This is a genomic window from Microtetraspora fusca (assembly GCF_001570365.1).
Taxonomy (GTDB): Bacteria; Actinomycetota; Actinomycetes; order Streptosporangiales; family Streptosporangiaceae; genus Microtetraspora; species Microtetraspora fusca.
In genome coordinates this window covers 57,252-114,922 of record NZ_BBYK01000046.1, presented here as the reverse complement: position 1 = coordinate 114,922, position 57,671 = coordinate 57,252, and the positions used below count along the sequence as shown (strand labels likewise).

The 57,671-nt window shown below is 71.3% G+C and carries 54 protein-coding genes and 1 pseudogene (2 of these 55 cut by a window edge); 40 read left to right on the top strand and 15 right to left on the bottom strand.

The features are described from left to right. Positions 1-1,232, bottom strand: partial view of a glutamine synthetase family protein gene (locus AWQ68_RS15895; protein WP_066941073.1) — the 5' portion only. The gene continues 172 nt to the left of window position 1, outside the view; 1,232 of the gene's 1,404 nt are visible here — the first part of the coding sequence; the start codon lies at positions 1,230-1,232; its stop codon lies off the left edge, out of view. Positions 1,233-1,507: 275 nt separating this feature from the next. On the opposite strand from AWQ68_RS15895, the gene AWQ68_RS15890 reads away from it, so the two are divergent. From AWQ68_RS15890 to AWQ68_RS15855, 8 genes are all read left to right on the top strand, one after another. Beyond that, on the top strand, positions 1,508-2,215 hold the full coding sequence (locus AWQ68_RS15890; protein WP_066941318.1) for a FadR/GntR family transcriptional regulator: 708 nt from the start codon (positions 1,508-1,510) through the stop codon (positions 2,213-2,215). A 233-nt stretch (positions 2,216-2,448) separates the two neighbouring features. Further along, positions 2,449-3,345, top strand: coding sequence for a hypothetical protein (locus tag AWQ68_RS15885; protein ID WP_245655938.1), 897 nt, complete (start codon positions 2,449-2,451; stop codon positions 3,343-3,345). Positions 3,346-3,384: 39 nt separating this feature from the next. After that, positions 3,385-4,206: a hypothetical protein gene (locus AWQ68_RS15880; protein WP_066941072.1), complete on the top strand. Its 822-nt coding sequence runs from the start codon at positions 3,385-3,387 to the stop codon at positions 4,204-4,206. A gap of 134 nt (positions 4,207-4,340) precedes the next feature. Then, a complete protein-coding gene (locus tag AWQ68_RS15875; protein ID WP_373281524.1) occupies positions 4,341-5,579 on the top strand; it encodes an MFS transporter in 1,239 nt (412 codons plus the stop codon). Positions 5,580-5,766: 187 nt separating this feature from the next. Then, on the top strand, positions 5,767-5,973 hold the full coding sequence (locus AWQ68_RS15870; protein ID WP_245655937.1) for a hypothetical protein: 207 nt from the start codon (positions 5,767-5,769) through the stop codon (positions 5,971-5,973). Between the two features lie 122 nt (positions 5,974-6,095). Beyond that, positions 6,096-7,709 (top strand): ABC transporter ATP-binding protein, encoded by a 1,614-nt coding sequence (locus tag AWQ68_RS15865; protein ID WP_245655936.1) that lies wholly within the window; start codon positions 6,096-6,098, stop codon positions 7,707-7,709. A gap of 411 nt (positions 7,710-8,120) precedes the next feature. Next, positions 8,121-9,821, top strand: a complete 1,701-nt coding sequence (hutU, locus tag AWQ68_RS15860; protein ID WP_066941068.1) for a urocanate hydratase — start codon at positions 8,121-8,123, stop codon at positions 9,819-9,821. Beyond that, on the top strand, positions 9,818-10,678 hold the full coding sequence (locus AWQ68_RS15855) for a MurR/RpiR family transcriptional regulator (RefSeq protein ID WP_066941066.1): 861 nt from the start codon (positions 9,818-9,820) through the stop codon (positions 10,676-10,678). The genes hutU and AWQ68_RS15855 overlap by 4 nt, the downstream gene beginning before the upstream one ends. A 138-nt stretch (positions 10,679-10,816) precedes the next feature. Here AWQ68_RS15855 and AWQ68_RS15850 read toward each other — a convergent pair whose 3' ends face one another. Beyond that, positions 10,817-11,488 (bottom strand): hypothetical protein, encoded by a 672-nt coding sequence (locus AWQ68_RS15850; protein WP_066941065.1) that lies wholly within the window; start codon positions 11,486-11,488, stop codon positions 10,817-10,819. Between the two features lie 312 nt (positions 11,489-11,800). Between AWQ68_RS15850 and AWQ68_RS15845 the strand changes: the two genes are divergently transcribed. The 17 genes from AWQ68_RS15845 (at position 11,801) to AWQ68_RS15765 (ending at position 33,387) form a co-directional block, all read left to right on the top strand. After that, the gene (locus tag AWQ68_RS15845; RefSeq protein ID WP_066941063.1) at positions 11,801-12,493 is read left to right on the top strand and encodes an SDR family oxidoreductase; all 693 of its coding nucleotides are present in this window, start codon (positions 11,801-11,803) and stop codon (positions 12,491-12,493) included. 164 nt (positions 12,494-12,657) lie between these two features. Then, entirely contained in the window at positions 12,658-13,887 is a 1,230-nt protein-coding gene (locus AWQ68_RS15840; RefSeq protein ID WP_066941061.1) for an allantoate amidohydrolase, read from the top strand. Further along, positions 13,875-15,251, top strand: a complete 1,377-nt coding sequence (locus AWQ68_RS15835; RefSeq protein WP_281217649.1) for a formimidoylglutamate deiminase — start codon at positions 13,875-13,877, stop codon at positions 15,249-15,251. Before AWQ68_RS15840 ends, AWQ68_RS15835 begins: the two co-directional genes overlap by 13 nt. Before the next feature lie 85 nt (positions 15,252-15,336). Beyond that, a complete protein-coding gene (gene hutI, locus AWQ68_RS15830) occupies positions 15,337-16,512 on the top strand; it encodes an imidazolonepropionase (protein ID WP_066941059.1) in 1,176 nt (391 codons plus the stop codon). 209 nt (positions 16,513-16,721) lie between these two features. Then, positions 16,722-17,657, top strand: coding sequence for a sigma-70 family RNA polymerase sigma factor (locus tag AWQ68_RS15825; protein WP_066941057.1), 936 nt, complete (start codon positions 16,722-16,724; stop codon positions 17,655-17,657). 648 nt (positions 17,658-18,305) lie between these two features. Next, positions 18,306-19,619 carry an ammonium transporter gene (locus AWQ68_RS15820; RefSeq protein WP_066941056.1) on the top strand — a complete coding sequence of 438 codons (1,314 nt, stop codon included), beginning with the start codon at positions 18,306-18,308 and terminating at the stop codon, positions 19,617-19,619. Further along, entirely contained in the window at positions 19,616-19,954 is a 339-nt protein-coding gene (locus tag AWQ68_RS15815) for a P-II family nitrogen regulator (protein ID WP_066941054.1), read from the top strand. Before AWQ68_RS15820 ends, AWQ68_RS15815 begins: the two co-directional genes overlap by 4 nt. Positions 19,955-19,958: 4 nt before the next feature. Then, positions 19,959-22,235 (top strand): [protein-PII] uridylyltransferase, encoded by a 2,277-nt coding sequence (locus AWQ68_RS15810; protein WP_066941052.1) that lies wholly within the window; start codon positions 19,959-19,961, stop codon positions 22,233-22,235. A gap of 147 nt (positions 22,236-22,382) precedes the next feature. Next, a complete protein-coding gene (locus AWQ68_RS15805) occupies positions 22,383-25,592 on the top strand; it encodes a sensor histidine kinase (protein ID WP_084464045.1) in 3,210 nt (1,069 codons plus the stop codon). Then, the gene (locus tag AWQ68_RS15800; RefSeq protein WP_066941048.1) at positions 25,589-26,008 is read left to right on the top strand and encodes a roadblock/LC7 domain-containing protein; all 420 of its coding nucleotides are present in this window, start codon (positions 25,589-25,591) and stop codon (positions 26,006-26,008) included. Before AWQ68_RS15805 ends, AWQ68_RS15800 begins: the two co-directional genes overlap by 4 nt. 26 nt (positions 26,009-26,034) lie before the next feature. After that, a complete protein-coding gene (locus tag AWQ68_RS15795) occupies positions 26,035-26,394 on the top strand; it encodes a DUF742 domain-containing protein (RefSeq protein WP_066941046.1) in 360 nt (119 codons plus the stop codon). Between the two features lie 19 nt (positions 26,395-26,413). Then, on the top strand, positions 26,414-26,959 hold the full coding sequence (locus AWQ68_RS15790) for a GTP-binding protein (protein ID WP_066941310.1): 546 nt from the start codon (positions 26,414-26,416) through the stop codon (positions 26,957-26,959). A 321-nt stretch (positions 26,960-27,280) separates the two neighbouring features. After that, a complete protein-coding gene (locus AWQ68_RS15785; protein ID WP_066941044.1) occupies positions 27,281-28,405 on the top strand; it encodes a polyamine ABC transporter substrate-binding protein in 1,125 nt (374 codons plus the stop codon). A 434-nt stretch (positions 28,406-28,839) separates the two neighbouring features. Continuing rightward, on the top strand, positions 28,840-31,926 hold the full coding sequence (locus AWQ68_RS45725) for a nitrate- and nitrite sensing domain-containing protein (protein ID WP_066941043.1): 3,087 nt from the start codon (positions 28,840-28,842) through the stop codon (positions 31,924-31,926). Then, complete coding sequence (locus tag AWQ68_RS15775; protein WP_066941041.1) at positions 31,923-32,345, top strand: roadblock/LC7 domain-containing protein; 423 nt, start codon at positions 31,923-31,925, stop codon at positions 32,343-32,345. The genes AWQ68_RS45725 and AWQ68_RS15775 overlap by 4 nt, the downstream gene beginning before the upstream one ends. A 60-nt stretch (positions 32,346-32,405) precedes the next feature. Then, on the top strand, positions 32,406-32,804 hold the full coding sequence (locus AWQ68_RS15770; protein WP_169808931.1) for a DUF742 domain-containing protein: 399 nt from the start codon (positions 32,406-32,408) through the stop codon (positions 32,802-32,804). Beyond that, positions 32,785-33,387, top strand: coding sequence for a GTP-binding protein (locus AWQ68_RS15765; protein ID WP_084464042.1), 603 nt, complete (start codon positions 32,785-32,787; stop codon positions 33,385-33,387). Before AWQ68_RS15770 ends, AWQ68_RS15765 begins: the two co-directional genes overlap by 20 nt. 43 nt (positions 33,388-33,430) lie before the next feature. Here the strand turns inward: AWQ68_RS15765 and AWQ68_RS15760 are convergent, their stop codons facing one another. From AWQ68_RS15760 to AWQ68_RS15740, 5 genes are read right to left on the bottom strand one after another with little or no spacing between them, the layout of a single operon-like run. Continuing rightward, positions 33,431-34,429: a methyltransferase gene (locus tag AWQ68_RS15760; protein WP_066941040.1), complete on the bottom strand. Its 999-nt coding sequence runs from the start codon at positions 34,427-34,429 to the stop codon at positions 33,431-33,433. Next, positions 34,426-35,217, bottom strand: coding sequence for an ABC transporter ATP-binding protein (locus AWQ68_RS15755; RefSeq protein WP_066941038.1), 792 nt, complete (start codon positions 35,215-35,217; stop codon positions 34,426-34,428). The genes AWQ68_RS15760 and AWQ68_RS15755 overlap by 4 nt, the downstream gene beginning before the upstream one ends. Before the next feature lie 9 nt (positions 35,218-35,226). Next, positions 35,227-36,015 carry an ABC transporter permease gene (locus AWQ68_RS15750; RefSeq protein WP_066941036.1) on the bottom strand — a complete coding sequence of 263 codons (789 nt, stop codon included), beginning with the start codon at positions 36,013-36,015 and terminating at the stop codon, positions 35,227-35,229. Continuing rightward, a complete protein-coding gene (locus tag AWQ68_RS15745) occupies positions 36,012-36,785 on the bottom strand; it encodes an ABC transporter permease (RefSeq protein WP_066941034.1) in 774 nt (257 codons plus the stop codon). Before AWQ68_RS15745 ends, AWQ68_RS15750 begins: the two co-directional genes overlap by 4 nt. Before the next feature lie 19 nt (positions 36,786-36,804). Beyond that, positions 36,805-37,797: an ABC transporter substrate-binding protein gene (locus AWQ68_RS15740; RefSeq protein ID WP_066941032.1), complete on the bottom strand. Its 993-nt coding sequence runs from the start codon at positions 37,795-37,797 to the stop codon at positions 36,805-36,807. 415 nt (positions 37,798-38,212) lie between these two features. Between AWQ68_RS15740 and AWQ68_RS15735 the strand changes: the two genes are divergently transcribed. The 5 genes from AWQ68_RS15735 to ffh all read left to right on the top strand — a co-directional run bounded on the left by AWQ68_RS15735 (position 38,213) and on the right by ffh (position 44,071). Further along, positions 38,213-40,990: a sensor histidine kinase gene (locus AWQ68_RS15735; protein ID WP_245655934.1), complete on the top strand. Its 2,778-nt coding sequence runs from the start codon at positions 38,213-38,215 to the stop codon at positions 40,988-40,990. Continuing rightward, positions 40,987-41,412 (top strand): roadblock/LC7 domain-containing protein, encoded by a 426-nt coding sequence (locus AWQ68_RS15730; RefSeq protein WP_066941029.1) that lies wholly within the window; start codon positions 40,987-40,989, stop codon positions 41,410-41,412. Before AWQ68_RS15735 ends, AWQ68_RS15730 begins: the two co-directional genes overlap by 4 nt. A gap of 2 nt (positions 41,413-41,414) precedes the next feature. Beyond that, on the top strand, positions 41,415-41,798 hold the full coding sequence (locus tag AWQ68_RS15725; protein ID WP_066941027.1) for a DUF742 domain-containing protein: 384 nt from the start codon (positions 41,415-41,417) through the stop codon (positions 41,796-41,798). A 19-nt stretch (positions 41,799-41,817) separates the two neighbouring features. Further along, positions 41,818-42,375 (top strand): GTP-binding protein, encoded by a 558-nt coding sequence (locus AWQ68_RS15720; protein WP_066941304.1) that lies wholly within the window; start codon positions 41,818-41,820, stop codon positions 42,373-42,375. A 148-nt stretch (positions 42,376-42,523) separates the two neighbouring features. Further along, on the top strand, positions 42,524-44,071 hold the full coding sequence (ffh, locus tag AWQ68_RS15715; RefSeq protein WP_066941025.1) for a signal recognition particle protein: 1,548 nt from the start codon (positions 42,524-42,526) through the stop codon (positions 44,069-44,071). 87 nt (positions 44,072-44,158) lie between these two features. On the opposite strand, the gene AWQ68_RS15710 is transcribed toward ffh, so the two are convergent. Then, on the bottom strand, positions 44,159-44,821 hold the full coding sequence (locus AWQ68_RS15710; protein WP_066941024.1) for a DUF4232 domain-containing protein: 663 nt from the start codon (positions 44,819-44,821) through the stop codon (positions 44,159-44,161). Positions 44,822-45,057: 236 nt separating this feature from the next. On the opposite strand from AWQ68_RS15710, the gene rpsP reads away from it, so the two are divergent. The 9 genes and pseudogenes from rpsP to AWQ68_RS15665 all read left to right on the top strand — a co-directional run bounded on the left by rpsP (position 45,058) and on the right by AWQ68_RS15665 (position 50,561). Continuing rightward, positions 45,058-45,516 (top strand): 30S ribosomal protein S16, encoded by a 459-nt coding sequence (gene rpsP / locus AWQ68_RS15705; RefSeq protein WP_066941022.1) that lies wholly within the window; start codon positions 45,058-45,060, stop codon positions 45,514-45,516. Position 45,517: 1 nt separating this feature from the next. Beyond that, the gene (locus tag AWQ68_RS15700) at positions 45,518-45,760 is read left to right on the top strand and encodes an RNA-binding protein (protein WP_066941020.1); all 243 of its coding nucleotides are present in this window, start codon (positions 45,518-45,520) and stop codon (positions 45,758-45,760) included. Positions 45,761-45,846: 86 nt separating this feature from the next. Beyond that, the gene (gene rimM, locus AWQ68_RS15695) at positions 45,847-46,365 is read left to right on the top strand and encodes a ribosome maturation factor RimM (RefSeq protein WP_066941018.1); all 519 of its coding nucleotides are present in this window, start codon (positions 45,847-45,849) and stop codon (positions 46,363-46,365) included. Further along, positions 46,366-47,223: pseudogene (trmD, locus tag AWQ68_RS15690) on the top strand (tRNA (guanosine(37)-N1)-methyltransferase TrmD); the annotation flags it as partial. It lies immediately after the preceding gene. Positions 47,224-47,455: 232 nt separating this feature from the next. Beyond that, positions 47,456-47,821: a 50S ribosomal protein L19 gene (rplS, locus tag AWQ68_RS15685; protein ID WP_066941015.1), complete on the top strand. Its 366-nt coding sequence runs from the start codon at positions 47,456-47,458 to the stop codon at positions 47,819-47,821. A 110-nt stretch (positions 47,822-47,931) separates the two neighbouring features. Then, positions 47,932-48,792, top strand: a complete 861-nt coding sequence (gene lepB / locus AWQ68_RS15680) for a signal peptidase I (RefSeq protein WP_066941013.1) — start codon at positions 47,932-47,934, stop codon at positions 48,790-48,792. A gap of 16 nt (positions 48,793-48,808) precedes the next feature. After that, entirely contained in the window at positions 48,809-49,402 is a 594-nt protein-coding gene (gene lepB, locus AWQ68_RS15675) for a signal peptidase I (RefSeq protein ID WP_066941011.1), read from the top strand. A gap of 70 nt (positions 49,403-49,472) precedes the next feature. Further along, positions 49,473-50,198 carry a ribonuclease HII gene (locus tag AWQ68_RS15670; RefSeq protein ID WP_066941302.1) on the top strand — a complete coding sequence of 242 codons (726 nt, stop codon included), beginning with the start codon at positions 49,473-49,475 and terminating at the stop codon, positions 50,196-50,198. Positions 50,199-50,237: 39 nt separating this feature from the next. Then, on the top strand, positions 50,238-50,561 hold the full coding sequence (locus AWQ68_RS15665) for a DUF2469 domain-containing protein (RefSeq protein WP_030511723.1): 324 nt from the start codon (positions 50,238-50,240) through the stop codon (positions 50,559-50,561). 516 nt (positions 50,562-51,077) lie between these two features. Here the strand turns inward: AWQ68_RS15665 and AWQ68_RS44960 are convergent. Beyond that, positions 51,078-51,410, bottom strand: a complete 333-nt coding sequence (locus AWQ68_RS44960) for a M23 family metallopeptidase (protein WP_245655933.1) — start codon at positions 51,408-51,410, stop codon at positions 51,078-51,080. A gap of 230 nt (positions 51,411-51,640) precedes the next feature. Between AWQ68_RS44960 and AWQ68_RS44955 the strand changes: the two genes are divergently transcribed. Then, positions 51,641-51,907, top strand: coding sequence for a hypothetical protein (locus AWQ68_RS44955; protein ID WP_245655932.1), 267 nt, complete (start codon positions 51,641-51,643; stop codon positions 51,905-51,907). A gap of 175 nt (positions 51,908-52,082) precedes the next feature. Here AWQ68_RS44955 and AWQ68_RS45720 read toward each other — a convergent pair whose 3' ends face one another. The 6 genes from AWQ68_RS45720 to AWQ68_RS15625 all read right to left on the bottom strand — a co-directional run. Further along, entirely contained in the window at positions 52,083-53,225 is a 1,143-nt protein-coding gene (locus tag AWQ68_RS45720; RefSeq protein WP_084464041.1) for a tyrosine recombinase XerC, read from the bottom strand. 48 nt (positions 53,226-53,273) lie between these two features. Continuing rightward, entirely contained in the window at positions 53,274-54,476 is a 1,203-nt protein-coding gene (dprA, locus tag AWQ68_RS15645) for a DNA-processing protein DprA (RefSeq protein ID WP_084464040.1), read from the bottom strand. After that, a complete protein-coding gene (locus tag AWQ68_RS15640; RefSeq protein WP_066941004.1) occupies positions 54,476-56,041 on the bottom strand; it encodes a YifB family Mg chelatase-like AAA ATPase in 1,566 nt (521 codons plus the stop codon). Before AWQ68_RS15640 ends, dprA begins: the two co-directional genes overlap by 1 nt. 1 nt (position 56,042) lies before the next feature. Further along, complete coding sequence (locus tag AWQ68_RS15635) at positions 56,043-56,396, bottom strand: YraN family protein (RefSeq protein WP_066941003.1); 354 nt, start codon at positions 56,394-56,396, stop codon at positions 56,043-56,045. 113 nt (positions 56,397-56,509) lie between these two features. Continuing rightward, the gene (locus tag AWQ68_RS15630) at positions 56,510-57,364 is read right to left on the bottom strand and encodes a bifunctional 5,10-methylenetetrahydrofolate dehydrogenase/5,10-methenyltetrahydrofolate cyclohydrolase (protein ID WP_066941001.1); all 855 of its coding nucleotides are present in this window, start codon (positions 57,362-57,364) and stop codon (positions 56,510-56,512) included. Next, positions 57,361-57,671, bottom strand: partial view of a cyclodeaminase/cyclohydrolase family protein gene (locus AWQ68_RS15625; RefSeq protein ID WP_245655931.1) — the final stretch only. Its footprint extends 343 nt past the window's final position; the window shows 311 of its 654 coding nt (coding positions 344-654); its start codon lies off the right edge, out of view; the stop codon is at positions 57,361-57,363. The genes AWQ68_RS15630 and AWQ68_RS15625 overlap by 4 nt, the downstream gene beginning before the upstream one ends.

Below are 57,671 nucleotides of genomic sequence, written 5' to 3'. Positions count from 1 at the left end.
ACCATCGCGGCGCCCGACGTGTACGCGTTGCCCCCGCACGGCTCCTCAAGGGGAAGCTCGTGCTCGATGCCGCGCAGCCCGGCGGCGATCAGCGCGGCCACCGCGAGGTAGGGATTGACGTCCCCGCCGGGCACCCGGTTCTCGATCCGCAGCGAGGGGCCGTGCCCGACCAGGCGCAGCGAGCAGGTGCGGTTGTCCACGCCCCACTTCACCGCGGTCGGCGCGAAGCTGCCCGGGACGAACCGCTTGTAGGAGTTGATGTTCGGCGCGTAGAAGAGGGTGAGCTCCCGCAGCGCGGCGAGCTGGCCCGCGATGAAGTGCTCGCCCACCTTCGACAGCCCGTACGGCTGCCGCCCCGCCATCACCGGCGTGCCGTCGGCGTCGCGCAGCGAGATGTGGACGTGGCAGGAGTTCCCCTCGCGCTGGTTCGGCTTGGCCATGAAGGTGATCGACTTACCCTCCTGGGAGGCGATCTCCTTGGCGCCGTTCTTGTAGAAGACGTGGTTGTCGCATGTCGTCAGCGCGTCGGCGAACCGGAAGGCGATCTCGTGCTGCCCGAGGTTGCACTCGCCCTTCGCCGACTCGACGTACAGGCCGGCGCCCTCCATGCCGAGCCGGATCTTGCGCAGGAGCGGCTCGATCCTCGCGGTGCCGAGCAGCGAGTAGTCCACGTTGTAGGCGTTGGCGGGGGTCAGGTCGCGGTAGCCGCGCCGCCACGCCTCCTCGTACGTGTCGTCGTAGACGCAGAACTCCAGCTCCGTGCCGACGAAGGCGGTCCAGCCGTACGCCGCGAGCCGCTCGATCTGCCTGCGCAGGATCTGGCGGGGGGAGGGTGCGACGTTCGAGCCGTCCTCCCAGACCAGGTCGGCCAGGAGCAGGGCGGTGCCCTCCTGCCACGGCACCCGGCGCAGGGTCGCCGGGTCGGGCCGCATCACGAAGTCGCCGTACCCCCGCTCCCAGGAGGACATGGCGTAGCCGTCCACGGTGTTCATGTCGACGTCCACGGCGAGCAGGTAGTTGCATCCCTCGGCGGCGTGTTCGAGCACCTCGTCGAGGAAGTAGCGGGCGGACAGCCGCTTGCCCTGCAGCCGGCCTTGCATGTCGGTGATCCCCAGCAGGACGGTGTCAACCCGGCCCGCCTCGATGTCCGCGCGAAGCTGCTCGACGGTCAGCACACCGCCTCCTCGGGGCGTCAAAAGTCTGGAAACAGACCAATGGATGGATGCAAGCATCCGGCCCGGCCCCGCGTCAACCATCGCTGTGAGCTAATCTCGGGCCGAAACGCCCTGTGAAGGATGGGACGGGGCCTCCCCTCCAGCGGTCGCCGGCGTTTCCCGCGGGTCGCCGCCGCCGGGACGCGTCCGTACGGCATCCGCACGCGGACGGCCGCCCGGCGGGTCGCGCCGGGGGCGGGGGCACGCGCGGCCGTCACCGGCGAGGCCCCGCGAAAGCAGGCAGGTCACAGGGGCAGGCCGCAACGGAAGGAGCCACCGTGGACGCGCCCTCGATGCTCCCGCTGCTCCGGCCGGTCAGGTCGGGCAACGCCTTCGAGGAGACCGTCGAGCGGCTGCTCCAGGCGATCAAGCTCGGGGTCGTCCCGCACGGCGAGAAGCTGCCGCCCGAACGCGAGCTGGCCGCCCAACTCGGCATCAGTAGGGTGACCCTGCGGGAGGCGATCCGCGCGCTGCAGGACGCCGCCTTCCTCGACGTACGGCGCGGCCGGTACGGCGGAGCGTTCGTCGTCTACGAGCCGCCGCGCCCGGAGAGCGGCGACCTGCGCAGGGCGGTCGCCGCGATGGGCCAGGGCGACCTGGAGGACGCGCTGACCTTCCGGATGGCGGTCGAGTGCGGCGCGGCCGAGGTCCTGGCGAGCGCCGAACTGACGCCCGCGCAGCGCGCGACGCTCGTCCGGCGGCTGGAGGACGTGAACGAGGCCGCCCCGGAGGACTACCGGCGGCTGGACACGGCCTTCCACCTGTCGATCGCCGAGCTGACCGGCTCGTCGCTGCTCGCCGCCGCCTGCGCGGACGCCCGGCTGCGGGTGACCGACCTGCTCAACGCCATCCCGGTGCTGGGGCCCAACATCGAGCACGCCTCCGTCCAGCACGCCGCGATCGTGGAGGCGATCCTGGCCCGCGACCCGGACGCGGCCCGGCGGGCGGTGGCCGAGCACCTGGAGGGGACGGCGGCGCTGCTGCGCGGCTTCCTCGCCTGAGCCGGTCCCGGCCGGAAAGGAAGGCCGTCGCGTTCCGAGACGGCCGGCCCTCCCCGGCGGAAGTGCGCAAACCACCCTCCCAGGCCGTAGGGTCCGGAGCCAGGCCGTACGACGCCGGGGCGCATCGCCGGGGGCGCGTGCGCGGATCGGCGGGCGGCCTGTGGAGCAGGGGTGCCCTCCAACGGGGCGAAGATTGCGTGAGGGGCAGGAACATCGCCGGGGGGCGTACGTCAATGGCTGACTGGTTTCACGAGAGCGTGGTGGAGACCCACCGGCTGCCGCTGTTCTGCTTCTTCGTCGCGCTGATCGTGGCCTTCGTGTTCACGCGGATCAACGTGCGGTTGATCAGGTCGCGGGTGCGCTGGTGGTTCGGAAACGTCAGCGTCGGCGAGATGCACATCCACCATGTCGTCTTCGGCGTGGTGCTCATGCTGCTCGGTGGCGTCGCCAGTCTCGTCCTCTCCAGCATCTCCACCGGCTGGTACGCGTTCACGGCGGCGGTGTTCGGGGTCGGCTCGGCCCTCGTTCTGGACGAGTTCGCCCTGATCCTGCACCTGAGAGACGTCTACTGGTCGCAGGAGGGCCGCACCTCGGTGGACGCGGTCTTCGTGGCGGTCGCCGCGACCGGCCTGCTGCTGCTCGGCCTGCGCCCGCTCGGCTGGGACGCGTCCGACGGCACCCCCGAGGGCAGATGGTTGGCGGCGGGCTTCCTCGTCGTGAACCTTCTCTTCGCCGTGACCACATTGCTCAAGGGCAAGATCTGGAGCGGTCTCCTCGGGCTCTTCCTCCCGCCGATCGTCTACGTCGGCGCGGTACGGCTGGCCCGCCCCTCGTCGCCTTGGGCCCGCTGGTTCTACGGCGAAGGCGCCAGGCGGCCCAAGCCCCGGCGGATGGCGCGGGCCGTCCACCGGGAGGAGCGCTGGCGGCGGCCCGCCATCCGGATCAAGATCGCCGTCCAGGAGTTCGTCTCCGGCCGCCACGACCTCCCCGCGCCGCAGCGGAGAGCCCGCCGCCGTGAGCTCTCCGCGGCGCAGTGGCGCTTCCGCCGTCGCCGCCTCCCCGTGCCACACCAGCGGTTTCGCCGCCTGGGCGGCCCCGCCGCGACCCGGCGGCGGGACCGGTCGCCATAGTGTGAACACGATGACCGCCGACAAGGAGGGTGCCGGACAGTGGACCTGCCGCCGTTCCATCTCCGTGTGATCGAGGACATCCACGCCGCCCGCGCGCGCTTCGGCCTGCTCCTGGCCGGCGCGTACGCGTTGCGGGCGCACGGCCTCGCCGCCCGCCCCGCCCCGAACGCGGGCCCCGGCATGAGCGAGCGTACGGAGCTGGACGAGGGAGTCGCGCCGGACTTCGGCGGCGACCTGCGCGTGGAGACGCCACCGCGGATCGCCCCCGGTCCGCGCGCGAGCCTCGACTTCGTGGCCACGGGGGAGACGCCGCTCGCCGAGGTGACCGCCGGGGTCGCCGCCGAGCTGGAACGGCACGGCCTCGCCGCCGAGGCGGTCGAGCTCGGCCGCCGCATGGGGCGGCTGGCGGTGACCGACGAGATCGGCGGCCAGACGTGCGAGGTCCGGTTGCTGAGCGAGACGTTGCGCGGCCGGCCCACGACGCTCGACCGGTGTCCCGTGGTGGGCCTGGACGACGCGGTGGGGCTCCAGGTGCGGGCGCTGCACGACAGGGGGCTGCCCGAGGACTTCGCCGACCTCGTCTCCGTCTCGGAGCTGCACCCCTTCCGCGAGATGGAGCGGCTCGGCGCCCTGCACACCGACGACTGGCGGCTGGACGACCTGCTCAGGCGGTTGGAGAGCGTCGATCTCCTCGCCGACGAGGCGTTCGCGGCCTGCGGGCTCGACGACGACGGCGTCGACGCGGTACGGCGGTTCGCCTACGCCTGGGCCGAGGACATCCGGCTGCGCCGGGTCGAGGACGGCGACATCGACGAGGAGACCTTCGACCAGGACATCCTCGACATCCCCGACGTGGACTAGGAACGCCGCCCCCGACGTGGTCTGAGGAGCGCCATCCGCCGACTGGGATGGAGAGGCACCTCCCCGGCCCGCCCACTCTTGTTAATGCCACCCCCAAGCGCCGGAAATTTCACGGCATGGGATGGTGGATGGCCGTGAGCGAGCAAGCGGTGGGTATACGTCGGCATTTTCTGGACACGAGACCGCTGGCTATCCCGCACTACCGCCGCCTGCTTTTCGGCCAGGGCTTCGCGTTCATCGGGTTCCAGCTCACCGCGGTCGCGGTCAGCGCCCAGGTCTACGCGCTCACCGGGTCGTCGCTGTGGGTCGGGTTGCTCGGCCCGGTGGCGCTGGTGCCGCTGGTCGTGTTCGGGCTGTGGGGCGGCGCGATCGCCGACGCCGTGGACCGCCGCAAGCTGGTGCTCATCTGCTCTCTGATCAGCTGGGCGGCCACGCTGGTGCTGCTCTTCAACGCGCTGTTCCTGTCGAACGTCTGGCTGCTGATGGTGGCCGTCGCCGTGCAGTCCATGGGCGTGGCGGTGGCCTCGCCCACCCGCGTCGCGATCATCCCGAGGCTGGTGCCCACAGAGTTGGTGCCGTCGGCCAACACGCTGAACTTCACCCTCGGCAGCTTCGCCTCCGTACTCGGACCGCTGCTCGGCGGTGTCGTGCTCGCCCGTGGCGGAGCCGGCATGGCCTACCTCATCGACGCGATCCTGTTCAGCGCCACCCTCTACGCGGCGGTACGGCTGCCGCGGCTCGAACCACTGGGCGAGTCCACCGCGCCGGGCGTGCGCGCGGTGGTGGACGGCCTGCGGTACATCATGGGCAACCCGGTCGTGCTGATGTCGTTCGTCGTGGACATCATCGCCATGGCGTTCGCGCTGCCCCGGGCGCTCTATCCCGAGCTCGCCGCGACGCGCTTCGGTGGCTCGGAGATGGCGTTCGGCTGGCTGTCGGCGAGCGTGGCGCTCGGCGCGGTCGTCGGGGGCGTGTTCTCCGGCTGGGTGGGGCGGGTCCGCCGGCAGGGCGTGGCCCTGACCTTCGTCATCGCGCTGTGGGGGCTCACGGTGGCCGCCGCCGGACTGGCCCAGCAGCTGTGGCTGGTCGTCGCGCTGCTCGCGGCGGGCGGTTTCGCCGACCTGGTGTCGGCGGTGTGGCGGCAGACCATCCTCCAGACGTACGCGCCGGACGAGATGCGCGGCCGCCTCCAGGGCGTCTTCTACGTCGTGGTCGCGGGCGGGCCGCGGCTCGGCGACATGAGAGCGGGAGCGACCGCCGCGGCCGTCGGCATGGTGCCCGCCTGGGTGGGAGGCGGCGTGCTCTGCGCCGTCGTCGTCCTCATCGTGGGCCTGTCCGTGCCCGCGTTCCGGGCGTACCGCACGGGCCAGTGAGCCGCCGGCCTCTGCCGCTTCAGGAGGCCGGTGTACGGCGGTGATCCGCCGTCAACCTTCCGAGACCGGGCACCACAGGCCGCCCCCGGGCGTTGATCACGACAGTGTCGGCGGGCGAAACGGCTCGTTCCTGTCATGTCTGGTGCGTCAACCGTGTTGACGCCATGAACGGAGACTGGTGGCTCTGGTGACCGAAGCGGAGGGGACGACCCCGCTGCGCGCGCTCCGGGCCGCCGCCGAGTCGCGCCGGCAGGTCGATCGGCTGGCCGCCGTGCAGATACGGCGAGCCCGTGTGCAGGGGAGCTCATGGGGTCAGATAGCGCAAGCCCTGGGAATCGGCAAGCAGGCGGTCCACAAGAAGTTCGGCGAGGGGAGGCCGTTCGGGGGCCGCTGAAGATATCCGGCATCGCCGAGCGCGGACCCTGGCGATTACTGATCGACCAGATACGTCCGCACAAGCGAGCCCTGCTGCTCGGCGGCGCGCTCAGCCTCGTCGGCAGCCTCGCCGGGCTCGCGATGCCCCTGCTGGCGAAGACCGTGATCGACGCCTTCGGGCAGGGGGCCGACCTGGTGGGCCCGATCCTCGGGCTGTCGGTGGCGGTGCTGGCCGGTGCGGTGGTGTCCGCCGGGGGACGGTTCCTGCTCGAACGGATGGGCGAGGGCGTCGTGCTCGCGTCCAGGCGGAACCTCGTGGACCGGATGCTGCGGCTTCGCGTGGCCGACGTGGACCGGCTCAAGCCCGGCGACCTGCTCTCGCGGGTCAGCTCCGACACGACGCTGCTGCGCAACGTCTGCACCGACTCCCTGGCCGGAGTGGTCAGCTCCGTGTTCATGTTCGTCGGCGCCGTGGTGATGATGGCGATCATGGACTGGGTGCTCCTGCTGGTGACGCTGGGCGTGGTGGCCCTGGTCGGCCTCGCCGGCGCCTCCATCGCCCCGAAGATCAGGCGGGCGTCCCTCCAGGCGCAGGAGGCGCTCGGGGAGATGAGCTCCACGCTCGACCGGGCGCTCCAGGCGTTCCGTACGGTCAAGGCGAGCGGCGCGGAGGCCCGCGAGATCGCGGCCGTGGCCACCGCCGCGACCCAGGCGCGCGACCGAGGCGTGGCGGCCGCCGCGTGGACCTCCGCCGCGGGCATCAGCGCGTGGATGGCGGTGCAGTTCGCGTTCCTCGCCGTGCTCGGCGTGGGCGGGGCCCGGGTGGCGAGCGGCTCGATGGAGATCTCGGCGCTGATCGCGTTCCTGCTGTACCTGTTCTATCTGGTCTCGCCGATCGGGCAGCTCGTGCAGAGCCTCACCCAGATGCAGAACGGCCTGGCCGCGGTGACCCGCATCGAGGAGATCGCCCAGCTCCCCGCCGAGCCGCCGGTCTCCGGTGTCGCGGGCGGCGGCGCGCCCGTCGGCGTCACCTTCACCGACGTCCGCTTCCGATACGGCGACGACCGGCCGGTGGTTCACGACGGCGTGACCTTCGAGGTCCCGGTGGGCGGCATGACCGCGCTCGTCGGCCCGTCGGGAGCGGGCAAGTCCACGGTGTTCGGCCTGGTCGAGCGGTTCTACGAGCCCGACTCCGGGGTCATCGCCGTGGACGGCCGCGACATCCGGGACTGGCCGCTCGACGAGCTGCGCGCGGCGTTCGGCTATGTGGAGCAGGACGCGCCCATCCTCGCCGGGACGTTACGCGAGAACCTCACCTTCGCCGCCCCCGGCGCGACCGATGAGGAGATCGCGCACGCGCTCGCCCGGACTCGCCTGGACGACCTGGTGGAGCGGCTGCCCCAGGGCCTCGACACCCCCGTGGGCCACCGCGGTGTACTGCTCTCCGGCGGCGAGCGGCAGCGGGTCGCGATCGCGCGGGCCCTGCTGCGCAAGCCGCGCCTGCTGCTCCTGGACGAGGCGACCTCCCAGCTCGACGCCGTCAACGAGCTGCGCCTGCGCGAGGTGGTGGCCGAGGTGGCGCGCGAGACCACGGTCCTGGTGATCGCGCACCGCCTGTCCACGGTCACCGGCGCCGACCGCATCATCGTCATGGAGGCGGGCAGGGTTCGCGCCTCCGGCACCCATGAAGAACTGGTCGAGGCCGACGACCTCTACCGGGAACTCGCCGCCACCCAGTTCCTCGTCGCCTCCTGACGCGCCGTCCGGGATCCCGTACATCCACTGGTCGCGCTCGCGTTCGTCACGGCGGGCGTGGCCCGGGCCGTGCACGCCGCCAAGGCGCTCACCACGGCTTCCTGACTAGGAAGCGTGACAGTCAGAAATGGTGTTCCGGGTTGACTGGAAGTCCGGTGACCTGCGGTTATGTGGAAGTCGTACGGACCCTTTACCGCGTGGACCCGGTGGTGAGGCGATGGACCGGGAAGGTCGGGAGGTGCGGAACCTCTCCTTCGCCATGGCCGGCTCCGGGGGTGAACGCGTGCGGTGCGTCCCGGAGCCCGGCTGTGGGCGGGGCGTCCCCCGTCTCGACGAGGGGTGCCCCGCCGCCGCCTCGCGCCGTATCCTTCGGGTGACAAACGTGAATACCTTCATTCAGGAGGTCGCCCGATGCCCGTCGTTCGCGCGCCGCGCGGCACCACGCTCACCGCCAAGGGCTGGCCGCAGGAGGCCGCCCTCCGCATGTTGCGCAACAACCTGGACCCCGAGGTGGCCGAGCACCCCGAGCAGCTCGTCGTCTACGGCGGCTCGGGCCGGGCGGCGCGAGACTGGCCGTCCTACCACGCGATCGTCCGCGAGCTGACGGACCTGGAGGCCGACGAGACGCTGCTCGTCCAGTCGGGACGGCCGGTGGGCGTGATGCGGACCCACGAGTGGGCGCCCCGGGTGCTCATCGCCAACTCCAACCTCGTGCCCGACTGGGCGAACTGGGAGGAGTTCCGCAGGCTGGAGGCCGCCGGGCTGACGATGTACGGCCAGATGACGGCCGGATCCTGGATCTACATCGGCACCCAGGGCATCCTCCAGGGCACCTACGAGACGTTCGCGGCCGTCGCGGCCAAGAGGTTCGGCGGCTCGCTGGCCGGCACGATCACCCTCACCGCCGGACTCGGCGGGATGGGCGGCGCCCAGCCGCTCGCCGTCACCATGAACGGCGGCGTCGCCATCTGCATCGACTGCGACCCGCGCAGCATCACCCGCCGGATCGAGCACCGCTACCTCGACGTCCGCGCGTCCTCGCTGGACGAGGCGCTGCGTCTCGCGTACGAGGCGCGCGACCGGCGGGAGCCGCTGTCGATCGGTGTCGAGGCCAACGCGGCGGACGCCGTACCGGAGTTGCTGCGGCGCGGCGCGGAGATCGACGTCGTGACGGACCAGACGAGCGCGCACGACCCGCTCACGTACCTGCCGCGCGGCGTCGCGTTCGAGGACATGGCGGCCGAGCGGGACAAGGACCCGGCCGGCTTCACCCGCCGGGCGCGGGAGTCCATGGCCCGGCACGTCGAGGCGATGGTCGGGTTCCAGGACGCCGGGGCCGAGGTGTTCGACTACGGCAACTCGATCAGAGGCGAGGCGAAGCTCGCCGGCTACGCCAGGGCGTTCGACTTCCCGGGGTTCGTGCCCGCGTACATCCGGCCGCTGTTCTGCGAGGGCAAGGGCCCGTTCCGCTGGGCCGCGCTCTCCGGAGACCCTCGCGACATCGCCGAGACCGACCGCGCCATCCTGGAGCTGTTCCCCGAGAACGAGCAGCTCGCCCGGTGGATCCGGATGGCGAGGGAGAAGGTCCACTTCCAGGGCCTGCCCGCGCGCATCTGCTGGCTCGGGTACGGCGAGCGCGACCGGGCGGGCGAGCGGTTCAACGACATGGTGGCGTCCGGGCAGATCAGCGCGCCCATCGTCATCGGCCGCGACCACCTCGACTGCGGCAGCGTGGCCTCGCCGTACAGGGAGACCGAGGGGATGGCGGACGGCTCCGACGCGATCGCCGACTGGCCGCTGCTCAACGCGATGGTGAACGTCGCGTCCGGCGCGTCCTGGGTGTCGATCCACCACGGCGGCGGCGTCGGCATCGGCCGGTCGATCCACGCGGGCCAGGTCACCGTGGCCGACGGCACGGCCCTCGCGGGAGAGAAGCTGCGCCGCGTGCTGACCAACGATCCCGGCATGGGCGTGATCCGCCACGTGGACGCCGGGTACGACACGGCCGCCACGGTCGCCCGCGAGCACGGCATCCCGGTTCCCATGCGCGACGCCTCCGTTCCCGATCATGGGAATGAGCAGGAGGGGGACGCCGCGTTGGGAACAGCGTGAGTGGTGGACTTGACCGGCTGTTGGAGGGTCGGCGGCTGTCGCCCGTTCAACGCCGGATCGCCCACTACCTCCGAGGGCACCTCGACGAGGCGATCTTCCTGTCCAGCGTCGAGCTGGCCGAGCGTGCCGGGGTCAGCCAGCCGTCCGTGACGCGCTTCGCGATGGCCCTCGGCTTCTCGGGATATCTCGACCTGCGCCACGCGTTGCGTCCTCTGGTCGTCGGCGGGAACGGGGCGGACGGCGGCCAGCCCGGCCGCCCCGAGCCCGACCGGCTGCTGTGCGAGGCGGTGGACGGTGAGATCCGCAACCTGACCCTCGTCCGGGACCGGCTGGCCGCCGCCGGCCCGGCCGCCGGTCTCGCCGGTTCCCTCCGCGAGGTCGGTACGGCGCTGGCCGCGTCCGAGCCGCTGCCGGTCCTCGGCCTGCGCGTGTCGAGCGGCCTCGCCACCACGTTCGCGTACTACGCCAGGCGCATCCATCCCGACGTGCGGCTGCTCGTCCATGGCGGATCGGAGCTGACCGACGGCCTGTACGCGGCCCGCAGGGCCGGCGCCGGGTGGCTGCTCGCCGTCATCCTGCCCCGATATCCGGTGGAGGCGGTACGGGCGCTGGAACAGGCGAAGGAACTGGGGCTGCGCACCGCCGTGATCACCGACCGGCCGGACGTGCCGTTCCCCGCCGACGTCGTGATGGACGCGCCGGTCGGGGAGCGGCTCGTGTTCGACTCGCACACGGCGCCGATGGCCCTGGCGATGGTCCTGGTGGAGGCGATGGCGGACGCGGCCCCGCTGCGCACCCAGGCCCGGCTCGACGAGTACGAACGGATGACCGACCAGACCGGCGTCTTCCACCCCTGACCTCCCGCCGTACGGGGGTCATGGGGTGTCCGGCGGTCACGACACCTTCCCCGGCTTCGGCCGGTGGGCGAGTGACAACACCGGCACAGCCGCAGTGCGGCTCTCTTCTCCGCCGCTTCTCGCCGGGTCGGGGCAGGCTTACCTGATCCGCCCGGCGATCTTGGTGAAGCTCTGCGGGAAGCGAGTGCCGAGAAGGACGGCTCCGACCGATACCGCGGCGGTGACGATGAGAATCCCGCCGGAGACCAGGATGTATCGCGTCCACCCGGCCGAGCCGAGAAAGATGCCGGCCAGGCCGGTAACCGCGAGGGGAATCATCACCGTAATGAAGGTCTTCCTTCGGCGCTCACCGGCGGACGTTCTGACGGCGATTCGCGGCAGCACTCCGAAAGCGATGGTGAGAAGCATCACCGCGCCGAACATTCCGGCTATACGCACCTCCTTGGTGGGATCGTCCACAGGGATTCCGGGTGTGTCCCACCATCGTCCCGCCGCCATTATTTGGACGACCTTTTCTTCCCATTCACGCACCAGGATCTCGTCGCCGACGGCAACCGCCGAAGACCCCCTCTCGAGCTGAAAGGTCACCTTGTGCGGCCGGTCACGGTCGAGCGCCTCAACTTCCAGCCTGGGATTCGGCTGAGGACCACGGGCGTTGTGCGGGTGGACCTTCTCCGTCACCCTCGCCCGGAATTCATGGCAGTAGCTCGAGTCATCCCATTCGGCCGGCTCGCTGCGGCAAGGGAGCGCGCTCTGAAACCGCCGGTACTCGGCCGCGCCGTCGCCGATCTGCAGGATCCCCGCTGCCATGGCGAAGAATGTCAGGGACGCGAAGGCGACGGATTTTCCTACACCGACCGAGGCTCGTCGTTTTCCCTGCAATTTATGCCGCTCCGCTCCGGACCTTCGACGTGCTCGACGGATACGGCAGCGACCCTACAAGAGGAACATGCTGAGTTGGACCTGCGTAAAGCAGGGCCGTCGACGGCACGCTCATGGAGTGACGATGCGTGCCGACTCCACGCCGGTGGAGTGCGGCCGATCCCGGGAGACGCTCAAGCGCGGCGCCCTGACCGGGTGGATGTTCACGGGGTGGCCTGGCGGGATCAATATGGTTGGCCAATGATGGAACGACCTGTTGCTTTGGTGACCGGAGCGTCTCGCGGGGTGGGCGCGGCCGTCGCGCGGGCCCTCGCTCCGACGCACGATCTGCTGCTTGGTGGCCGCGACCGCGCCGCGCTGGACGCCCTGTGCGCCGAGCTTCCCGGCGCGCGGCCCTGGCCGGTCGAGCTGACCGCCGTCGCCGCCTCCGACGTCGCGGGCATCGACCGGCTCGACCTGCTCGTCCACAACGCCGGTGTCGCCCGGATCGGCGATGTCGGGGAGACCCCGCTCGAGGAGTGGCGGCGGACCTTCGAGGTCAACCTCTTCGCGGTGGCCGAGCTGACCCGGCTGCTGCTGCCCGTGCTGCGCGCGGCCCGCGGGCAGGTCGTCCTGATCAACTCGACCTCCGGGCAACGGGTCAACGCGGGCTGGGGCGCGTACGCGGCGAGCAAGTTCGCGCTGCGGGCCTTCGCGGACGCGCTGCGTCTCGAGGAGCACCCGAACGGCGTGCGCGTCGCCACCATCTATCCCGGCCGCATCGCGACGGACATGCAGAGAGGCGTACGGGAGCAGGAGGGCGGCGACTACGACCCGGCCCGGTACATCGTCCCGGAGTCGGTCGCCAAGGCCGTGCTCGCGGCGGCGACCGCCACCCCGGACGCCCACATCACCGAGATCACGATCCGTCCCTCCGCCTCCCTGCCCGTCTGACCAGTGGGTGTCCACGGACCTTGGCCGGGTCGGTCACTTCGCCGGAGGGAACCTGCGGTCCTCGGAAGCCCGCTTCGCTCCCTCGACTCGGGTGAACATCTCCGGACAGTTCACCAGGTGATGACCGGTTCCGGCTGAATGGGTTCATTCACTAGGATGGCGCCGTGCTTGAGGCTCTCTCGGACATCGGGCGGATCGCCCGTACTGGCGGATATCGCAGGGACGCCTGGTCTCCCGCCGACCTGGAACTGCGCGAGTGGTTCCGCCAGGAGGCGGCGCGGCGCGGGCTGGACCTGGACGAGGACCGCAACGGCAATCTCTGGGCCTGGTGGCGGCCCGCGTCGGCGGGCGCGTCCGCGGCAGACTCCGGGGTGGTGACGGGGAGCCACCTCGACTCGGTCCGGGACGGCGGCGCCTTCGACGGCCCGCTGGGCGTGGCCTCCGCGTTCTTGGCCGTCGACCTGCTGCGCGCCCGGGGCTTCGAGCCGGTACGGCCGCTCGGCGTCGTCTGCTTCACCGACGAGGAGGGCGCGCGGTTCGGCGTGCCGTGCGTGGGCTCGCGGCTGCTCACCGGCGTGCTCGACCCCGACCGGGCGCGGCGGCTGACCGACGACGAGGGCGACACGCTGGCCGACGTGCTGGATCGGGCGGGCCGGCGCCCCGGGGATCTCGGCGCCGACCCCGAGACCCTGGCCAGGGTGGGGGTCTTCGTGGAGCTCCACATCGAGCAGGGCCGTGCCCTCCACGAACCGGTCGGCGTCGCCGAGGGGATCTGGCCGCACGGCCGGTGGCGGTTCGACTTCCAGGGCGAGGCGAACCACGCGGGCACGACCGCGCTGGCCGACCGGGACGACCCCATGCTCGCCTACGCCCGTGCCGTGCTCGACGCCCGCGCCGCCGCCGAGCGGCACGACGCCCTGGCGACCTTCGGCAAGGTACGCGTCGAGCCGGGCAGCGCCAACGCCGTCCCGTCCCGCGTGTCGGCGTGGCTGGACGCCAGGGGCGCGGACGAGGAGCGGGTCCGCCGGCTGGTCGCCGAGCTGGCGGCGAGCGGTCCGGGGGCCGCGGACGTGGCGTGCGAGTCGTGGACGCCCGAGGTCGTGTTCGACGCGTCCCTGCGCGATCGCGTCGCCGCCGTCGCGTCCGCCGCTCTCGCGTCCACGGACTTCACCCCCGGCTCCGGTTCGTACGCGACATCCGGTGTGGCCGCCGTGCCGACGGGGGCCGGACACGACGCCGGGGTCCTCGCGGTGGCCGGAGTGCCCACCGCGATGCTGTTCGTCCGCAATCCCACCGGTGTGTCGCACTCGCCGCGCGAGTTCGCCGAGCCCGCCGACTGCCACGCGGGCGTCGTCGCGCTCGCCGCCGTCCTGGAGGATCTGTGCCGGGGCTGAACCCGCCCACCGGGCCCGACCGGGGCGTCACCTACTGGTGCGAGATGGCGTGGCTGCCGCCGGGCGAGGTGGTGGAGTGCGTGTCCGTCCGCGTGGAGGGCACGCGGATCGCCGCCGTCCAGCCCGAGGTCCCGCCTCCGCCGGGGGCGATACGGCTCGCCGGGCTGACCCTGCCCGGCCTCGCGAACGCCCACTCGCACGCCTTCCACCGGGCGCTGCGCGGGCACACCCAGGCCGAGCGCGGCACCTTCTGGACCTGGCGGGAGCAGATGTACGCCGTGGCGGCCGGGCTCGACCCCGACCGCTATCTCGCGCTGGCCCGGGCGACGTTCGCCGAGATGTCCCTCGCGGGCGTCACCTGCGTCGGCGAGTTCCACTACCTGCACCACGGGCCCGGCGGCGTGCGGTACGACGACCCGAACGCGATGGGCCACGCGCTCATCGAGGCCGCGCGGCAGGCGGGGCTCCGCATCGCCCTGCTCGACACCTGTTATCTCACCGGCGCGATCGGGTACCCGCTCGCCGGGACCCAGCTCCGTTTCGGGGACGGCGACGCGCACCGCTGGGCCGACAGGGTGGAGACGCTCGGCCGCTCCCTGCGCGAGGCGCACGACGTGGTGGTCGGCGCGGCCATCCACTCGGTCCGCGCGGTGCCGCCGGAGCAGATGTGCGTGGTCGCGGAGTTCGCCAACCGGCACGCGACCCCGCTGCACGCGCACGTTTCCGAGCAGCGCGCGGAGAACCACGACTGCGTCCAGGCGTACTCGGCGACGCCGGTCCAGCTGCTGCACGAGCACGGCGCGCTGGGCCCGCGCTCGACCGCCGTCCACGCGACCCATCTGTCGGAGGTCGACGTCGCGCTGCTCGGCGGCTCGACCACGCACGTCTGCATGTGCCCGACCACCGAACGGGACCTCGCCGACGGCATCGGCCCGGCGCGCGCCCTGCTGGACGGCGGCTCGCCGATCACGCTGGGCTCCGACAGCCACGCGGTCATCGACCTGTTCGAGGAGGCGCGCGCGGTCGAGTTGGACGAGCGGCTCGCCACCCGCAAGCGCGGCCACTTCCGCGCCGCCGAGCTGCTCGACGCCGCCACCGCGGCCGGGCACGCGTCGCTCGGTTTCCCCGACGCGGGCCTGCTCGTCCCCGGCGCGTGGGCCGATCTGGTCTCCGTACGCCTCGACTCGGTCCGTACGGCGGGCACGACCAAGGGTGCGGCGGCCGAGACGGTCGTCTTCGCGGCCACGGCGGGCGACGTGCATTCGGTCGTCTCCGGAGGCCGCCGCGTGGTCGAGGAAGGGCGGCACGTGCTGGGCGACGTCGGCGCGCTCCTGCGGGACGCCGTCGCCGAGGTGAGGGGATAGCGCGGCGGGCAGGCCCGGCCGCCGCGCGCCGGAACGGGAAGCGGGCTCGGCCGAGGCCGACGACCAGGAAACGAGGGTGAGCGGGATGACATCGGACGCACCGGCCGGCGGGGCGACGCTCTTCGAGGACATCGGGCTGCTCTACACCGCCGACCCGGAGCGCGAGGAGATCGCCGACGCCGCGCTGATCGTCGAGGACGGGGTCGTCGCGTGGATCGGCCCGTCGTCCGGGCAGAACGTGCCCGCCGCCGACCGGCGGATCGGGGTGGAGGGGCGTGCCGTCATCCCGGGGTTCGTGGACAGCCACGCGCACCTGGTCTTCGCCGGGGACCGGACCGCCGAGTTCGCGGCCAGGATGGAGGGCCTGCCGTACTCCGCAGGAGGGATACGCACGACCGTGGCCGCGACCCGCGAGGCGGCCGACGCCGCGCTCGCCGCGAACGCCGGCGCGCTCGTCGCCGAGATGCTCGCGCAGGGCACGACCACCGTCGAGATCAAGAGCGGCTACGGCCTGACCGTCGAGGACGAGCGCCGCTCGCTGGAGATCGCCGGGCGGTTCACCGCCGAGACCACCTATCTCGGCGCCCACGTGGTGCCGCCGGGCGTCAGCGCCGACGACTACGTCTCCATGGTGACCGGCCCGATGCTGCAGGCGTGCGCGCCGTACGCGCGGTGGGTGGACGTGTTCTGCGAGCGGGGCGCGTTCGACGGGGACCAGAGCCGTGAGATCCTCGCCGCCGGCATCGGGGCCGGGCTGGGCGCCCGGATCCACGCCGGCCAACTCGGCGAGGGGCCGGGCGTGCGCATCGCCTGCGAGCTCGGCGCGGCCTCGGCCGACCACTGCACCCACCTGACCGACGCCGACGTGGCCGCACTGGCGGACAGTGGGGTGGTGGCCACCCTCCTCCCCGGGGCGGAGTTCTCCACCCGCTCGCCGTACCCGGACGCCCGCCGCCTGCTCGACGCGGGCGTGTCCGTCGCCCTCGCCACCGACTGCAACCCCGGGTCGTCCTTCACCTCGTCGATGCCGTTCTGCGTGGCGCTGGCCGTACGCGAGATGCGGATGAGCCCCAAGGAGGCGGTGTACGCCGCGACCGCCGGAGGGGCGCGGGCGCTGCGCAGGACCGACGTGGGCGTGCTCCGGGTGGGCGCCAGGGCCGACCTGGTCATCCTTTCGGCCCCCTCGTACGTCCACCTGGCCTACCGCCCCGGAGTGCCGCTGGTGGACCAGGTGTGGAAGGACGGCGCCCGCGTCGTTTGACGCCCTCCTCAGGGGGTAAGCAGGACTGTTTCCGAGGGGGCGCCTCCTCCTTGAGTAGGACGTCGAAAACCATTCTCCAGTCGTATTTGTTCTGGGAATCTTTCTACTGGCCAAATCGTTGATCGGGTCAGGACAAAGACGGCGGGAAAGCCCTGGCCTGGGCCGACTCGACTCGGACATACGGCGGCGGCGGAACGAGGTGCCAGCGAATGGCGACGGGGAATCGGACGCACGACCAGCACGTCTCTGATCGGGACCTGCTGGGGACCTACCTGGCGGAAATTGGGCGGGTCCCCTTGTTGACGGCGGAACAGGAGGTGGATCTCGCCAAGCGCATCGAGGCGGGCCTCTTCGCCGAGCACCTGCTGGACAGCGGACGCGTCGAGCCCAGGGTTTCGGACGCGGCCGACGAGGAGCTGGAACGCATCGCGATTTCGGGGCGGCGTGCGAAGGACGAGTTCATCCAGGCGAACCTGCGCCTGGTGGTCGCGGTGGCACGGAAATACTCCGGCCGGGGGATGCCGCTGATCGATCTCGTCCAGGAGGGAAATCTGGGCCTGGTCCGGGCCGTGGAGAAATTCGATTACCGGCGTGGTTACAAGTTCTCCACCTATGCCACGTGGTGGATCCGCCAGGCCGTGGGCCGTTCCATCCACGAGCAGGCGCGTCCGGTGCGGCTGCCCACCCACGCGGGGGAGCAGATGACCCGCCTGATGCGGGTCCGCCGCGACATGCTGGCCGAGCTGGACGTGGAGCCGACCGACGCCGACCTCGCCGCGGTGCTCGACCTGCCGATCGAGCGGGTGCGGGAGCTGCGCCGCTGGGCGTCCGACCCGGTGTCGCTGCAGCTCGGCGTGGGCGACGAGGACGAGACGGAGCTCGGCGACATGATCGCCGACGAGACCTGGGCCGACCCGGAGCAGCAGGCGATGGCCACGCTGGAGCGGGAGCGCCTGGAGGTGTGGCTGACGGGTCTGGAGGGGCAGACCCGCGAGATGCTCCGCTGGCGGTACGGCCTCGTGGACGGCCGCGAGCACACGCTCACCGAGGTGGGGGAGCGGTACGGCATCGGCCGCGACCGGGCCAGGCGGCTGGAGCGTGACGCGCTGCTGCGGCTGCGCAAGATGGCGGGCGCCGCGGCCTGAGCGTGCGAGCCGCGCAGGGCGCACGGCGCGTGTGAGCGGCGGGCGGGGGCCCGTCGATACGAGTAAGGCACAGCGGCGCGGACGGGGGTCCGCCGATATGTGCACGGGGCAGCGGCGCGGTGGCCCGCTGATATGAGCAAGGCGTGAGCGGAAGCGCGCACCGGAACCGGTGCGCGCTTCGTCGTTCCTCGGCTTCTCGGCGCGTCAGGCGCGTTCCGGCCGGGCCGGCCGCTCTCATCGCCTTCTGATCGGAGCGCCCGCGGCGGCCGCTCTCGCCGCGTCACCGTCACAACTCGCCGACCTCGGATGGTCGGCCGGATTTATCCGATCAAGGCGTGGCGTGATCTCCACCACACGATTCTTCGTTCCGCGCATTCCGCGTGGCGCGGCTTCCTAATGCGTTCACCGTTCCGTCCCTTTCCGAAATCCTGACACGTGCCCAGACCGGGAGTGAGCCCTCCGAAACGAACGCGAAACACCATGGGGGCGAGTTTCACAGAGGTGAAACATATGAGGTCGCGGCGTGAAACGGCGGAAGAACAACCTGTGGCCAACGTCAGTGCGCCAACCGGTCGACGATGCCCTGGACGGACGCAACTGAGCGCGTGAATAGCCGGCCACATGGCAATGTAAGGAGGGCCGCGATCGATGGACAAGATCGATACCGGCACCACGGCCTGGATGATCACAGCCACCGCGCTGGTGTTGCTGATGACTCCCGGGCTCGCGTTCTTCTACGGGGGCATGACCAGGGCGAAGAGCGTCCTGAACATGATGATGATGTCCTTCGTCAGCATCATCACGGTCAGCATCGCTTGGGTCCTCTACGGATACTCGCTGGCCTTCACCAGCAGCGGCAACGGAGTCATCGACAAGGTCGTCGGCGGCCTCGACGCCCTCGGCCTGCAGAGCATCATCGGCACCGCCACGAAGGCGGAGGGCGGGATGCCGAGCATGGTCTTCTCCGCCTTCCAGATGACCTTCGCCATCATCACCGTCGCGCTGATCAGCGGCGCCATCGCCGACCGGGCGAAGTTCGGCGCGTGGGTGCTGTTCTCGGTCGTCTGGGCGACGGTCGTCTACTTCCCGGTGGCCCACTGGGTGTGGGGCGGCGGCTGGCTGGCCGGCCTCGGCATCGAGGACTTCGCGGGCGGCACGGTGGTCCACGTCAACGCCGGAGCCGCGGGGCTCGCGCTCGCGCTGGTGCTGGGCAAGCGGGCCGGGTGGCGTAAGGACCCGATGCGCCCGCACAACCTCACCCTGGTCCTCCTCGGCGTCGGCCTGCTGTGGTTCGGCTGGTTCGGCTTCAACGCGGGTTCGGAGCTCGCCGTGGACGGCACCGCCGGGCTGGCGTTCATGAACACCCAGGTCGCCACGGCCGCCGCGGCGGGCGCCTGGATCCTGGTGGAGAAGCTGCGCGACGGACACTCCACCACGCTCGGCGTGGCGTCCGGCGCGGTCGCCGGCCTGGTCGCGATCACCCCGGCCTGCGGCTTCGTCGATCCGTGGGCGGCCCTCCTTCTCGGCGCCGTCGCCGGAGCGGTCTGCGCGTACGCGGTGGGACTGAAGTACCGCCTCGGCTTCGACGACTCGCTCGACGTGGTCGGCGTCCACCTGGTCGGCGGCGCGATCGGCGCGGTCGCGCTCGGCTTCATCGCCCGCTACCCGTTCGCGGACGGCCAGGAGAAGGGCCTGCTGTACGGCGGTCCGCTCTCGCAGCTCGGCGTCCAGGCGCTCGGCCCGGTGGTCGTCGGCCTCTACTCCTTCGCCATGGCGTGGATCATCGGAAAGATCATCGACAGGACGATGGGCTTCCGGATCAGCCACGAGGAGGAGGTCGCCGGCATCGACATCACGACGCACGCCGAGACCGGCTACGACCTCGGCACCGTCCACGCCTCCGGCGTGGCCTCCCTCAACGGGCCGGCGGTCCCGGCCGAGGTCAGGAAGGTGGACGTATGAGACTCATCACCGCGGTGATCAAGCCGTTCAAGCTCGACGACGTCAAGGCGGCGCTTGAGCAGTTCGGCGTCAAGGGCATGACGGTCAGCGAGGCCAGCGGGTACGGCCGCCAGCGCGGGCACACCGAGGTGTACCGCGGCGCGGAGTACCAGGTGGACCTGGTCCCCAAGGTCCGGGTGGAGGTGCTCGCCGAGGAGGACGACGCCGAGGACGTGATCGACGTCATCGTCAAGGCCGCCCAGACCGGCAAGATCGGTGACGGCAAGGTGTGGTCCGTGCCGGTGGACACGGTGGTCCGGGTCCGCACCGGCGAGCGCGGGCCGGAGGCCCTGTAGTCCCATGACGAGAGGGGACGCTCGCTCGTTCGCCGCCGCGCGCAAGGAGCGCGCGGCGGACGTCGACAGGTGGCTCGCCGATCTGCTCGGTGCGGCGTGCGCGCGGCCGTACGCCCGGGACGGGCGCGCCGCCGCCGATCGGAGCGCGTTCGGCGGCGTCGCGCTCGTCGCGGTCGGCAGCCTGGGGCGGGGGGAGCTCGCCCCGGGCAGCGACCTCGACCTCGTCCTGCTGCACGACGGCAGGGACGACGTGGGCCGGATCGCGGACCGCCTCTGGTATCCGATCTGGGACTCCGGCGTCGGGCTCGACCACTCGGTCCGCACGCCCGACGAGGCGGCCGAGGTGGCCCGCGAGGACCTGAAGGCGGCGCTCGGCCTCATCCAGGCCAGACATGTCGCGGGCGACGCCGAGCTGACCCGGGCGCTGCGCGAGGCCGTGCTCGCCGACTGGCGCGCCCGCTCCCGGCGCAGGCTGGCCGAGCTGAGGGAGGCGGCCGACCGGCGGGCCGGGGCGAGCGGTGAGCTGGCCTTCCTCCTCGAACCCGACCTGCGCGACTCGCGGGGCGGGCTGCGGGACGTGCAGGCGATGCAGGCCGTGGCCGCCGCCTGGGTGGCCCCCGCGCCCGGCCCCCGGGTCCGGGAGGCGTACGAGCTGCTGCTGGACGTGCGGCACGCGCTGCACCTGGTCACGGGACGCGGCGCGGACCGGCTGGTGCTGCAGGAGCAGGAGGCGGTCGCGGGCGGCCTCGGCCTGCTGGACGCCGAGGCCCTGATGCGCCGCGTGGCCGAGGCGGGGCGCACGATCTCGCACGCGTTCGACGCGACCTGGCGCACGGTGGACCGGCTGCTGGTCGGCCCCGCGCCGCGCGGGCGGCGGCCGCTCGCCGACGGCGTGGTCGAGCACGGCGGCGAGGTGGTGCTCGCCCGGGACGCCAGGCCGCGTACGGACTCCGTCCTCGTGCTCCGCGCCGCCGCGGCGGCGGCCGGGGCCGGGCTGCCGATGGCCCCCGCGACGGTGTCCACGCTGGCCGCCCAGTGCCCGCCGCTCCCCGTGCCGTGGCCGAAGGAGGCCAGGGACGCCCTGGTCTCGCTGCTGGGCGCGGGACGCGCCGCGGTGCCCGTGTGGGAGGAGCTGGACCAGGCGGGCGTCCTCGTGCGCCTCATCCCCGACTGGGAGCGGGTACGGCACCGCCCGCAGCGCAACCCGGTGCACCGGTACACCGTGGACCGGCACCTGATCGAGACGGCCGCGGCGGCCGCCGCGTACACGCGCGAGGTGTCCCGTCCCGACCTGCTGCTCATCTCGGCCCTGCTCCACGACGTGGGCAAGGGATGGCCGGGCGACCACTCGGTGACGGGCGAGGTCGTCGCCAGGGACATCGGCTTCCGGATGGGCCTGCCGCCCGCGGACGTGGACGTCCTGGCCAGGGTCGTCCGCCACCACCTCCTGCTGCCCGAGACGGCGACCCGGCGCGACCTCGACGACCCGCTGACCGTCTCCCGCGTGGCGGAGGCCGTGGGCTCCCGCGAGGTGCTGGAACTCCTGGCCGCGCTCGCGGTCGCGGACGGCAACGCCACCGGCCCGGCCGCGTGGAACTCCTGGAAGGCGTCGCTGGTCGCCGACCTGGTGCGCCGGGTGCGGTCGGTGCTGTCCGGCGCGCCGCCCGCGCCCGCGCCGGTCCTCTCGCCCGAGCAGGCCGCGCTGGCCCGGCACGGCGGCGGCGCGGTACGGGTCCACGGCGGCGCGGTCACCGTGGTGGCGCCGGACCGTCCGGGACTGCTGTGGCACGCGGCCGGGGTGCTGGCCGCGCACCGGCTCGTCGTCAGGTCGGCCGCCTCGGCGTCGGCCGGCTCGACCGCCGTGATCGAGTTCGCCGTCGTGCCCGAGTACGGCTCGCCGCCGGACCCGGCGGCGATCGAGGCCGACCTGCCCCTGGTGCTGGCCGGACGCCTGGATATCGAGGGGCGGCTGGCCCGCCGGGCCGGCGCGATGCGGCGGCCGCGCGTCCCCGTCGCGCCGCCGCGGGTCACGCTGGTGGACGACGCGTCCAGCACGGCCACGGTGGTCGAGGTGCGGGCACATGACCGTCCGGGGCTTCTGTGGCGAATTGGGCGGGCTTTCGGCGAATGTGGCCTTGACGTGAGAGCGGCCCGGGTGGAGACTCTCGGCGCGGAGGCCGTGGACGTCTTCTACGTCGTCGATCGGGCCGGCAGGCCTCTCGTGGACGTTGAGCAGCGGGGTGACGTGCGGCGACACGTGCTCGCCGCTGTGTTGACCTAGCTGGAGACGTAGGCCGGAGACGCAGGGGAGAGACCCCTTACCAGTTGGTAACAATTCTGTGCGCCCTTGAGGGCGAATCGCCGGTAATCGTGACCTTGTGGTCGAATTGTCCGCGTTTGAGTAGCGGTGTCACTTCATGCTGTCGGGATGCGTGAGGGCATCCCGAGAATGGCGGGGCCGGTGAGTACGGAGCAGCGGAGCGTCAGTGGCGCGGAGGAGACGGCCGAGACGCCGAGCGGTGCATGGGCGCGGCGCCTGTCACCCCGGAACTGGCGCGTTCCCTCGCGGCTGACCGCCTTGATCGTCGCCCCGACCCTGGTGGCGGTGCTCCTCGCGGGAGCCAAGGTCGTCGACTCGATGGACAGCCTGAACGGATACCAGCGGATGAGCTCCGCCGCCGAGTACTCCGTACGGCTTCGCGACCTCGCGCAGCAGCTCGCCATGGAACGCGACCTTTCCGCGCGCGGCGGCGACGCGAAGCGGGTCTACAACGTGGACGGGACCACCAAGCTCACGCTCGCCGACCAGCACGGCGTGGTCGACGGACTCGCGCGGAAGGTCGCGGCCGACCTCGCGAAGATCGACGACGGCTACGGCGTGCGGGCCGTGCAGCTCGCCGAGCAGGCGGGGAACCGGCTCTCCGGCCTGGAGAACGTCCGTGAGAAGGGCAGCGAGGAGGACTACGGCGGCATCATCTCCGGCCTGCTGCGGCTGCACGACGAGCTCGGCCAGAGCGGCGACGACGCCGTCGTCGTCGCCGACATGCGGGCCCTGGGCGCGCTGGCCAACGCCAAGGAGGAGGCGTCGCGGCAGCGCCAGATGCTGACCAGGGAGCTGCTTGAGCCGAACCAGCGGTTCACCGCCTACGAGCTGCGCGACTTCATCGCCTCCCAGTCGCGCCAGCAGGGGTACATCGAACGCTTCTACGCCGAGACGAACTCCGCCGACGCGGCCGTCCTCGCCGGGCTCCTCAACGACAAGGACGTCGTGGACGCCGAGCTGACGAAGTCCTGGGCGATCACCTTGGCGATCCAGAACGTCTCCCTCAGCGGCTACAAGTCCAGGGACCGCATGCTGGTGCGCTGGTTCCAGCACAGCACCAAGACGATCGAGCAGCTCGAGGTCGCCGAGAAGCGGCTCTCCACGGCCGTCATCGACCGCGCCACCGGCCTGCAGTCGGCCGAGCAGCGCAACGCGCTGATCGCCGTCGGGCTGATCCTCGCGCTGCTCATGCTGGTCCTCGCCACCACCGTGCTCATCGCCCGCTCGATGGTCCGGCCGCTGCGCCGGCTGCGCGCCGAGGCCCTGGAGATCGCCGGAACCCGGCTCCCCGAGGTCGTACGGCGGATGCGCGAGTCGGACAACGCCGCGGACGCCCCTGAGGTGCAGCCCATCGACCTCGGCACGGAGGACGAGATCGGCGAGGTGGCCCAGGCGTTCGACGAGGTGCACGCGCAGGCCGTCCGGCTGGCCGCCGAGGAGTCCCGGCTGCGCACCCACGTCAATGCCATGTTCGTGAACCTGTCGTGGCGGACCCAGACGCTCGTCGAGCGGCAGATCTCGCTGATCGACGGCCTGGAGCGCGGCGAGCAGGACGGCCGCCGCCTCGCCGACCTGTTCAAGCTGGACCACCTGGCCACCCGCATGCGCCGCAACAGTGAGAACCTCCTGGTCCTCGCCGGGCACGAGCCCGCGCGCAAGCGCAGCAAGCCGGCGCTCCTGGTCGACGTCGTACGCGCGGCCTTGTCGGAGGTCGAGGACTACGAGCGGGTGAACATCCGGGTCCACCGCTCCGCCTCGGTCGCCGGGCACGCCGCCAACGACTCCGTCCACCTGATCGCGGAGCTGCTGGAGAACGCGATCGCGTTCTCGTCCGACCGCACCAAGGTCGTGGTGTCGAGCGACCGCATCGAGGGCGGCGCGGTGCTGCTCTCGGTGTGCGACTCCGGGATCGGCATGTCCCCGGAGGAGCTGGCCGAGGCCAACCGCAGGCTCTCCGAGCCGCCCGCCGTGGACGTGTCCGTCTCCCGGCGGATGGGGCTCTTCGTGGTCGGCCGCCTCGCGCAGCGGCACGGCATCCGGGTCCAGCTCCGCCCGGGTGACAGCGGCGGGTTGATCGCCATGGTGCTGTTCCCCGCCACGCTCGTCGTCGGCGACGAGCGGAGCGCGCCCGCGCGCCCGGGCGACGCCGTACCCGCGAGCGGCCAGAACGGCCTCGCTCAGATCACGGGGCCTGCTCCGGCGCAGTCGCCGGGCGGCGGGCTCGAACCGGCCCAGGGCGGAGCCCTCCCGGCTCGGGGAGCTCGGGGCGCTGCCGTACCGGGTCAGCGGGACGCACGCACTCCCGCTCCGGGCGCCTCCAACGCGGCCGCGCACGAAGCCGCGGGGATCTCGGCCGCCGACGCGTCGTCGGGCCGGGCGAACGGGCTGCCGACCCGCAAGCCCGCCGCCAGCGGCTTCTCGGCCTCCGGCGGAGCCCAGATCGCCACCGGCGGGTTCTCCGCCTTCGGCGACCAGGACCGGCAGGACACCGAGAGCTTCTCCGCCTTCGGGAACGCCGGCCGGGCGGCCGACGACGGTGCCGCGGCGCAGCCCGGCCGGGGCGCGCACGCGGGCTACCCGGCCCGCCACTCCGACCAGAACGGACGTCCCGGCGCCGGGCACTCCGACCCGACCGGGCGCGCGGACCGGCCGGGGATCGCCGGATCGCGGCCGTCCACGCCGGAGCCGCCGCTGAGCATGCCGAGGTTCACCGAGCACTCGGGCGCCTTCCCCGTCGGAGGCGCGACCCCGATGCCCTCGCCGGTCTCCGACGACACGCACCTGGAGCGGGGGGACGAGTTCCTGCCGATCTTCGCCGCGGTCGAGTCGGCCTGGTTCCGCCGTCCCGCCCAGCCGGCCGCGGGCGCCGTACGCGCCGACGGCGGCGCGACCGACGCACGGCGGACGCCGGGCGCCGACGCGACCTCGGGCACGGCCACCGGCACGACTGGGACCTACGGCACGACTGGGGCCTCCGGCACGACCGCGGCCGGGCCGTCCGGGAACGGCGTGGCCGGCGCGGCGCGGGGAGACTGGGGAACCCAGGCGGACAGCGGATACCGGGCGGCCGCCGCCGTGAGCGCTCCCAGCACGGGCGGCGTCACGGACGCGGGCTTGCCGAAGCGGACCCCCAGGGCCAATCTTGTGCCTGGTTCGGTGGACGCGGCGCGGGGCACTCCACCCGCGGCCAGACCGGCGGTCTCGCCGGATCTGGTTCGCAGCCGACTGTCCAGCTACCAGCAGGGTGTACGGCGCGGCCGGGCCGACGTGTCCGGCTCCGGCGCCGCGCCCGGTAATGAGGAGGAGAGCTCGTGACCGCGCTCAGCGTTGAGGCACGCAGGTTCGACTGGTTGATCACGGAGTTCGTCAGCGGCACCCCGGGGGTCGCGCACGCCGTGGTCGTGTCGGCGGACGGCCTGCGACTGGCCAACTCGGACGGGTTCCCGCCCGACCGCGCCGACCAGCTCGCCGCCGTGTCGGCGGGGCTGCTCAGCCTGACCGTGGGCGCGTCCCGCGTCTTCGACGGCGGCCCGGTGACGCAGACCGTGGTCGAGATGCAGCGCGGACTCATGCTGATCATGGCGATCAGCGACGGCTCGTGCATGGCCGTCCTCGCCGCGGCCGACTGCGACATGGGCCTGGTGGCCTACCAGATGACGTTGCTGGTCGAGCGGGTCGGTCAGGTGCTCACCCCGGCGCTGCGCGCCGAGCTGCAGTCGGCCCGGCGCTGACCCTCGGTCCATGGGAGACAACAGGCATGCGCCCTGGTGAGGCGGAAGAGGACGAGCCCCTCTTCCGTCCGTACGCCGTCACCGGCGGTCGATCCGAGCCGCGTTATCACCTGGCGATGGAGACCCTCGTATCTTCGGTGACCCTGATGAGCGATGATTACACCCTGCTCAGCCCCGAGCAGGAGTCGATCATAGTGCTCTGCCGTTCCGTCCGTTCCGTCGCGGAGATCTCCGCGCTGCTGCGGGTCCCGCTCGGCGTGGCCCGCGTGCTCATCGCCGACCTCGCCGACGAGGGCCTGGTCCGTCTGCACATGCCGCAGCTCGACCAGGGACAGCCCGACGCCAACCTGCTCGAAAGGGTGCTCAGTGGACTTCGCAGGCTCTAGCCAGGGCTCTCAGCGGGGCCTGACCTCGACGAAGATCGTGGTGGCGGGCGGTTTCGGCGTGGGCAAGACCACGTTCGTCGGCGCGGTCTCGGAGATCATGCCGCTCACGACCGAGGCCGTGATGACCGACGCCAGCGCCGGCATCGACGACCTGGGCCTCACGCCCAACAAGACCACGACCACCGTGGCGATGGACTTCGGCCGGCTCTCCCTGGCGCAGGACCTGATCCTCTACCTGTTCGGCACGCCCGGTCAGCACAGGTTCTGGTTCATGTGGGACGATCTCGTCCGCGGCGCGATCGGCGCGGTCGTGCTGGTCGACACCCGCAGGCTGGCCGACTGCTTTCCCGCCATCGACTACTTCGAGGAGGCCGGGCTGCCCTTCGTGGTGGCGATGAACGGCTGGGACGGCGCCTACCAGCACTCGATCGACGAGGTCAGGGAGGCGCTGGCGCTCGCCCCGCACGTGCCCGTGGTCAAAACGGACGCGCGCTCGCGCGAGGCGGTGAAATCCACGCTGATCAGCCTCGTGGAGTACGTGCTCCGCACGCGGGCGGGGTACTGACTCCGCCGGCCTCTCGGCGCGTCCTCCGAGGCGCGCCGGCCGCGGTGGGGCCGGGCGTGGGGCGTGCTGAACCGGAAGCGAGAGGGAGCCGAAAAGGCTTGGTGGAGCGCCCCTTAATGATGGCCTTTGTGGCTTAATGTCCGATTTCTGACAACGGTCACAAGCTGCGCCATGTTGAACACGGATTCAAATCAAGTCGCCCACTGATCGCTAACGCTGTCCGATAAGTCTTGCTTAAACCTGGTTGGGGCTGCAACACTCCTCCTTTGGCCTGCCCTTTGCAGAGCTCTCCAAGATCTGAATCCCGAAGGAGTTACGGTCGTGTCCCGTACCCGGTACACCCGTCGTCTTCCGGCTGCCGCCGTCGTGGCCGGTCTTGCCCTTGCCCTGGCAGCGTGCGGCTCGGAGGGCACAGGAGCCGGGGCGGCTCCCGCCGCGTCCGCCGACAAGCTGGACCCCAACGCGGACCTGAAGAAGCAGTCCCTCAACATCACCATCTGGGACGGCTACTCGCCCAAGGACCTTCCGACCAAGGTGGAGCAGAAGCTCGGCTTCCCGATCAAGATCGCCATCCACGACACGAACGAGACGGCGATGGCCAAGCTCACCGGGAGCCCGGACAACGGCGGGTTCGACGTCGCCTTCGTCTCCGGTCAGTACGCCCAGGCGCTCAACGAGCAGGGTCTGCTCGAGCCGCTGCACCACGAGCTGATCCCCAACCTCGCGAACCTCTACCCCGAGGCGTCCGAGCTGTCGTACGACAAGGGCAACAAGTTCTCGGTCCCCTACACCTGGGGCACCACCGGCATCTGCTACCGCAGCGACCTGGTGAAGACGGCGCCGACGAGCTGGAACGACATCCTCAACCCGGCGCCGGAGTACAACAAGAAGGTCACCATGATGACCACCGAGCGCTGGCTGGCCCTGCCGGCCCTCAAGTCGCTCGGCTACTCCATCAACACCGCCGACGACGGCCAGATCGCCAAGGCGAAGGATCTCCTGCTCAAGGCCAAGAGCCACCTCCTCGCGTACGACGACACGACGTTCGGCGACCGGCTCAAGTCCGGCGAGGCCGTCATGGCCGAGGCGTGGGACGGTTGGTGCCCGGAGAACGAGAAGAACATCAAGTTCACGGTGCCGAAGGAGGGCAGCGACCTCTGGGCGGACACCATGGTGATCTTGAAGACCTCCAAGAACAAGGAGGCGGCGCACGCCTTCATCAACTACATCCTGGACCCCGAGATCCACAGCTGGCTGTCCGAGAACATCATGTACAAGGCCCCCAACAAGGCCGCGATGGAGAAGGTCAACCCGGCCACCCTCCAGTCGTTCCCGTCGCTCAAGTTGAGCCCGGCCGACCTGCTCCAGGGCGAGTCGATCATCGACCTGGGCGCCGACTCGACCAAGTACACGCGCCTGGCGACCGAGGTCGCGGCGCAGCAGTGACGCGCGCGATCCGCGGCTGATCTCGCGCGCGAGCGCATGGACCCGGCGCCTCCCCTCAGGGGGGCGCCGGGACCGTTACAACGCAAGATCCAGCCGATATGGATCGCCCGGGCGGACCCAAATACAGTCCCAAACATCCCGTTCTGAGGGAATAAAGGCGCGATTGAGCGCGGTGCGCGTTTGGCCGATCTGGTAATGGTGTGTTCCAATTACCCTCGCTTCAATGAGATCCCTGGCATCACAGCCGCCTCGCGGCTGGGGGCCATGGCTGCGCGTATATGAGCTTCGGCAAGAGGTTGCGAAAACCCGTGAGTACTCAAGAACCCCAGGCTGCCCCGGAGCCGGAGGCCGCACCGGTTTCCACGCCGGCCTCCGCGCCGGCGTCCAAACGCGCTTCCGGTGACGGCGGTTGGTTCCGGCTGGGGAACTGGAGGGTGCGATCCCGGCTCATCGCGCTCATCCTGCTTCCCACGGTCGTCGGTGTGCTCCTCGGTGGCATCCAGCTCGCCGACGCGGTCAACACATCGGTCCAATACCGGCGCATCAACGAGGTCGCCGGCCTGGTCCAGGCCGTGGGTGCCCTGTCACACGAAGTCGCGGTGGAACGCGACTACACCGCCTGGTACACGGCGGCCAACCGGAGGTTGGCTCGGCTGGCCCAGGTGAAGAACATCCGGCAGGAGACCGACAAGGCCAAGCAGGCCGTCGTCGAGAAGATCCAGCAGCTCGACAGCGGCCACTCCGCCCGTGTGCGGAGCCGGGTCGAGGACATCCAGCGCTGGATTGACGGCCTCCCCGGTCTCCGCAAGCAGTTCGACTCCAACGGCGTCCCCGCCCGAGCCGTCCTCGGCACGTACAAGAGCATGATCGAGGCGTTCACCGGGCTGGCCGACGAACTGCGCACCGCGACCGGCAACGACCGGATGTTCGCCGACGGCGTCGCCCTCGGCGCGCTCACCCGTGCCCAGGAGCAGCTCGCCCGGCAGCGCGGCATCCTCACCGTCGGCCTCGCGGAGAAGTCGTTCACCAACGACGACCTCGCCGACTTCCTCGGAGCCCGCCAGGCGCAGGAAAGCAACTTCGAGACGTTCCAGAAGGAAGCCTCGGCCGACGACGCCAAGTTCTACACGCAGACGGTCAAGGGCATCCAGATCGAGAAGGCGTACTCCCTCCGAGCCGGCGCCCTCGCCCAGATGCGTGAGTACAACCGGATCATCGACCTGGACCGCACCCGCAGTGACGACCTTCGCCTGTGGTTCGAGACGATGACCACGACCGTGGACAAGATGAACACCGTCGAGCAGCGCCTCGCCGGGTCCGTCGTGGCGCAGACGCAGGCCATGGCCGACGACGAGCAGCGCCTCGCGATCATCTCCGGTTCCGCGATCCTCCTGCTCCTCGGCCTGATGCTGCTGATCACCACCGCGGTCGCCGGTTCGCTCACCCGGCCGCTGCGCCGCCTGCGCCGCGAGGCCCTGGAGATCGCCGGTTCGCGACTGCCGCGCACGGTCCAGATGCTGCGTGAGTCGCAGGACGAGTCGCTCAAGGTCGAGGTCGCGCCGATCCAGGTCACCACCCGCGACGAGATCGGTGAAGTCGCCCGGGCCTTCGACGAGGTCCACCAGGAGGCCATCCGCCTGGCGGGCGACGAGGCCCGGCTGCGCAGTAACGTCAACTCGATGTTCGTGAACCTCTCCCGCCGTACGCAGACGCTGGTGGAGCGCCAGCTCGCCCTGATCGACGGGCTGGAGCAGGGCGAGCAGGACGAGGGGCGTCTCGGCAACCTGTTCAAGCTGGACCACCTGGCGACCCGCATGCGCCGCAACAGTGAGAACCTGCTTGTTCTCGCGGGCCAGGAGCCGGCCCGCCGGTGGGGCCAGCCGGTCCCGGTCGTCGACGTCGTCCGCGCCTCCCTCTCCGAGGTCGAGAACTACGAGCGGGTGAGCCTGCAGGTGACCGCGGGCGGCGCGGTCGTCAGCCAGGCCGTCAACGACGTCGTCCACCTCGTCGCGGAGCTGGTCGAGAACGCCATTTCGTTCTCCCCCCGCGAGACGAAGGTCGTCGTGTCGAGCAACCGCATCGACGGCGGCGGACTCATGATCTCCGTCAGTGACCTGGGCATCGGCATGACCGCCGAGGAGCTGGCCCAGGCCAACTGGCGGCTGGCCAATCCGCCGGTCGTGGACGTGTCGGTGTCCCGGCGCATGGGCCTCTTCGTGGTCGGCCGCCTCGCGCTGCGCCACGGCATCCGGGTGCAGCTCCGCCAGCAGGACGCGGGCGGCCTCACCGCCATGGTGCTCCTGCCCGAGGCGCTGCTCGCCCAGCAGGGCGGACCGGCCTTCCCCGGCATGCCGCCGGCCGAGCCCGCCGCGCAGTTCGGCGCCCAGTTCGACCCCGCCGCGTTCGACGCGGCCCCGGCGCTGGGCAGCCCGACGTCCTTCGACGCGCCGAAGCGCACGCCCATGATCGGTTCGGACGCCCCGGGCGTCGGCGCCCCCGGTGCCGACCCGTTCGAGCGCGGCCCGTTCGACACCTTCGGCGGGGACAAGGAGCCGTTCGCCAAGAGCGCGTTCGGTTCCGACGGCCCCGGGGAGCCAAAGCTGCCGACGCGTAAGGCCTTCGAGGCGCCGGCCGCCCGCGACCCGTTCGATCCCCCCGCCACCGGGCGGAACCCGTTCGACCCGCCGCCGGCGACCACGCGAAACCTGTTCGATCCGCCTCCGTCCGAGCGCGGTGCGGACTCCGACCCCTTCGGGAAGAGCCCGTTCGCCGCGGGCGCCCCGGAGCCGGAGCCGTTCGCGCCCAACCCCTTCGATCCGCCTCCGTTCGAGCGCGGCAAGGCGACCGGAGCTCCCGTCGACACGCCGTGGCCCGGGCACCTGCCCGCGCCGGGCAGCTCCTCCTGGCCCACCCCGCCCGGGGACTCCGGCGGCTGGCCGGTCGCCCCCGCGACGGGGGGCGCCTCCGGCGCCGGTTCGTTCGAGTCGGACTCGGACAACACCGGCCCCCTCCCGGCGATCCGCAACTCGCCGATGGAGGACCAGCCGGAGGAGTTCCTGCCGATATTCGCGGCGGTCGAGTCCGACTGGTTCAGGAAGGTCGAGCCCGGCACGGAAGAGGCGGCCGAGAAGGACTCCATCAGGGAGGCCGACGAGGCCGACGCCCGGCAGTGGTCGTCCCCCGCTGACGCGGGATGGCAGGCCGCCAAGGCCGCCAGCGACCCGTCGCTCGGCGGGGTCACCTCCTCCGGCCTGCCCAAGCGGGTCCCCAAGGCCAACCTGGTGCCGGGATCCGCGTCGGCGATCGCCTCCAGCGGGGCGTCGGTGTCGGCGGCGCCGGCACCCCCGCCGCCCGCGCCTTCGCTCTCGCCCGACCGCGTACGCAACCGGTTGTCGAGCTTCCAGCAGGGCATCCGGCAGGGACGCGCGGTGGCGCGAGGAGAGGTCAGCGGTGAGCAGGGTTATCCAGGGGCGTCGCCGTTCAGCGGCGGCGGCCCGGACACTGACAAGGAGGACGCATGAGGGAGATGAGCCAGGCGGCTCGCGGCATCAACTGGCTGATCACTGACTTTGTGAACAACGTTCCCGGCGTGGCCCACACGGTGGTGGTGTCGGCGGACGGTCTGCCGCTGGCGTTCTCCGATGGGTTCCCGAAGGACCGGGCGGACCAGTTGGCGGCCGTGGCGGCCGGGTTGATCAGCTTGACGCAGGGCGCCTCTCGGGTGTTCGAGGGGGGTCCGGTCACGCAGACCGTGGTGGAGATGCAGCGCGGCCTGCTTCTGATCATGTCGATCAGTGACGGGTCGTGTCTCGCGGTACTCGCGTCCGCGGACTGCGACATGGGTCTGGTGGCGTACCAGATGACGCTGCTGGTGGATCGTGCGGGACAGGTGCTTACCCCCGCGGTACGCGCCGAGCTCCAGGCGTCCCACCCCAGATAAAGGTGATGACAGGAGGACGTTGTGGCAGGCGGCGGCTGGACGGATGAGCCCTACCCGCCGGTGGACGACGCCCACCGGCACTATGGCGGGACGAACCCGATTTCCCAACCCGGGCCGGCGGAGCCGAGTTCACTGGTGCGCCCATACGCGGTGACCGGTGGGCGTACGGCACCGCGTCTCCAACTCGCCATGGAGGCACTCGTGTCCTCCATGACCTCGACTCACCAGGATCTGTCGATCCTCACGCCGGAGCGGCAGGCGATCATCACGCTCTGCCGGCAGATCAGGTCTGTGGCGGAGGTCTCGGCGATGCTGCGGATCCCGCTGGGCGTGACTCGCGTGGTGATCTCCGACATGGCGGCGGAGGGGCTGGTGCACGTGCACCAGCCGCAGTTGGACGCTGGTAAGCCGGATCTGAACTTGCTTGAAAGGGTGCTCAGTGGACTTCGCAGGCTCTAGCCAGGGCTCTCAGCGGGGCCTGACCTCGACGAAGATCGTGGTGGCGGGCGGTTTCGGCGTGGGCAAGACCACGTTCGTCGGCGCGGTCTCGGAGATCATGCCGCTCACGACCGAGGCCGTGATGACCGACGCCAGCGCCGGCATCGACGACGTCGGCCTGGTGCCGCACAAGACCACGACGACGGTCGCGATGGACTTCGGCCGCGTCTCCCTGGACCAGGACCTGATCCTCTATCTGTTCGGCACGCCCGGTCAGCACAGGTTCTGGTTCATGTGGGACGACCTCGTACGCGGCGCCATCGGCGCCGTCGTGCTGGTCGACACGCGGCGGCTGGCCGACAGCTTCCCCGCGGTCGACTACTTCGAGGAGGCCCAGCTCCCGTTCGTCGTCGGCATCAACGGCTTCGACGGGCAGTACCCGCACAGCGAGAACGAGGTCCGCGAGGCGCTGAGCCTCTCCTCGCACGTCCCGATCGTGCGGACCGACGCCCGCACGCGCGAGTCGGTCAAGACCACGCTCATCACGCTGGTCGAGCACGCCCTCACCATGCGGGTCGCCGTACCCGGCTGGGGCGGCCGCTGACCGAGCCCCGGCACGCGTACGCGCGCGCCGGGGCCGGCGTCCGTCAGACGGGCAGCGCCTCGATCAGGCTCGCGCCGGCCGGCAGCGGCAGCACGCGGGAGAGCGACAGGCCGGAGGCGGCGAGCAGTTCCGCGTACTCGCCACGGGTGCGTTCCCTGCCGCCGAACAGGGCGAGCATCCGCAGGTCGATCTCCTTGCCGATGTGCGGGGAGTCGTCGTCGGGCAGCACCATCTCCAGCAGCAGCACCCGTCCGTCCGCGGACATCGCCGCGCGGACGTTGCCCAGGATCCGCAGGGCGTCCTCGTCGTTCCAGTTGTGGATGACGCTCGCCAGCAGGTAGGCGTCGGCGGCGGGCACGCCGGCGAAGAAGTCACCCGGCGCCAGGTCGCACCGGTCGCCGAAGCCCCGCGCCTCCAGCGACGCGCGGGCCCCCTCCACCACGTGCTCCAGGTCGAAGAGAACGCCGCGCACCGTGGGATGGGTCGCGAGCACCGCGGCCAGCAGGTGCCCCTTTCCGCCCGCCACGTCCACGAGGGTCTTCACGTCCGAGAAGTCGTAATCCGCCGCGAGCGCCGCTCCGATCGGCGCGGCCCGGGTCCCCATGTAGTCGTTGAACTCCCGCGCCGCCTCCGGACGCGCCGCCAGGTAGTCGTAGTACGGCCCGTTCCGCTCCACGAACACCGATCTGCCCCGCCGTACGGACTCGGGGAGCAGGCCGAGCGCCTGCCAGTAGCCCTCCTCCGCCATCACGCGCACGGCCGGCCGCATGCTGCCCGGCACGTCGCCGCGCATCACCTGGCCGGCCTCGGCCAGCTCGTACACGTGCGGAGCGACGGAGCGCACCACGCCCATCGCGGCGAGCTCGCGCATGACCCGGGCGAGAGCCGTGGCGTCCGCGTCGCACAGGGCGGCCAGGTCGGTCACGCCGAGCGGGCCGGCGGCCAGATGGTCGGCGCAGCCCAGCTCGGCCATGGCGGCGAGGGCGCCGAACCGGGAGAGGCCGACGATGGCGTCCCAGACGGGCCCGGTGGAGTCGATCACTTCTTCTCCAGAACTGAGGTGGATTCGGTGGTGTGGCCGGTGTGGCCGCCCCGGACGAGGCGGCCGACTTCGGCGCGCAGCCGGACGAAGGCGTCGAGCTGCCTGGTCGCGATCTGGTCCCGCGTACGGCCGAGACCGATCACCAGGTCGGCCGCGACGACCGCCGGCGACCGGGTGAGCACGACGACCCGGTCGCCGACGTACACGCTCTCGTCGATGTCGTGGGTGATCAGCAGGATCGTGATGCCATGGTGGGCGCACACGTTCAGGACCAGGTCCTCCAGGTCCTCGCGGGTCTGCGCGTCCACCGAGCCGAAGGGCTCGTCCATGAGCAGCAGCGACGGCCGGTAGGCGAGCGCCCGCGCGATGGAGACGCGCTGCTGCATCCCGCCGGACATCTCCCACGGGTACTTGCTCCCCGCGTCGGCGAGCCCGACCTGGTCGAGGGCGGCCATCGCGGCCTCCCTGCGCTGCCGCCGGTCCATGCCCTTGCGCCGCAGCGGCAGCGCGACGTTGTTCGCCGCCGACATCCACGGGAAGAGCGACCGGCTGTAGTCCTGGAAGACGATCGCCAGGTCGTCCGGCGTCCGCTCGACCGGCCGCCCGCCGAGCGTGATCCGCCCTCCGGACGGTCTGATCAGCCCGGCGATGGAACGCAGCAGCGTGGACTTCCCGCACCCCGACGGGCCGACGACGCTGACCAGCTCGCCCTCGGCCACGGAGAGGCTCACCCCGCCCAGCACGCGGTGCGAGCCGTACGAGTGGACCAGATCGGTGATCTTGAGCACGGGACCTTCCTAGGTAGTCTGCCTGGCACCCCGGTGCCAAGCCAGCACGCGCCGTTCCACCAGCAGGAACGCGGAGTTGAGCAGGTATCCGAGCACGCCGAGCAGCACGATGCAGCCCCACATGTCCGGATAGAGATAGCTGCGCTGGGTGTAGAGCAGCCGGTAGCCGATCCCGTCCGTGCCCGCGAAGATCTCGGCGATGACCATGAGGATCAGCGCCAGGGAGAGCGCGAGCCGCAGTCCGGCGAAGATCTTCGGCAGCGCGGACGGCAGGATGACCCGCCACAGCCGCTCGGCCGCGGAGAACCCGAAGATCCGCGCGGTCTCCAGGTGCTGGCGGTCCACCGTACGCGCGCCGTCGATCGTGTTGAGCAGGATCGGCCAGACCACCCCGAAGACGATCGTGGCGAGCTGGGCCGGTGTGCCGAGCTTCAGCAGGGCCAGGAAGAACGGCACGAGCAGCGGAGGCGGTACGGCCCGGCCGAGCTGGATCAGCGGGTTCACATAGTCGGACAGCCGGGGCGAGCACCCGATGGCGATCCCGGCCGCGACGCCGACGATCGCGGTGATCAGCCAGCCGGAGAACAGCCGGGCCAGGCTGGGGCCGAGGTCGGCGAGCGCGTCGTCCGTCAGCAGGAGGCGGGAGAGCGGCCCGGAGAACCACATCTCGTGCATCCGCGCGAGGATGGCCGACGGGGGAGGGAAGAACGGCTGCTCCGCCGCGCGCGTGACGACCTCCCACACCACGAGCGCGACGGGTACGAGCCACAGGCGGCCGAGAGCCGTGACGACCTTCATCGGGCTCCTCCGGTGCGGACGTGGTGCCAGCGGAACAGGCGGCGCTCCGCCGCCACCATCACCGCGTCGGCGACCAGGCCGAACAGGCCGGCCCACAGGGTGGCGGCCAGCATGAGATCGACGCGGCCGCCGCTCGCCGCCTCGGTGATGTAGATCCCGACGCCCTCCGAGCCTCCGGCCATCAGCTCCGCGCTGATCGCCAGGATGACGGCGATGCCGGACGCGACGCGGATCCCGGTGGCGATGAACGGCGCGGCGCTGGGCAGCGCGACCCGGGCCAGAACCGAAACCGGACCGAAACCGAAACTCCGCAGCGTCTCCTTGGCGAGCGGGTCCACGTCCTTCAGTCCGTAGATCGTGTTGATCAGCACCGGCCAGGACGCCGCGTACACGATGACCGCCAGCTTCAGGTGCAGGTTGTCGCTGAAGAGCAGGATCGCCAGCGGGATGACCGCGACGGAGGGGATCGGCCGGAGGAACTCGATCAGCGGGCGCGTCGCCGCCTCGGCCCGCGGCAGCGTGCCGAGCAGCAGCCCGGCGGATACGGCCAGCGCGACCGTGAGCAGCAGCCCGAGGGCCCAGACGGTGAGCGTGGCCCCGGCGTCGGCGAGGAATTCGGGGTCGGCGACCAGGCCGGTCGCCGCGCCGAGGACCGTGGACATGCGCGGCAGGAACCGGTCGTCGACCAGCCCGCTCAGCCCGACGAGCTCGGCGACGGCGAGGAACCCCGCGACGCCGGCGGCGCCGCGGAGCACTCGTGCGTAGTCCATGATCTGACGGTCGTCCCCGTCAGCTCGCCGGAGGAGCGATGATCATGGACTTCACGTCGAGGTCGGTCTTGAGGTATCCGTACTCCTTCATGAGGGCCGCCACCCGCTGGAGCCGGGTCTCGCTCAGCGACGTGGGGTAGGAGCCGAGGGCGATGACCGCCGCGGTGGGCGCGTCGATCTTCGTGTAATTCGGCAGGACCTCTTCCACGATTTTGCGGTCGTTCGCCACCAGCTCCTGCGCTTTTCCGAGGGCGCGCTGGAATGCGGCCATGGTATTCGGATATTTATTGGCGACCGATTCTGTGGTCAGCCATCCGGCGACCGGAAGGTCCTGGGTGGGTCCGGCCATCTCGTCGGAGATGATTCTCCCGCCCGCCTTCGATTCCACGGTGATAAACGGTTCGACCATAGCGGCCGCATCGACCTGACCGTTTTCCAGGGCCGCCGGCATGTCCGGATAGTTCTTCTCGACGAACTGGTCCTGCGTGGCCGTCACTCCGGCCACCTTCATCTGCACCTCGGCCGTGAACTGGCTCACGTTCCTGACCGTGTTGACCGCGATCTTCTTGCCCTTGAGGTCGGCGGCCGATTTGATCGGGGAGTCCTTTTTCACCATGATGACGAAGGCTCCGGGCGCCGCGCCGTAGCTGTCGGCGACGTACTTGAACTTGCCCGCGCCCTTCTCCTGGGCGAGGAAGGTGCCGATGTAGGCGCCGAGCGTGAGGTCGATGCTGCCGCCGAGCAGCTTCTGGATGCCGACCGCGCCGCCCGCGACGACCTCGGGCTTGATGTCGAGGCCCTCCTCCTTGAAGAAGCCCCTGTCGATCGCGACCTGCAGCGGAGCGATGTCGGGGACCGGAATGGTGCCCACGACCAGCGTGGTCTTCTCCAGTCCGCCGCCGGCCGCGGCGCCGTCCGAGGACGGTGCGGAGGTCTTATCTGAACCGCCGCAGGCGGCGAGGGCCAGCATGGCCGCGACGCCGACGGCGAAGGTTCGACCCATAAGTCGCATGGAGTCTCCTTGGCATGGGGAAGAGGCGCGCCCGGCCGGGACGATGATCGCGGAAGGCGGGCGACGGGCGAGAAGCGTACAGCAGTCAAAACTTCCTAACAGGGAATAAGTCGCCTATGTCGCTAAACTCGTCAATAAATCCACTATGTCCAGTAATTGGCGAATGGGGAATTGGACCGGTTTCATGGCCGGTCTCAGCTTGGGGCCCCAGTAGCTCTCGGTGGTCCTTCCTGGGTATCGCTCTCCGCGCTTCCTCTGTGCCGAATTCGACGGGCCGTTGGAACGGTCGAAAATAGCCGAGCGGTTTGGTAATCCCTCCCCTTTGTGCTCAAATTGCCCCTGACTCGTGGCAGGTTTCCCGAGCGAACCCCTTGAAAAGCCCCTATGGAAAGACCAGCGCGAGAGGTTGCGACCTGTGAGGACAGCAACGATCGAGAGCGGTCGCCGCGCCGAGCCGAGTCCGCCCGGCGAGCCGGTCGCAGGCGGTGCGCCCACCGCGAGCACGCCGGAACCGGAAACCGGCAGCCGATGGGCGTTGAAGAACTGGCGCGTGCGCACCCGCCTGCTCGCGCTGATCGTGCCGCCCACCCTGATCGGGATGCTCCTCGGCGGTTTCCGTGTGTCCGGCTCCATTTCCGAGGCCGCCGAGTACCAGCGGGTCCGTCAGATGATCGAGTTGGTCGGCAGCATCGGTGAGCTCACACACGAGCTCCAGCTCGAACGCGACATGTCCATCCGCTACATCGCACTCGACCGCCGCGGCGGCGCCTTCCTCTCGCCCGTACGCCGCCAGCAGGGCGCCGTGGACACCGCCGTCGAGCAGGTGCGGGTCAAGATGCAGGCCGCCGCCGACGCCTTCGGCGGCATCGGCCGGCAGGAGGTGGTCCGCGCCCGGGGCCGGCTGGGGGAGATGCCCGCCCTGCGGGAGACCGTGCTGGAGAGCCGGCTCCCGCCGCTGCCCGCGATCAACAAGTACTCCATCGTCATCTCCGACCTGCTGCGCCTGTACGACACGGCCGCCGAGGGCGTCGTGGACGAGGATCTCAACGCGAGCATCAAGGCGCTCGGCTCCCTCGTCCGCGCCAAGGAGGAGGTGTCCAGGCAGCGGGCGCTGCTGGCCGTCGGACTGGCCCGCCAGCAGCTCGACCCCTCCGAGCTGGACGCGTTCACCGCTGCACGCGCCGGTCAGGAGAGCGAACTCGCCGGGTTCTTCGCCGAGGCGAGCACCGTCCAGCGGCAGCTCTACAGCGACACGGTGACCGGCCAGAAGATCGACCGCGCCGCGTTCCTGGCCGAGCGCGCCCTCTCCATGGCGAAGGCCGGGCGTCCGATCCGCGCCCTCGACCGCGGATCCGACGAGCAGCGGTGGTTCGACGCGGCCAGCGCCCGGACAGACAGCATGCGCAAGGTCGGCGAGACGCTGGCCGACGCCATCATCGCCAAGAGCATCGCACTGGAGCGGGAGGCCCGCTCCGGCGCCGTCTCCAACGTCGTTCTCGTGATCGGGCTCCTGCTGGTCGTCGTGCTCATCACCACCGTCATGGCCCGGTCGCTCGTACGGCCGCTGCGCCGGCTGCGCACCGAGGCCCTGGAGATCGCCGGGCAGCGCCTGCCGGAGACCGTCCAGCGGCTGCGCGAGTCCGAGAGCGCGGACGGTCCGCCGCCGGTCCAGCCGCTCGGCGTCGCCTCGGTCGACGAGGTCGGCGAGGTGGCGCGGGCCTTCGACGAGGTCCACCGCGAGGCCGTACGGCTGGCCGGCGACGAGGCGCGGCTCCGCAGCAACATCAGCGCCATGTTCGTGAACCTCTCCCGCCGTACGCAGACGCTGGTGGAGCGGCAGATCGCCCTGATCGACGGGCTGGAGCAGGGCGAGCAGGACGAGGGGCGTCTCGGCAACCTCTTCAAGCTGGACCACCTGGCGACCCGCATGCGCCGCAACAGTGAGAACCTGCTGGTTCTCGCGGGCCAGGAGCCGGCCCGCCGGTGGAGCCGGCCGGTCGAGGTCACCGACGTCGTACGCGCCTCCCTCTCCGAGGTCGAGGGCTACGAGCGCGTCGTGATCAACGTGCCGGCCGAGGTCGCGCTCGCCGGACAGGCCGTCAACGACGTCATCCACCTGCTCGCCGAGCTGGTCGAGAACGCGCTCTCCTTCTCCTCGCGCGACACGCGGGTCATCGTCTCGGGCAACCGCATCGACGGCGGCGGCGTGATGATCTCGATCACCGACTCGGGCATCGGCATGGCCGCGGAGGAGATCTCCCAGGCCAACTGGCGGCTGGCCAACCCTCCGGTCGTGGACGTGTCCGTCTCCCGGCGGATGGGCCTGTTCGTGGTCGGCCGCCTCGCGCTGCGCAACGGCATCCGCGTGCAGCTGCGACCGCACGACAGCGGCGGGCTCACCGCGATGGTGCTGCTGCCGGAGTCCCTCGTCGGGCACCACGAGCCCCCCGCCCCGGCGCACGCCGGCGCATTCGCGGGCGCGTTCGCCGGTCAGGCCGCCGTGTACGGCGGGCCGCAGGAGCCAGGCGTGTGGGGCGCGCCGCCCGACCCGTCCGCCTGGGCCGGCCCGCCCGACCCGCCCTCGTGGAGCGGCCCGATCGATCCGTCCCCCTGGACCGCCACCACAGGCGACGTTCCCGGCGAGCGGTCCGATGCCGTGTCCGGCGGCTGGCAGCCGCCCGGCGCCGCGATACCGCCCCAGGACACCCCGATCCGGATGCGGCCCAGACGCGACCTCGGCGCCGACGACGCCACCGGGCCGCTGCCCGCGGTGCCCGGCTCGCCGCCCATGGAGGCGGAGCCGGAGGAATTCCTGCCGATCTTCGCCTCGGTGGAGTCGGCCTGGTTCCGCCGGGCGCCCGCGTCCGAGGACGGCCCGGAATGGGGCGCCCAGGAGAACGTCGAGGCGGGCTGGCAGGCCGCCGACGCCGCGGTGCGCCAACCGGCCTCCGAGGGGAGCACCGCCTCCGGCCTGCCCAAGCGGGTCCCGCGGGCCAACCTCGTCCCCGGCTCCGCCGGATCCGGCGGAGCCGGCGGCCCGGTTGCCTCCCCGCCGCCCGCCCTGTCCGCCGACCGTGTACGCAGCCGGCTCTCCAGCCTGCAGCGCGGCGTACAGCAGGGGCGCGCGGTGACCAGAGGCGAACTGAGCGAGGACCAGGGATATCCCGGCCCGACCAATGTGGAGGACGCATGAGAGAGATGAGCCAGGGGGCTCGCGGCATCAACTGGCTGATCAGCGACTTCGTGGGATCGGTCCCCGGCGTCGCGCACGCGGTGGTGGTGTCGGCGGACGGCCTGCCGCTGGCGTTCTCCGACGGCTTCCCCAGGGACCGGGCCGACCAGCTCGCCGCGGTCGCCGCCGGCCTGATCAGCCTGACTCAGGGCGCCTCGCGCGTGTTCGAGGGCGGCGCGGTCAACCAGACGGTGGTCGAGATGCAGCGCGGGCTGCTTCTGATCATGTCCATCAGCGACGGCTCCTGTCTCGCCGTGCTCGCGTCCGCGGAGTGCGACATGGGCCTGGTGGCGTACCAGATGACGCTGCTGGTGGACCGGGCGGGACAGGTGCTCACCCCCGCCGTACGTGCCGAGCTCCAGGCATCACACCCGAGGGGCTGAGCATGGGCCAATGGGGGCAGCCGTACGGCGGCGCCCCGCTTCCCCAGGAGCCCTCCTCGCCGGTGCGCCCGTACACCGTCACAGGAGGCCGCACGGCTCCCCGCATGCGACTCGCCCTGGAGGCCCTGGTCTCCTCGGCCACGTCCACACACCTCGATCTCTCCGGCCGCCCGCCGGAATACCGCGCGATCAGCGCCTTGTGCCGCCAGGTGAGATCGGTGGCGGAGGTCTCGGCGATGCTGCGGATCCCGCTGGGGGTCGTCCGCGTGGTGATCGCGGACATGGTGGCCGAGGGGCTGGTGCACGTGCACCAGCCCCAGTTGGACGCGGGCAAGCCGGATCTGAACTTGCTTGAAAGGGTGCTCAGTGGACTTCGCAGGCTCTAGCCATGGCTCTCCGCGTGGCCTGACCTCGACCAAGATCGTGGTGGCCGGCGGTTTCGGTGTGGGAAAGACCACGTTCGTCGGCGCGGTCTCCGAGATCGTGCCGCTCACGACCGAGGCCGTGATGACGGACGCGTCCAAGGACATCGACGACATCGGCCTGGTGCCGCACAAGACCACGACGACGGTCGCGATGGACTTCGGCCGCGTCTCCCTGGACCAGGACCTGATCCTCTACCTGTTCGGCACGCCGGGCCAGCACCGGTTCTGGTTCATGTGGGACGACCTGGTACGCGGCGCGATCGGAGCGGTGGTCCTGGTCGACACGCGGAGGCTGGCGGACAGCTTCCCGGCGGTCGACTACTTCGAGGAGGCCCGGCTCCCGTTCATCGTCGGCATCAACGGCTTCGACGGGCAGTACAGCCACTCGGAGGAGGAGCTGAGAGACGCGCTCACGATCTCCTCCCGGGTCCCCGTCGTACGGACCGACGCCCGCAGCCGGGAGTCGGTCAAGAGCACGCTCATCACCCTGGTCGAGCACGCGCTCACCACCCACGTCGGCAGCGGCGGCGGTTGGTGACGCCACACGCTCGCGGCGCGCGGCCCGCCTCCCGCGCCGACGCCCGGGACCGGCCGCGCGCTCCGCGCTCGGGCACGCATCCCGTACGTGCGGCTAGTCTGGGGGGCGAGCTCTTTACCGTCCACTCGCTTCGAGGCTGGCCAAACACGTGTTCGAGACGCTTTCCGACCGGCTGACTTCGGTCTTCTCCTCCCTGAGGTCCAAGGGCAGGCTTTCCGACGCCGACATCGACGCGACCTGCCGCGAGATCCGCATCGCCCTGCTCGAGGCGGACGTCGCGCTGCCGGTGGTCAAGGCATTCGTCGCCCAGGTGAAGGAGCGGGCGCGCGGGTCCGAGGTCTCCCAGGCGCTGAACCCCGCCCAGCAGGTCGTCAAGATCGTCAATGACGAGCTGATCGAGGTCCTGGGCGGCGAGACCCGGCGGCTCCGCTACGCCAAGAACCCGCCGACCGTCATCATGCTGGCGGGTCTGCAGGGTGCCGGTAAGACGACCCTCGCGGGCAAGCTCGCCAGGTGGCTGCGCGACCAGGGGCACGCGCCGCTGCTCGTCGCGTGCGACCTGCAGCGCCCCAATGCGGTCCAGCAGCTCGCCGTGATGGCCGAGCGCGCGGGCGTCGCGGTCTACGCGCCCGAGCCCGGCAACGGCGTCGGCGACCCCATCGCCGTCGCCCGGCAGTCGTTGGACCACGCCACGCGGCAGCAGCACGACATCGTCGTCATCGACACCGCCGGCCGCCTGGGCATCGACCAGGAGATGATGAAGCAGGCCGCGGACATCCGCGACGCGGTCCGCCCCGACGAGGTGCTGTTCGTCGTCGACGCCATGATCGGTCAGGACGCGGTGACCACCGCCCAGGCGTTCATGGACGGCGTCGGCTTCGATGGCGTCGTGCTGACCAAGCTCGACGGCGACGCCCGCGGCGGTGCCGCGCTGTCGGTGCGGCACATCACCGGCCGTCCGATCATGTTCGCGTCCACCGGCGAGAAGATCGAGGACTTCGACGCCTTCCACCCCGACCGCATGGCCGGCCGGATCCTCGACATGGGTGACATCCTCACCCTGATCGAGCAGGCGCAGAAGACCTTCGACGAGGCCGAGGCCGCCAAGATGGCGGGCAAGCTCGCCTCCGGCGACGGCTTCACGCTCGACGACTTCCTCGAGCAGATGATGATGGTCCGCCGCATGGGCCCGATCAAGAACCTGCTCGGCATGATGCCCGGCATGGGGCAGATGCGCGATCAGCTCAACCAGGTCGACGACCGGGACCTCGACCGCATCGCGGCGATCATCCGCTCGATGACCCCGGGCGAGCGGCAGGACCCCAAGATCATCAACGGCTCGCGCCGGGCCCGCATCGCCAAGGGCTCCGGCGTCACGGTCACCGAGGTGAACAACCTCGTCGTCCGCTTCTTCGACGCGCAGAAGATGATGAAGCGCATGTCCCAGGGGCTGGGCATCCCCGGCCTGCCGGGCAGGGGCAAGGCGCAGAAGGCGCAGAAGGCCAAGAAGGGGCGCAGGGTCAGCGGCGACCCGCGCAAGGCCGGACAGGGCAAGCCGGGCGCCGTGCCCGCCGCGGACACGGACGCCGTGCCGGGGCTCGGCGCGCTGGGCCGGCTGGGCGCCGGTCAGCTCCCGCCGGGGCTGGAGCTGCCTCCGGGGTTCGACCCGTCCAAGCTGAAGTTCCCCAAGAAGTGACCCCGGCCGGGGCGCATCGCTGATCGCGTCCTCGGGTGGCCGTCCCGGACAGCCGGTTCGGCCCCCGAGACGGCCGGCGGGGGCCCGTCAGAGCGTGGTCCCCGGCTCCATCGGCCGGACGTCGATCTTCCCGTCGCCGCAGACTTCGGCGGTGAAGGGGATCTCCAGGTGCGCGACCTCGTCCGGCGGGATGATCATCAGCCGGGCCGACCGGGGACAGGAGGTCTCCGTCCCGGACGGCACCACGGTCCAGTGCAGGCGCGCGTGCGCCGCCGCTCCCGGCCGCAGCGTCACGCGGCGCGGCTGGACGGCCTCTCTGCGGGTCCTGGTGCGCAGGGCGTCCCCGCTGCCGTCGATCATGATCAGGCCCACGAACCCGTAGACCCAGCAGGTTCGGCTCCCGGTGTTGGTGAGCACCAGCGGCGCGTACCGCTGTCCCGCCCCCGCGTCGGTCGTGCCGACGCGCGCCCTCAGCGTGCCGGTACGGCACCGCCCCACCGGAGCGGCGGCGGGGGCCGCCGGGGGAGCGGCGTGAGCCGCCGGGGCGGAGGCGTCCGCGGGCCCCGCCGACCCGGGCGTGGCCGTCCGTTCCGCGGCCATGGCCGCCGCGGCCGCCGTGGACGGAACGTCGGAGCGCCCGGAGGAGCCGGACGTCCGGGAAGCCGCGGAGCCGCAGGCGGCGGAGAGCAGGAGGCTCGCCGCCACCGCCGAGGCGGCCGCCGCGCGGGAGGTGCGGTTGGTTCGCTGCATGTCATGTTCGATGCTTGGCCGCAGCGTTTTGTTCAGGGCTTTCTCCAGGTCCGCAAGCGGCCGGGACGACGCCGAGCACCCTGGATCGTCTGGCAGAATGTCATGTTGGAACATCGTGGCCAGGCGGGTGCCCTCTCACCCCCGCCGGTCGCGCCTGTCCCTCGAGCGGGCTCATGTCGTGCCCCACTCGATGTGACACCGCTCACCCACGCTCTGAAGCAGGAGAGACCACACCCGTGGCAGTCAAGATCAAGCTCAAGCGGCTCGGCATGATCCGCAACGCGCAGTACCGCATCGTCGTCGCCGACAGCCGCACCAAGCGTGACGGCCGGGCGATCGAGGAGATCGGTCTGTACCACCCGAAGGAGAACCCCTCGCGCATCGAGGTCGACTCCGAGCGGGCGCAGTACTGGCTGGGCGTCGGCGCGCAGCCGACCGACCCGGTCCTGAAGATCTTCAAGCTCACCGGCGACTGGCAGAAGTTCAAGGGCGAGCCCGCCCCGGCGCCGCTCCTGGTCGCCGAGCCGAAGCCCGACCGTCACGCCCTTTACGAGGCCGCGGCCAAGGAGGCGCTGTCCGGTGACACCGCCGCCGCCACCACGCCCAAGAAGGCCAAGAAGACCGTGAAGGCCGACGAGGCCGCCGACGTCACCGAGGCCCCGGCCGGCGAGGAGAAGTCGGAAGGCGAGGCCTGAGGTGCTCGAGGAGGCCCTCGAGCATCTGGTCAAGGGCATCGTCGAGCATCCCGACGACGTCCGGGTTCGCGCCCGCCGCATCCGCACCGGGCGCGTCCTCGAGGTCCGGGTTCATCCCGACGACCTCGGCAAGGTCATCGGCCGCGGGGGCCGTACGGCCAAGGCGTTGCGCACCGTCGTGAACGCGCTCGCCGACGGCAAGTACGTCCGGGTCGACCTGGTCGACCTGAACGAGGCCCGTTAACCCGTTAAAGAGAACCTCACAGCCGGGGGACCCTCGCCAGGGGGTCCCCCGGCTTGCTTTCCGGCGCGATCGGAGGAAGACGAGAAGTGCAGCTAGTCGTTGGCAGGATCGGCCGACCGCATGGGGTCCGCGGTGAGGTCACCGTCGAGGTGCGCACCGACGATCCGGAGCTGCGCTTCGCCCCGGGTACGGCTCTCGCCACCGACCCCGCCTCCGCCGGGCCGGTGGAGGTCGAGGGTGCCCGTTGGCACAAGGACATCCTGCTGCTCAGCCTGGTCGGTGTGGACGACCGCGACGCCGCCGAGGCGCTGCGCGGGACGCTGCTCGTGATCGACTCGGCCGAGCTGCCGCCGTCGGAGGACCCCGACGAGTTCCACGACCACCAGCTCATCGGGCTCTCCGTGGTCACCGTGGACGGCGATCCGGTGGGCGAGGTCGCCGACGTGCTGCATCACGGCCAGGACCTGCTCGTCGTGCGCCGCCCGTCCCGCGGCGAGGCGTACGTGCCGTTCGTCAAGGCGCTGGTCCCCGAGATCGACCTGGAGAAGGGCGTGCTCGTGGTGGACGCGCCTCCCGGGCTGCTGGACCTCGACGAGGCCGAGTAAATGCGCGTCGACATCATCTCGATCTTCCCGGAGTACTTCGCTCCGCTGGACGTCTCGCTCATGGGCAAGGCGCGTGACCGCGGCATCCTCGACATCCACCTCCACCAGCTCCGCGACTGGACGCACGACGTGCACCGGACCGTGGACGACACGCCGTACGGCGGCGGCCCCGGCATGGTGATGAAGCCCGAGGTCTGGGGCGAGGCGATCGACGCGGTCATCGCCGAGGCCCTCGCCGGGGGAGCCGACGCCGCCGGACCGTCCGTGACGGGCGCCGGGGAAGCGCGTGACGACCTGGGTGTCCCGGGAGGAGCCGGCGACGAGGCGGCGCACGAGGGTCTCCTCCTGCCGCGGATGATCGTGCCGACGCCGAGCGGGCGGTCGTTCACCCAGGAAGTGGCGCTGGAGTACGCCAAGGAGCCCTGGCTGCTGTTCACCCCGGCCCGCTACGAGGGCATCGACTCCCGCGTCATGGTCGAGTACGGCTCCCGCCTGCGGGTGGACGAGGTGAGCATCGGCGACTACGTCCTCGCCGGCGGCGAGGCGGCGGTGCTGGTCATGGTCGAGGCCGTCGGCCGGCTGCTGCCCGGCGTGCTCGGCAACGCGGCCTCGGTGGCGGACGACTCGTTCGCGCCGGGCGCGATGGAGAACCTGCTCGAAGGCCCCGTCTACACCAAGCCGCCCTCCTGGCGTGGCCAGGACGTGCCGGAGATCCTCCTGTCCGGGCACCACGGGAAGATCGCCCGCTGGCGCCGCGACGAGGCGCTGCGCCGTACGGCGGCGAAGCGGCCCGAACTGCTCGCCCGGCTCGATCCGGAGGGCCTCGACAAGCGTGACCGGCAGGTTCTCGACGAGATCCACGGGCAGGCGGACACGTCCGGCGGATGACCGGATGCGCGCTTCGTTTCGCGTGACGGCCGAAGATGTGGCAAACTGAATCGCTGCTGCTCACTTCACCGTGGCGGCGCACGGCCGGGCGGAGATCCGGCCCCCAAGACGTATCAAGCCAAGCGCGCGTGTCCCCCTCGTCGCCGAGCCCGGCTCGGCCGGGTGGACCTCCGTGCGCTCATGTCAATGAGGAACCGCTGTCATGCACACGCAGATCCAGGAGCTCGAGAAGGCTGCCCTCCGCAGCGACGTACCGGCTTTCCGCCCCGGTGACACGCTGGAGGTCCACGTCCGCGTCGTCGAAGGCAACCGGTCCCGTATCCAGGTGTTCAAGGGCTTCGTGCTGCGCCGCCAGGGTGGCGGTTCCCGCGAGACCTTCACCGTCCGCAAGATCAGCTACGGCGTCGGCGTCGAGCGCACCTTCCCGGTGCACAGCCCGGTCATCGAGAAGATCGTGGTCGTGACCCGCGGTGACGTCCGTCGCGCCAAGCTCTACTACATGCGCGACCTGCGCGGCAAGGCCGCCCGCATTCGCGAGAAGCGCGAGGCCATGCCGGCCGCCAAGTAAGGCGATCGACATGGTGGCCCGTACCCCCGTGGTGCGGGCCATTTTCTTTTCCGTGCCTATGTCGCGTCGGCGACGGTCACGGTCAGGGACATCATCTAGGCTCGACAGCGATGACTAGCGAGACGCCGGGTGCAGGCACGCGCCGCCCCGCCGAGGACGGGGTGGACGTGGTCGCGGAAGACACCCAGCAGGCCGCCGGAGACGGCAAGGAGAAGAAGGGCTCCTTCTGGAAGGAGCTCCCGGTTCTCATCGTGGTCGCCCTTGTGCTGGCCTTGCTCATCAAGTCCTTCGTGGTCCAGGCGTTCTACATCCCGTCCGAGTCGATGGAGAACACCCTGCTGGTCAACGACCGGGTCCTGGTCAACAAGCTCGTCTACCACGTGCGCGACATCGAGCGCGGCGACACGGTGGTCTTCTCCGGGGTCGATTCCTGGGAGGGCGAGGTGCCCCAGGAGAAGCCGTCGAACCCCGTCACCGGGTTCTTCCGCTGGGTCGGCACCTCGTTCGGCCTGATCCCGGGCGAGAAGGACTACATCAAGCGGGTCATCGGGGTCCCCGGCGACACGGTGAAGTGCTGCGACGTCCAGGGACGGATCACCGTCAACGGGACGCCACTCGACGAGAAGTCCTACCTCTATCCCGGCGACGCGCCCTCGCTGTCGAACTTCGAGGTCAAGGTGCCGCAGGGGCGGCTCTGGGTGATGGGCGACCACCGGTCCGTCTCGCTGGACTCGCGGTCCCACCAGGGCGACCCGGGTGGCGGCACCATCCCCATCGACCAGGTGATCGGCCGGGCCTTCGTCATCGTCTGGCCGTTCGATCGGGCCAAGGTCCTGCCCATCCCCGAGACCTTCAACCAGCCCGCGCTGCACGCCGTCGGAGCGCTGGGCGACGCCGCGCCGGCGGTCCTTGGTTTCGTGGGCGCCGTCCCTCTCGCGGCCCTTAGACGTCGCCTACGCGTAAGGCGGTAACCTGCCGCAGGTGACCATGACCGAAGAGAAGGATCCCCCCGCCAAGAAGTCTTCCGGCTGGCGCGACTCCATCCTGTTCACCCTCGGCGGCATCATCCTGGCCGTGCTCGTGCACCTGTTCGTGATGCAGTCGTTCTACATCCCGTCAGGGTCGATGGAGAACACGCTGCTGATCAACGACAGGGTCGCGGTGAACAAGCTCGCCTACGTCTTCGGCGATGTGGAGCGCGGCGACATCGTGGTCTTCAAGGGGTGGGACGGCGAGGACACCATCAAGCGGGTGATCGGCGTCGGCGGCGACACGGTGAAGTGCTGTGACGCCAAGCGCCGGATCACGGTGAACGGGACGCCGCTCGACGAGGAGAACGTTTACCTCTATCCCGATGTCTATCCTTCCAAGCAGCGGTTCGAGGTGAAGGTTCCCCCGGGCCGCGTCTGGTTGATGGGCGACCACCGGAACAACTCCCGTGACTCGCGTGAGTACATCGATGATCCGTACAAGGGAACCATCTCCGAAGACGACCTGGTCGGCCGGGCGTTCATCCGGTATTGGCCGTTCTCCCGTTTCGGCCTGCTCTCACGGCCGGAGACGTTCTCCAAGGTTCACTGATCGGCGGCGTCGTGCCCGTCGGCCGCTGCCGTACCGCCCGGACGGAATGGGGCGTACGCTGCTGTTCGTCATGACAGTTGCGTATCGCCCGCGCCCGAGCGTCGTCCGGCGGGATTCGGGACTTTACGGCTACGAGCGGGCACTGGCCCGGCGAGGGTTCACGCCGGTCGCCGGCGTGGACGAGGCCGGGCGTGGCGCCTGCGCCGGACCGCTGGTCGTGGCCGCGGTCGTCCTCGGACGCGACATCGACGGGCTGAGCGATTCCAAGCTGCTCACGCCCGCCAGGCGCGAGCGGCTGTTCGACCTGATCGAGGCCAGGGCGCGGGCGGTGAGCGTCGTCGTCATCCCGCCCGAGGAGATCGACGCCCGTGGACTGCACAGGAGCAATGTCGCCGGCATGCGGCGCGCCGTCGCGGGTCTCGGCATCGACGTGGGATATGTGCTGATCGACGGCTTCCCCGTGCCGGGGCTGCCCGCGCCGTCTCTGGCGATCTGGAAGGGAGATCAGGTGGCCGCGTGCGTCGCGGCGGCCTCGATCGTGGCGAAGGTGACTCGGGACCGGCTGATGCGCTCTCTGGACGACGCCCATCCCGAGTACGGCTTCGCGGTACACAAGGGATACGTGACGCCGGGCCACCGGAGGGCGCTGGCCGCGCACGGTCCCACTTCGCATCACCGGTTCTCCTTCGTGAACGTCACCGGGACGCGGACGGGTGTCACCGTCGTGGTGCGTCGCGGTCTGACCGGGGAGGATGAGGAGATGCGAGAGAATGGAGCGGAGGCCGGTGTCGTCTGACCGCGCGGCCTTGGTGGGGTGCGAAACAGGAGGACCGGAATGAGCGCAGAGGATCTCGAAAAGTACGAGACCGAGATGGAGTTGCAGCTCTACCGGGAGTACCGCGACGTCGTCGGGCTCTTCACCTACGTCGTCGAGACCGAGCGGCGCTTCTATCTCACCAACTCCGTCGATCTCGACGTACGCACCGCCGAGAACGGTGACGTCTTCTTCGACGTGAAGATGCAGGACGCCTGGGTCTGGGACATGTACCGGCCCGCCAGGTTCGTGAAGAACGTCCGGGTTGTGACGTTCAAGGACGTCAACGTCGAAGAACTGGCCAAGCCGGACCTCGAAATGCCCAAGGAGGGCTTCTCCAGCTGACGACCGCTCCGTCGGCCCGCCACGGCCGCCACGGACGGCAACTCCGTGCGGGGCCAATTGCGGTTGGCACCCTTGCGGGTGCAGTCACGGACGTACGTATGCGGGGCCAGTCACGGGGGCACCGGTGCGAGGGCAGTCACGGACGGCAACCCCGTGCGGGGGCAATCGCGCTTGGCAACGGTGCGAGGGCAGTCACGGACGGCACCGTGCACCCGTGTGATGCGGGGCCAGTCGCGGACGGTACCCAGTGTGAGCCCACTCACGGAGGGCACTCCGTGTGGTGCGGGGCCAGTCAGGGAGGGCACCTTGTGCGGGGTCGGCCACGGCCCCGCCCACGGGTGGCTCCTGCCTCTATGGCACGGCAGGGGGCCACTCCCGACACGGCGAGCGCCGCACAGGGCGTCGGCATCATCAACCCGAGCCGCGAGTGCCGGATGCGGCGCATGCTCGCCGATTCGATCCGCGCCGGTGGCTGGTGCGTGCTGCGGGAGGACGAGGCGGTACTCGCCTCAGATCTCATGCGGCAGTGGGATCTCGGGTCGGCAGCAGTCGGACCTGGCCGAACCCGAGCAACAGCAGGGGATCCAGATAGACGTTTCCGCGCAGCAGGCCCCAGTGCAGGCAGGGGACCGGGCAATGGCCGGGAAGATCCTCGGCGACCCCCAAGGGGGTGCCGCTCTCCACTGCCTGGCCAGGGCGGACCGAGGCTCGGACAGGTAGGTACGTGGTTCGCAACCCGTCGGGGTGGATCACGGTCACGACCCCGCGCCCGGCCAGTTTGCCGGCGTATCCGACAACGCCCGGCCCGGCTGAACGGACCGTCTCGCCGGGCAGGGCCTCGATGTCCACCCCTCGATGCCCGGCCAGCCACCGTTCCGGAGGCGGCTGAAACCGCCTGACCAGAACGGGGCGGCCCGACAGTGGCCACCGCCACCGCGGCGGGTCTCCCACGCCGTGAGCCGAGCCCGACCACGGCTCCGATGACGGTGGTGACCGCAGCGCCGACCACGGTGCGGATGAGGACGGTGCCCACGGGGGCGACCATGCCACCCGTGAGGGGCGTGACGAGGTGAGCGGCCGTGACGGTTGTGACGACAAGGCCGACCACAGCCCCGGCGATGGTGCTGACCACGAGGGTGACCACGGTGCCGCTGACGATGGTGTCCGCAGGAGTGACCACGCCAGCCATGAGGACTGTGAGGTCGGGGCTGACCACAGTGGCCGTGACGGCGACGACAAGGCCGGCCACGGCCGCGACGGGGGTGGCGACCATGAGCGCGGCGGTGCCGCTGACGACGGTGACCATGAGGATGACCAGGGACGCCATGAGGAGAGTGACGGCTTGAGCGGCCATGACCATGGTGGCCATGAAGGCGGTGAGGACGACGGTGACCACAGGAGAAGGGCCGTCATCACGGTCAGCAAGCGCATGGAGGCAGCGTGGCATCGGCGCGCGCTGTGCTCTCCAGCCGAACCACGTTCTGTGGATAACGCGGTTATCCGTGACGTAGCCGTCGGCAATCAGGCGCGGGGGTGGGCCTGCCGGTAGACCTTGCGCAGCCGTTCGATCGAGACATGCGTGTAGATCTGGGTGGTGGCCAGCGACGCGTGGCCCAGCATCTCCTGGACGGTACGAAGGTCCGCTCCGCCTTCCAGGAGATGGGTGGCGGCGGTGTGCCGTAGCCCGTGCGGCCCCATGTCGGGGACGTCCTCGAGTTCGGCGAGTCGGGCGTGCACGACCCTCCGGACAGTCCCCTGGTCGATCCGGCCGCCGCGCACTCCGAGGAACAGGGCGGGTCCGCTGCCCTCTTGGAGCAGCAATGGCCTCCCGCGTACGCACCAGGCGTCCAAGGCACGGAGGGCGGGCAGGCCGAACGGTACGACCCGTTCCTTGCGTCCCTTGCCGAGGACGCGCACGGTGTTGCGGTCGCGGTCCACGTCGTCCACGTCGAGTCCGCACAGCTCACCGACCCGCATTCCGGTGGCGTAGAGCAGTTCGAGCATGGCGATGTCCCGCAGCTCTTTGGGGCCGTCGGCGGCTCGCCGCGCTCCGGTTCCCTCCGGGTGCGGCGCCCCGCGGTGTTCGCGATCGTTCGTGCGACGGACCCCCAGGGAAGGCGCTGACTCGTCGGTGATCGGCTCCACGGAGGCGGAGGCGGAGGCGGGGGCGCCCCCGGCGGTTGTGGCGGGTGTGGAGACGGCCGACGGTGTCCCGGTGGGCGAGGAGGGCCGGCCCCGGGCCGCGTCGTTTCGGTCCAGCAGCGCCCTGGCCTCGTCCTGGTCGAGAACGACGGGCAGGCGACGGGGCGACTTGGCCGTGCCCAAGAGCAGGCCGGGGTCGGTCGCCATCCAGCCACGGCGATGGCAGAAGGCGGTGAAGACGCGCGCGCAGGCGGAGCGACGTGCCAGCGTCGCTCGCGAGCGCCCGGCCTGGTGCTGCCCGCCGAGCCACTCGCGAAGGACGGTGATGTCCAGGGCGTCGAGCGAGTCGTGCCCTGCCTCGCGGAAATGTCCGAGCAGCGCGGTGACATCCCCCATGTACGCGCGAACGGTGTGCGGGGAGAGGTCCCGTTCCACCCGCAGGTGCCGTTCGAACTCGGCAATCACGCTCTCGAACGCCCCGCTCGGACTGGGGAGAGCGCGGGATCTCGCGCCGTCGGCCATGCGCCTCATGGTAACCAGCTGCCCCGGCCGTGATCTCGATCACCTGATTCACCCGTCCTGTTCCCGACGCAGCCGCCAACCGCGGTCGCCGTGTTCCACGAAACCGGCGACGGCGAGCGCGCCGAGGCAGCTCAACGCGGTGGAGAGGTCCACTCCCGCCGAGACCGCGATCGCCGCGGGGCCCGCGCCCACGCGGGTGGGAACCGCTTCCAGCACCCGTCTGGTCTCGTCGTTCAGCGCATCACGCGGATGGGCGGGGCCGCGCCGTACCAGGGCGAGGTCGCCGCCGATGGTCCCGACGAGTTCGGTGATCTCCTGCACCGAGGTCACGCAGACGGCGCGTCCCTGCCGGATGAGATCGTGGCAGCCCTCGGACACCTCCGATGTGATCGGCCCGGGGACCGCCATCAGATGCCGGTTCAACTCGTTGGCGTGGGTCGCGGTGTTCAGCGCCCCGCTGCGGACGGCGGCCTGCACCACCACGGTGCCCCGGGACAACGCGGCGATCAGGCGGTTCCTGACCAGGAAGCGTGGCCGCGTCGGACGGGAGCCCATGGGGACCTCACTGATCATCACACCCTGAGACCGCACCACCTGGAACAGGTCCTGATGGGCTGTGGGGTAGCAGACGTCCGTGCCGCTGGCGAGGACGACGACGGTCGGCATCCCGCTCGCGAGCGCGCCACGATGGGCCGCGGCGTCGATGCCGTACGCGCCGCCGCTGATCACGGTCCACCGCCTGTCTCCGAGCCCGGAGGCCAGTTCGGACGCCACCTGCACGCCGTATGCCGTGGCCGCCCGCGCTCCGACGACGGCGACGGAGCGAAGGCAGGCGAACCGCAGGTTGACCGTGCCGTGGAGCCAGAGCCCGTACGGGCGGCGGTCGCCGAGGTCGTCGAGCTGGGTGGGCCACTCCGGATCGCCTGGGACGACCAACCGGGCCCCCTGCTCGCGCCCGTCGGCGAGGTCGCGAACGGGGTCGGCGTAGCGGGCCACCCACGACGCGGCGAGCCGATCCAGTGTGGGCGGGCGGCCCGCGGCCCGGGCACGGCCGATCTCCTCAGAGACGAACTCCGCAGGGAGGACGCCGCGCTGTGCCTGAGCCGCCGCCGCCACGGCGCCGTAGCGCGCGATCAGTCTGCCCATCACCTGATCGCCGGGCTCGGCCATCCGCATGATGGCGACGCGGGCCAGGATCTCCGCTTCCGGGACATCGTCCGTCCGGGCGTCGTGGGCGAGGTCGGCGACCATCAGTCCACCCCCAGCCACATCGCGAGAGCGGCCGACGTGTCGGACTCGTCGGGGCGGTCCTTGCCCGCCAGATCGGCGATCGTCCAGGCCACCCGGATGACGCGATCGACACCGCGAGCGCTCAGCGTGCCGAGATCAAGGCCCTTGTGCAGGGGCGCGAGCGCCCTGGCGGGCAGCCGGAAGTCAGTGTGCAGCGCCGCCGAGCTGACCTCCGCGTTGTTGCGCCATGGCGTGCCCACGAGGCGTTTGAGCGCGCGTTCGCGCGCCGACCGCACTCGCTCGGCGACGGTCCTGCTCGACTCGGCGACATGCCGGTCCGCCATCAGCTCGGCGCGGGTGGCACGGGCGACCCGCACCTTCACGTCGATCCGGTCGAGCAGCGGACCCGAGAGCCTGGCCAGATAGCGCCTGCGCGCGGTGGGCGTGCAGCGGCAGGGGTGGCCGGGCGTGCCCGCCTCGCCGCAGGGACACGGGTTGGCGGCGAGTACGAGCATGAACTGGGCGGGGAACGTCACCGTGCCGGCCGCGCGGGCCACCGTCACCGTGCCGGACTCGAGAGGCTGGCGCAGCGAGTCGAGAACGCTGGTCGAGAACTCCGGCGCCTCGTCCAGGAAGAGGACCCCCTGGTGCGCGAGGGACACCGCGCCGGGCCGTACGAGACCGCTGCCTCCGCCCACGACGGCCGCGACCGTGGCGGTGTGGTGCGGCGCCACGAAGGGCGGCCGATCGAGCAGCGGCCGGTCGGGCGGCAGCGTGCCCGCCACGGAGTGGATCGCCGTGGCCTCCAGAGCCTGCTCGCGCTCCAGAGGCGGGAGAAGCGTCGGCAGCCGCTCGGCCAGCATGGTCTTGCCGGTGCCGGGAGGGCCGAGCATCCACAGGTTGTGACCACCGGCCGCGCACACCTCAAGCGCCTTGCGCCCCGTGGCCTGGCCCGCGACGTCGCGGAGGTCGAGACGGGGACGGCCGTCTTCACCGCCGCTCTCGCCCGCGCGCCGGGCGTCGCCGGGCGTCGGCGAGGGCGCGGCGATGGTCGCCGGCAGCCGGTGCGGCTCGTCCTCGCGGAGCCGCTCCACCAGCTCGGCCAGGCTCCCCACGGACAGCACGGCGAGCTCGGGGACCAGCGCCGCCTCGGTCGCGTTCAGCGCAGGCACGACGATCGTGCGGGCTCCCGCCCGCGCCGCCGCCAGCGCGGCGGGGAGCACGCCGCGCACCGGGCGGACCCTGCCGTCCAGCCCCAGCTCGCCGAGGAAGAACGGCTGGGCGATGCGTTGCGCGGGAACCGCCCCCGCGGCGCCGAGTACGGCGATCGCGATGGCGAGGTCGAAGATCGAGCCTCGCTTGGGCAGGCTGGCGGGGAACAGGCTGACCGTGATCCGCGCGTCCGGCCACTCGAAACGGCTGTTGAGCAGGGCGGACCTGACCCGGTCACGGGCCTCGTTGATGGCGGTGTCCAGCAGGCCGATGAGATGCGTCCCCGCCAGCCCGTGGCCGACGTCCGCCTCGACCTCGACGGTGTGTCCGGTGACGCCGATCAACGTGACGCACCTGGTGCGTGCCACGGCCATGTCAGACCACCCCGCGCTCGTGCCGGATGGCGAAGTCGCCGGCGAACCGCTCCAGGGCGATCACGTCAACGCGTACGGATTCGAAACGCTCCTCCTGCTCGGCCAGCCAGCGGGCGGCGAGTGACCGCAGGCGGTGGAGCTTCGCCCGGCCGACCGCTTCATAGGCCGTGCCGTGGCTGCGTCCCGAGCGGGTCTTGACCTCGACGACGACCAGCGCGCGGCCGTCGCGCGCCACGATGTCGATCTCGCCGGCCTTGCACCGCCAGTTGCGGGCGAGGACGGACCAACCCCTGGATCTCAGAAACTCCGCGGCGAGCTCCTCGCCCTGCCTGCCCAGCTCGTCTTTGGCCGCCATGGGACCACCTCCGGTCCCAGACGTTCGCTCATCCGGGCCGGGCGCCGAGGGCGGCCGGGCCGATCTGTGGAAACTCCTCGGCCTGTGGACAACGGCTCGTCCGGCGCCCGGTGCTACGACTGCCGCAAGGTGCTCGCGGCCTGGACGGTGTGCGCCAGCAGGAGGGCGGTCGTCACCGGCCCCACGCCGCCCGGCACCGGCGTCAGCGCCCCGGCCTTCTCGCCGACGGACGCGGCGTCCACGTCCCCGACCAGTCCGCCGTCCTCGGTGGGGTTGGTGCCCACGTCGACGACTACGGCGCCCGGCGCGACGTGGTCGGCCGTGATCAGCCCGATCCGGCCGGCCGCGGCCACCACCACGTCGGCCGCGGAGGTGACCGCGGCGAGATCCCTCGTACGCGAATGGCACACGGTCACGGTGGCGTTCCGGTCCAGCAGGAGGTGGGTGGCGGGCTTGCCCACCACGGTGGAGCGGCCCACCACCGCCACGTGCCGACCGGTCGGCTCGACCCCGTGGTGCTCCAGGATCCGTACGACGGCTTCCGCGGTCGCCGGGGCGAACGCGGGCAGACCGGCGGCCAGCCGCCCCAGGGAGAGGGGGTTGGCACCGTCCACGTCCTTGTCGAAGCGGATCGCGAGGGCCATCTCCTGGGCGTCGACTCCCGGCGGCAAGGGGGTCTGCAGGATGACGCCGTGGACGCGATCGTCGGCGCTGAGAGCGTCGAGCGTGCGGCGGATCTCCGGGCCGGTCGCCTCCCGGCCGAGGTCCACGATGTCGCAGGTGATGCCCACCTGTTCGGCGGCACGCGCGATCGAACGGACGTACCAGGCGCTGGACTCGTCGGCGGTGGCGACGACGACGGCGAGTGTCGGCGCGGTCCCGGCGGCGCTCAGCCGCGCGGCCTCGGCCGCGGTCTCGGACCTGATCGCGGCAGCGAGTTCCCTGCCGGAGAGGACGGCGGCGGTCACTTCGCGATCTCCTCGCGTACGGCGGCGGTCACCCGGTCGGCGCGAAGGGCGATGTCGTCGACCGTGGCGGCCCGGGCCGCCAGCTCCGCCCGCGCCGTCTCATCCTTGATGCCGCCGAGGTTGATCTCGACGTTCACCCGGGCGGTGGTCGCCGCCGCCCGGGCCGCCTCCGCGGCGGCGGCGATGTCCGTGACGACGTTGCGGTTGCCGATCGGGAGCAGCTCCTCGGCCAGCTCTACGACCGCCCGGGCGACGCCGATCACCTCGGCCGGCGGCCTGCCCGCCTCGATCAGAGCCGCCGCGATGG

Excerpts from the sequence above, each read along its gene's own strand:
- AWQ68_RS15890 (WP_066941318.1), top strand. The coding sequence starts at position 1,508 with ATGCTCCCGCTGCTCCGGCCGGTCAGGTCGGGCAACGCCTTCGAGGAG.
- AWQ68_RS15885 (WP_245655938.1), top strand. The coding sequence starts at position 2,449 with ATGGCTGACTGGTTTCACGAGAGCGTGGTGGAGACCCACCGGCTGCCG.
- AWQ68_RS15865 (WP_245655936.1), top strand. The coding sequence starts at position 6,096 with ATGCCCCTGCTGGCGAAGACCGTGATCGACGCCTTCGGGCAGGGGGCC.
- hutU (WP_066941068.1), top strand. The coding sequence starts at position 8,121 with ATGCCCGTCGTTCGCGCGCCGCGCGGCACCACGCTCACCGCCAAGGGC.
- AWQ68_RS15850 (WP_066941065.1), bottom strand. The coding sequence starts at position 11,488 with ATGGCAGCGGGGATCCTGCAGATCGGCGACGGCGCGGCCGAGTACCGG.
- AWQ68_RS15845 (WP_066941063.1), top strand. The coding sequence starts at position 11,801 with ATGATGGAACGACCTGTTGCTTTGGTGACCGGAGCGTCTCGCGGGGTG.
- hutI (WP_066941059.1), top strand. The coding sequence starts at position 15,337 with ATGACATCGGACGCACCGGCCGGCGGGGCGACGCTCTTCGAGGACATC.
- AWQ68_RS15825 (WP_066941057.1), top strand. The coding sequence starts at position 16,722 with ATGGCGACGGGGAATCGGACGCACGACCAGCACGTCTCTGATCGGGAC.
- AWQ68_RS15820 (WP_066941056.1), top strand. The coding sequence starts at position 18,306 with ATGGACAAGATCGATACCGGCACCACGGCCTGGATGATCACAGCCACC.
- AWQ68_RS15815 (WP_066941054.1), top strand. The coding sequence starts at position 19,616 with ATGAGACTCATCACCGCGGTGATCAAGCCGTTCAAGCTCGACGACGTC.
- AWQ68_RS15810 (WP_066941052.1), top strand. The coding sequence starts at position 19,959 with ATGACGAGAGGGGACGCTCGCTCGTTCGCCGCCGCGCGCAAGGAGCGC.
- AWQ68_RS15805 (WP_084464045.1), top strand. The coding sequence starts at position 22,383 with ATGCGTGAGGGCATCCCGAGAATGGCGGGGCCGGTGAGTACGGAGCAG.
- AWQ68_RS15795 (WP_066941046.1), top strand. The coding sequence starts at position 26,035 with ATGCGCCCTGGTGAGGCGGAAGAGGACGAGCCCCTCTTCCGTCCGTAC.
- AWQ68_RS15775 (WP_066941041.1), top strand. The coding sequence starts at position 31,923 with ATGAGGGAGATGAGCCAGGCGGCTCGCGGCATCAACTGGCTGATCACT.
- AWQ68_RS15750 (WP_066941036.1), bottom strand. The coding sequence starts at position 36,015 with ATGAAGGTCGTCACGGCTCTCGGCCGCCTGTGGCTCGTACCCGTCGCG.
- AWQ68_RS15745 (WP_066941034.1), bottom strand. The coding sequence starts at position 36,785 with ATGGACTACGCACGAGTGCTCCGCGGCGCCGCCGGCGTCGCGGGGTTC.
- AWQ68_RS15740 (WP_066941032.1), bottom strand. The coding sequence starts at position 37,797 with ATGCGACTTATGGGTCGAACCTTCGCCGTCGGCGTCGCGGCCATGCTG.
- AWQ68_RS15730 (WP_066941029.1), top strand. The coding sequence starts at position 40,987 with ATGAGAGAGATGAGCCAGGGGGCTCGCGGCATCAACTGGCTGATCAGC.
- AWQ68_RS15725 (WP_066941027.1), top strand. The coding sequence starts at position 41,415 with ATGGGCCAATGGGGGCAGCCGTACGGCGGCGCCCCGCTTCCCCAGGAG.
- AWQ68_RS15710 (WP_066941024.1), bottom strand. The coding sequence starts at position 44,821 with ATGCAGCGAACCAACCGCACCTCCCGCGCGGCGGCCGCCTCGGCGGTG.
- rplS (WP_066941015.1), top strand. The coding sequence starts at position 47,456 with ATGCACACGCAGATCCAGGAGCTCGAGAAGGCTGCCCTCCGCAGCGAC.
- lepB (WP_066941013.1), top strand. The coding sequence starts at position 47,932 with ATGACTAGCGAGACGCCGGGTGCAGGCACGCGCCGCCCCGCCGAGGAC.
- lepB (WP_066941011.1), top strand. The coding sequence starts at position 48,809 with ATGACCGAAGAGAAGGATCCCCCCGCCAAGAAGTCTTCCGGCTGGCGC.
- AWQ68_RS15670 (WP_066941302.1), top strand. The coding sequence starts at position 49,473 with ATGACAGTTGCGTATCGCCCGCGCCCGAGCGTCGTCCGGCGGGATTCG.
- AWQ68_RS15665 (WP_030511723.1), top strand. The coding sequence starts at position 50,238 with ATGAGCGCAGAGGATCTCGAAAAGTACGAGACCGAGATGGAGTTGCAG.
- AWQ68_RS45720 (WP_084464041.1), bottom strand. The coding sequence starts at position 53,225 with ATGGCCGACGGCGCGAGATCCCGCGCTCTCCCCAGTCCGAGCGGGGCG.
- dprA (WP_084464040.1), bottom strand. The coding sequence starts at position 54,476 with ATGGTCGCCGACCTCGCCCACGACGCCCGGACGGACGATGTCCCGGAA.
- AWQ68_RS15640 (WP_066941004.1), bottom strand. The coding sequence starts at position 56,041 with ATGGCCGTGGCACGCACCAGGTGCGTCACGTTGATCGGCGTCACCGGA.
- AWQ68_RS15635 (WP_066941003.1), bottom strand. The coding sequence starts at position 56,396 with ATGGCGGCCAAAGACGAGCTGGGCAGGCAGGGCGAGGAGCTCGCCGCG.